Genomic DNA, 51,705 nt, shown 5'->3' on the forward strand with positions numbered 1-51,705 from the left:
CTTCACGTTTTAAATCAGCAACCACAACAGCAGGAATGTTATTTGAGATGGATGCAATAGCAGCTGCTTTTGTTGGAGGTGCTTCGCCCTCCGGTGGGATTGGAAAGGTTACCGGGTCTATTGTAGGTGCCTTTGTCATGATGTCCTTAACCAGCGGTATGAACCTGATGGGTATTGATATATCCTATCAGTATGTTGTCCGAGCACTGGTTTTAGTAGCAGCAGTAGTATTTGATGTAGCAACACGTAACAAAAAGAAGATATATTAAAGATTTGGTCCAGAGAAGGCTTATTGCGAAAAATTAATCTTCTCTCTCTATGCTTAAATACAGACCACATGGTATTTAGGTAACCATAGAAAATAATTCAAAAGAAAGATAAATTTAAAATACCATATTCTAAGTCTACAGTTATCTCAACCGCATCCCTTCTCCCCGTAGAAGTATTGGCATCTATCATGGTAAAATAACATTCAACCTCAGAATAATCTAATCAATCAGGATAGCAATATCACTTTCTTTATGCCCAAATAATAACAAATAGCTGGAGGATTGTTTGTAGGTCTAAAACTTGTTTAGTTTTTGGGAAAAGAATTCATATTTTATCTCCCATTTTAGGAATTAGAAACGATATTAGGGATAAAATCGATAAAGTAACCGGGAGATATTGTTAAACTACCTATAAAAAAAGAACGAAGAGAATTGTTTTTAGTGATATAATATAACTAAAAATAATTAAATATTTGGTTCAGTTAGTGAAATATTTTAGTTATTAGGAGGTCAAAAAATGACTAACGAGGATAAAGAATGTTGTCCTGAGTTTCATCCTGAAAAATGGGATAAAAAAACATTTAACTGGGAAGGCAAACATTTTATTAAAGAGACAATTCCTACCCTTTTTCATACTCCCTTTCCTCCCATGATTAGCCAAAAGATAACCAGGATGATGAATCTGGCCACAAGCGCCAACAAGATAGATGCAAAAATGGATGAAGTTCTAGTTTTGTTTCAAGATCCGAGTGCCTTTAAATCAAACATTTATATTTCTGTCACCGGAGATGTCTCGGGTGCAAATAATGTTAGCATTCCCGGAACTTTCATGGCCAAAGTATATGACGGACCGTATAATGCCATCCCCAAATTTGTAAAAGATATGAATATGTACTTGGAAAAAGAAGGAAAAAAGGCCCCAACCGATGATGAATACTATATCCATTATGCCTATTGTCCAAAATGTGAGAAAAAATATGGACATCAGTATATGATTCTTTTTGCCAGAATTTAGAAAGCTCTTATTAATGGTAAAAGCAAATCCTCTTAAATTAATAACTTTTTTTGAGGAAGAAACAGCTTCAGAAAGACAGCTGTGAAGAATAGGGAAATATTATCATTTTTCAGAATGCAAATACAGGCGATTTATAATAAAATCATATGAATATGACTGATAGAAATAAATCTTAACAAAATTTTTGGAGATCAGTCTTTATCCACAATTTTGCTGCACATGACAAAATCATTTCTTTGAGTAAGAGAGTAGGAGTATTTTTAAAAAGTTGAGTAAGAATCTATTTTGACGACGATAAGAAAAGGAGCTTATGAAGCATGAATATTAAGAGGGAAAAGTATTTCTATTTTTTAACAAGAATAATACTACTTGCTACTTTAATTTATTGTTCCTGTCCAATTTTTGCTTCAGAACCAGAAACTGCCGAAGAATGGTTTAACAAAGCTAAAAAGGATAATGACCAAAAATTAAAAATAGAATTTTATAGTAAGGCAATAGAGCTTGATTCTAAATATGTCGATGCTTATGTTAATCGTGCAATAGCCTATTATAATTTGGGTAAATATCGGCTAGCAATGGATGATTATACCAAGGCTATAGAATTAAAACCCAATGATCCCTCTATTTATAATAGACGTGGTTATTCTTATTACCTGCTGGGAGAGTACCGAAAATTACTGAGTGATTATACTAAAGCAATAAAATTAGATTCTGCTAGTTCTATATATTATGTGAATCGAGGAAATGCTTTTTATAGATTAGAAGAATACCTGAAAGCTATAATTGATTATAGCAGGGCAATAGAAAATGATCCCAAATACGCCTGGGCATATTATAATCGAGGAAATGCTTATCTGATGTTAGAGGAATTTGACAAGAAAGCTTTTGGTGAATCCTATCTGGCTGGCTTATTTGTGGAGCAAAAAAATAAAAATCAGGCTTTAACCTGTCTGGAGAAAATGAAAGAAACAGATCCCTCCTCTTTCTTAAACAATGCACTTAGAGATAAGATTGGATTATTAAAATAAGATTTCAAGAACAAATGTTCCGTATTGATTCAGAAATAACAATCATTTCTGTAATATGAGAATAGAGAATGACTGCTGTAGAGCGGGATATGACCGGAAAGCTATTAGCTCCAGGTGAAGTGGATTGAAAATTATTTTCAGAGGGTAAGAAAAATAGTTTGCCGATAGTATTCCAAGTTAAAAGATATTAGTCCGGAAAAATCCAACTAATTTTGCCGCTACTACTGACAAAGGCTAAGGCAAAGGCAAAGGCTAAGGTATAGTGTAGTAGATTAAATAAATTAAAGAACCAAACAGTTACATTATTTCGTCCAAGAGCAAAATAAAGGAAAGGTATAAGATATAAAAACTTTCCTATTAAAAGGTAATTTGTTATAATTCATGGTATAGTCTGCTGCCTATCTTTGTCATCAAAATACTTTTAGTGCCAGACTATCCTACTATTGATATCCTGGGAGACAATATACATCATGGTGTTCTTAAACTATGAACCAAATGTAAAGAATTAGAGCCAAGATGAGACTGATTCTAATAGATATTCCCAATTTTGAACCCGAAATAAATTTTCAGATAGAAAAAAAGATTTTAAATATATATCTTACTGATGCCCTCATCCTAAGATTCTGGCAAAATAATCCCTGTGCAGTGATTGGTAAATTCCAAAAAGAAGAATACGAGTTAAATCTTGATTATGTAACAAAAAATAAAATATCGCTCTTCAGGAGATTTACGGGAGGGGGAACAGTATACCATGACCGGGGAAATTTGAATATAACCTTATGTAAAAGCAAAGATAAGATTCTATTTTCTAAGTATTTTCTGGAGGAAACTGGCGGGATTACCAACGTTATTTTGGAAGGTCTTCTTTTTTTCCATAAGAGTATGGAAATAAAAGAAAGGAATTCCATCTTTTTAGATGGGAAAAAAGTTTTAGGCTCTGCAGTTGCTATTAAGAATAACAACTTTTTCTATCATGCCTCTCTTCTAGTGAATGCTGACCTGGGACAATTAAGAAAAGTAATAAAATGGGAAGAAAATTATCCTGAAAATATAAGAATTCCTATTAAGAGTAAAAGAAGTGAGGTGACCAATCTTTCCTGCGGCCTTCCTCTATCCATAGATGAGGTAAAGGAAAAAATATTGATTAATTTTCAACATTTACTTAAAATAGAAGATAAAGATGTAAAAAGATTTAACAATGTTGATTTACTTATAGAGATAAAATAGGCATTTCAAAAAACAAAAATACAAAATATCAAAGGTTTAAGAGATTTAGAAATGATCCATATATCTCCGGCAGAACTCAATAAGAGAAGAGAATTAAATGAGGTATATTTATCTTTAATAGATTCTTTTATAGATAAGTTTTTTTCTAAAATAAAAAAGAAAAATTTCTTAATCTCTTTTTTGGATGCTGATCAGGTGCTGCTAAAGGTAATCTGCCTGGGTAGAGAAAAGGGGATTTTTACTGAAGGATGTGTAGTAAAAGAAGAAGTATTTGGTAAGACTGCAGTAAGCTTTTCTCTGAAAAATAATCACGATATAGAATATATTGGACCAGATCATACCTTCCCGGAATTGAAAGATTGGGCTTGTGCTGCTTCCCCCATTCATACTGCTTCTGGAAATATTCGTGGTGTTATTGCTTTTTCCTCAAAGGTAGATGATTACCCAGATTATGCCCTGGGAATCGTATCTTCTCTTTCCCAGGCTATAGAAAAAGAAATAACCTGGATGGAAATATCAGAAAATTTAAAACTATCTAAGAAATACCTGGACATAATAAGCGAAGGAATGAAAGATGGTATTCTCTGCCTGGATAAAGAAGCAAAAATCTTGTATATGAATGATAAAGCAGGGGAAATTTTGCGTGTCAATCCCAGAAGATCACTGGGGGAATTTGTAGGAGATATTGTAGATTTTGACCCGGTTATTTTATCTGTCTATGACACCCATAAGGGATATACTGACCGCGAGTTTATTATAAATAGCCCTCTTATGGGGACGCTACATTTTGTAAAGAGTGCGGTAGTAGTAAGAGATGAAGAAGGGCAATTTGCAGGAGTGGTAGACTTCTTTAGAGAAATAACCAGGGTGAGGAAATTTGTGACTTCCTATATAGGAGCTCAAGCAAAGTTTAGTTTTGCCGATATCATAGGTAATAGTACTAAATTAAAAGAAGCTATCAGGATTGCCGAAATTGCTGCCAAATCTAATTCCAATGTCTTAATTTTAGGAGAAACTGGTACCGGAAAGGAAATGTTTGCTCAGGCAATACATTATGAGGGTTTGAGAAGAGCAGGACCATTTGTGGTAATAAACTGTGGAGCAATACCGCGAGAATTAGCAGAAAGTGAGTTTTTTGGTTATGAACCAGGAAGCTTTACCGGTGCTGATAAAAGGGGAAGACCTGGTAAGTTCGAATTAGCTAATGGGGGCACTATTTTCCTGGATGAAATTGGTGAACTCCCTTTAGACCTTCAGGTAAAATTATTAAGGGTTCTGCAAGAAAAAAGTGTTACCAGGATTAGCGGAGCCAGGCCTATCCCGGTAGATGTTCGAGTGATTGCTGCCTCGAATAAAGATTTATCACGAGAAGTGGATAATGGAAATTTCAGAGTAGATTTATTTCATAGACTAAATGTAATTCAAAACAATATTCCTGCCTTAAGGGAAAGAAATGAAGATATTCTTCTATTAACAAAATATTTTATAGAAAAATTCTCTCAAAAATTGCAAAAAAACATAATAAAGATTGATGATTCATTTTATAAGCCCCTGCTCAACTATAGTTTTCCGGGGAACGTTAGAGAACTGGAAAACATCATCGAAAGGGCATTAACTCTCAGTGACAGCAATGAATTAAATAGATTTCACCTACCAGAAGTTATATTAAAAAATGATTCCCTGTATAAATCTATAGACCAGTTTAAAAGAGATTCTTTAGTTAAGACCCTTCACAATACTAAGTGGAATATTTCCAGAACATCAAAAATTTTAGGAATATCCAGACCTACTATTTACCATCATATAAAAAAATGGAATATTAAGAGAGAATCTTAAAATCAATCCCTACTTTTTTACTAACTACTGGGATTGTAAAGATATTTTACATATTAAGTGTAAAAAAGCCGGGTACTTTTACACCTTTACCACATTTTTATCTTAAACTCCTTATAAAATAGTCTTTTTATAATTGATTAATTATGGCACAAAAATTGCTTATTTAAAATCTATCAAAGAATTAAATAATAAAATGCCAATAAAAAATCTGGAGGCTAATTTTTATGGAAAATTCCAATGATTTTTTATTAAATCTTTATACCACAATGGTACTAATTAGAAATTTTGAATTAATGGCGGAAAAATTATTCCTGGAAGGAGAACTCCCTGGATTTCTCCATCTTTATATTGGCGAAGAAGCCATTGCTACGGGAGTTATGGCAAATCTCCGAAAAGATGATTTTATTACCAGTACCCATCGTGGGCATGGACATATGATTGCTAAGGGAGCAGATATCAATAGGATGATGGCAGAACTCTACGGCAAAGAAACAGGCTATTGTAAAGGCAAAGGTGGTTCGATGCATATAGCAGACTTTTCTCTTGGTGTTTTGGGGGCAAATGGAGTAGTAGGGGGCGGACTTCCTATTGCTGTTGGCGCTGGATTAGGAATAAAGATGAAAAAAAGTAACCAAATAGTAGTAGCCTTCTTTGGCGATGGAGCATCTAATACCGGTGCTTTCCATGAAAGCTTGAATTTTGCCTCTATTTATAAACTGCCAGTAATTTTTGTCTTAGAAAACAATAAGTATGCTTCTACCGCCTCTACCCAAGCAACCACTGCCATAGAGAATATTTCTGACCGAGCAGTGGCATATGGAATACCAGGAATAACTATAGACGGGAATGATGTAATAGCTGTTTATGAAGCTACCCGGGAAATGGTGAAAAGAGCCAGAGATGGCGGTGGCCCATCTTTAATCGAAGCTAAAACCTATCGGATAAAAGGACATTTTGTGGGGGACCCCGAACTATATAGAAATAAAAAGGAAGTTGTGGAGTTCTGGTTGAATGAACCCATCAAAAAATTTGAGAAAAGATTAGAAAGAGAAAAAATACTGAACAGTACTGAAAAGAAAAACATATGGGAAAGTGCCCAGAAAAAAATTAAAGAGGCGGTTATATTTGCAAAAGAAAGCCCAATCCCTGATGGTAAAGATGCTTTAACCGATCTTTTTATCCATGATTCAGGATATGATTATTAAAAGGAGGTAAAGATGAGAGAAATAACCTTTGCAGAAGCTCTAGGAGAAGCTATCTTAGAAGAAATGGAAAAAGATCCTGCTATTTTTACTTATGGCGAAGATATAGCCAGACAAGGAGGTATATTTGGTGCTTATAAATCCCTGCTGGGAAAATTTCCAGACAGAATATTTGACACCCCCATTTCTGAAGAGGTTATTTATGGTTCCGCATTGGGTGCTGCTTTAGTAGGAATGAGACCGATTGTAGAATTTCATTTTGCTGATTTTCTATTTACTGGTATTCAATCTATAACTCTTCAAATTGAAAAGATTAGATATATGACCGGTGGTCAGGGAAAACTTCGTTTATTGTTGAGGGGTCCCGATGGTATCTCTAATTCTGCGGCAGCTCAGCATTCAGAATGCATAGAGACTATATTTATGCATGTTCCAGGAATTAAGGTAGTCATCCCTTCTACTCCTTATGATGTAAAAGGGCTTATAAAAAAAGCTTTACAGGAGGATGATCCGGTTATCTGTTTTGAACACAAAATGCTTTATAGAATGAGGGGACCTGTCCCCGAAGAAGATTATACTATTCCCCTTGGAATAGCAGAAGTTAAAAGAGAGGGAAATGATGTTACAGTGGTAACCATCTCTCGTATGGTACACGAATCTCTAAAAGCAGCAGAGGAGCTAAAAAAAGAGGGTATGAGTGCAGAAATAATAGATTTAAGAACCCTGGTTCCCTGGGATAGAAAGACAGTTATTGAATCTGTAAAAAAGACTAATCATCTCATCGTAGCTCATGAGACCTGGAAAAGAGCCGGATGGGGAGCAGAAATTACTAGTGTAGTACAAGAAGAGGCATTTGATTATTTAGATGCCCCCATTATACGGGTGGGAGCAAAAAATGTCCCTATGCCTTTTGCCGCAAATCTTCAGGATTTTGTTACACCTAATTATAAAGATGTAATAACAGCAGTAAAGCAGATTTTAAGGTAGGTAAGGCAAAATGTACGAAATTAAAATGCCTAAGTTTGGATTAACTATGGAATCCGGTTTTATCGAAAAATGGTTCAAAAAAGAGGGGGATATGGTTAAAGAAGGGGAGCCACTTCTTGAAGTTTCCTCTGAAAAGATAACCAATGAGGTTGCTTCCCCTGTTTCAGGTATTCTTCTAAAAATAATATTTCAGGAACAAGAAGAAATAAAAGTAGGTACTGTAATTGCCCTGATAGGTGAAGAAGGAGAAAAATTAAAAGAATACCAGGCAAAAGAAGAACCAAAAAAATCAGTTGTGGAATTGGAAAAAGAAGAAATTTCTTCTACTAAAATTGCCTCTCCGGATACAGATAGGGGAAGACGTAGAAAGGCTTCTCCTCTGGCTAGAAAAATAGCTCAGGAAAAGAATCTTGACCTTTCCAGGATTAAGGGTACAGGGCCAGATGGCAGAATAGAAAAATGTGATATACTTAATTTCCTTTCTTTTGCTTCCAAAGAGGAAGAACTTAACATAGAAAAACTTTCGGGTTTAAGAAGGACCATCATGGAAAGGTTGTCTAAATCTTTCCATGACGCCATTACTTTAACTAATGTCACAGAAATTGATTTTACTGAATTGAAAAAAATTAGCAAAGAACAGAAGGTAAGTGTAACTTCTGGTTTAATCTTTATCCTGGCTCGAGTATTAAAGGAATTAAATAAATTTAATGCTCATTTTAATACTGAAAAGAAAGAATATATATTGTTTAAGAATATTAATATAGGTATTGCTGTAGATACAGATAAGGGATTGATGGTACCGGTAATCAGGGAGGCAGATAAATTAAAATTAAAAACCATAAATGAGCAATTAAAAGAATTAGTAGACAAGTCCAGGAGTGGCGCTATTAGCGAAAGAGATATTAAGGATTCTACCTTCACAATTACTAATCTGGGGATGATGAGAACAGATTTTTTCACTCCCATTTTGAATCCTCCAGAGGTAGCTATTCTGGGTGTGGGTAGAATATTAAAAAAGCCCTGTATTATGGAGGATGATAAAATAGCTATCAGGGAAATGGCATATCTTTCCCTTTCTTACGATCATAGAGTGATTGATGGTGCAGATGCAGCACGTTTTTTAGATAAAATTGCACAATACATTGAAATACCTAATTTAGAATAAAAAGGAGGTGTTGAAGAAGAATAAAATCAATAATAATATAGGAAAAAGCATTTAATTATTTCGATTATTATTAAAGATGAGGAGGAAATTTGAAATGAAAAAATCAATAGTACTAAGTATACTTGTTCTGGTTATCATAATTGCTGGTATATCTATTTCTTGGGCTGCTGAATTCACACCTAAGAAAGAATATACTATGACTGTTAATGTAGGAAATACATACAGTTGGGGAATGGGTGCTCAGAGGTGGGCTGATTTGATGGCAGAAAAAACTAATGGGAAAATTGTTGTTAAACCTTATTGGAATAGCCAGCTGCTGGCTGGTAAACAGATGAATTGGCTCCAGGCAGTTGCTGAAGGAAGTATTGATTTCGCGGTTGAATCAACAATCAATTCTTCATCAGTAGTAAAATCACATAATCTATTTTCCCTTCCCTTTTTTATCAATACTTTAGAAAATCTGGACAGAATAGAGAATGGGAAAAGCGGTCAGATGATATTTGAGGAAATGGAAAAGATGCAGGTTATTGCCTTAGCCTGGGGAGAAAATGGATTCCGTCAGGTAACCAATAATGTAAGACCAATAAGTGCTCCGGCAGATTTGAAAGGTTTAAGGATTCGTGTTTGCCCGACAGCAATCTATGATGATATATTTAGAGCATTGGGTGCCGATCCCATTCATATGAATTGGGCTGACGCGGTAACTGGTTTCCAGCAGGGAGCAGTGGATGGACAGGAGAATCCCTATGGTGTATTATTACCGGTAAGAATCTGGGAATATCATAAGTATGTAACCAACTGGAATTATCTGGCTGATCCGTTAATATTTTGTGTTAATAAGAGAGTATGGGATTCTTTCCCGGATGTAATAAAATTAGCAGTAAAAGAAGCCGCTAGAGATGCTGCTGAATGGGAAAAGGCTTATGCCAGAAGAGGTTTTGATGGAGAAAGGTCCATTAACATACTGAAAGAAAAATTTGGAGAGGTACCGGAAATAGTTGATCAGGCTGTCTATATGGAGAGTCAGGGAGCAGAAGTAGTGAATCTAACACCTGAACAATTGAGTGATTTTATTGAGGCAACTAAAGATGTTACAGATAAATGGGTTGAAATAATTGGTAAAGATTTAGTGGAAGCAGCAAAATCAGACATGAATCAATAAGATTGCCTTGATTATATAATAATAAGGGGGATACCCACATCTATCCCCCTTATACTTTAAAATATTAAGGGGTTACACTATGAAAAAGAAGAAAATTGTGCCTGAGGAATTTATTTCGGCAATTTTATTGTTTATTATGGCTTCTATTGCCTTTGTTAATGTTTTAAGCCGGTGGTTTTTTCACCTCTCCTTTGCCTTTACTGAGGAAATTGCCATTCATTTTTTTGTCTGGATGACTACCCTGGGAATTGCAATTGCCTTTGAAAGAGGCGCCCATTTAGGTATGACTACCATCTATGAAAAACTACCTAAGGTTCCCAGAAAAATTGCCGCAGTTATTTCCGCCTTTATGGCTATCTTACTGTTTCTCATAGTAGATTACTATGCTTTAAGAGAAATTTATATGGATATAACCATTTTTCATATGGAAAGCGAAGCATTAAGAATACCCCAATGGATTTATACTATAGGAATACCTATATTTTCTTTATTTATTTTTAAAAATATTATCAAGGGAATATTCAAAGAATTTCAGCGAATAGAGGGGGAAATAAAATAATGGAAATAGCAATCCTCTTTGGAATTTTTTTCTTACTTTTATTAATTGGTGTTCCTATTGGCACCGCTATTGGTTTTGCCTCTGTCTTTGCTATCTGGCAATTTGATATTGGAGTAACGCTGATTTCACGGAATTATTCGGCTGGAATAGCAAAATTTCCTCTCATAGCGATACCTTTCTTTGTTCTGGCCGGTAGCTTGATGTCCAAGGCAAAATTGGCACAAAAAATTTCTGATCTGGCTACTATCATAGTGGGAAAAACTGCAGGAGGACTGGCTATAGCGGGTATTTTAACCTGTATGTTCTGGGGAGCAGTGTCAGGATCGGGACCCGCTACTACGGCAGCGGTTGGATTAACCATGATCCCAGCAATGATTAATCAAAATTACGATAAGAGTTTTTCTGGCGCCACCATTGCTGCTGCCAGTGGTCTGGCTATTGTCATCCCACCCAGTATTGCCTTTATTATTTATGGTAATGTGACAGATGTTTCAGTAGGTGCACTCTTTTTGGGGGGGATTATTCCGGGAATCTTTGTAGGTGTTTTTCTTATTATTGCCGCTTATTTTATCTCTCGAAAAAGAGGTTATCGAGGAATTTGTGAACGAGGCTCTACCAGAGAAATATGGCAAACCTTTAAAGAGACTATCTGGGCATTAATAGCTCCAGTGATTATACTTGGTGGAATTTATGCAGGCATTGCTACTCCTACTGAAGCAGCGGTATTTGCTGTTTTTTACAGTATTTTTGTAGGTGTCTTTATTTATCATACTCTAGATTTAAAAGGTTTATACCAGACCCTGGTTGATTCGGTGATAATGTCTTCTGTTGTTATGTTCGTAGTTGCTTTTGCCACTCAATTTTCTATTGCTTCTATGGTTTTAGGTGTTATTGACACTATTGCCGAAACAATTATCCAGGTTGCCAAAAGCCCCATAGTTGTCCTCCTATTGGCTAATGGTGCCATTCTTATTGCCGGAATGTTTTTGGATGCCATTTCCATTATTTATGTCTTTATGCCCATTTTTATGCCTATCTTGGTTCATTACCAGATTGATCCACTCTTTTTTGGAATTATCTTTGTTATTGCCCTAGCCATTGGGCAAATTACTCCACCAGTAGCAGTAAACCTTTATGTTGCCGCTAATTTAACAAAAAGCACTCTGGATGAGATAGCCAGAGAGATTTTACCTTATCTGTTAGCGGCTATTATAGCTTTAATTGTATTGACCTTTATACCGCAAATAAGTTTACTTATTCCAGTGGAATCGGGCTTATATATTCCTTAACTATATTACGGGGATGATTCCTTTAACAGCTATTTTTCAATAGAAGGCAATAGCAATAGAAGGGGTCAGGCTTCACAAGTTCACAACATAATGCTATACTGAGAAAAATTAAGACAGGTGAAGATCATGGCCAGAAAACCAAGGATTCATTATGATGGTGCACTTTATCATGTCCTTGTTCGGGGGAATAATCGTTCCCATATCTTTAGAAACAAGGAAGATAAGGAAAACTATAAAAAAATTGTCTTAAAATATAAAAAAAGATATCATTTCAAATTATATGCCTATTGCATCATGGATAATCATGCTCATTTGCTGATAAAGGTGACAGATATTCCCTTGTCAAAAATCATGCAAGGTATCCAACAGGTCTTTACCCAAAAATATAATAGAATAAATAACACTACCGGCCATGTATTTGAACAAAGATATAAAGCCTTCCTATGTGCTAAAGATATCTATTTACTGTCATTGATTCGTTATATCCACCAGAATCCAGTCCGTGCACATTTAGTTGATGCCCTCAATTACCAATGGAGTAGTCATCAGGAGTATCTTGGCAATCCCCAACTTGCAGATGTACATTTCCCCTTAAGTTTGTTCGACATCCACAGGGGAAAAGCCCTCAAAAGATATCTGGCTTTTATGGATGAGTTAGAGACAAAAGTAATTGAATCAATGAAGAAAGAAGAAGATGAAATAGAAGAACCAAAAAATACTAAAAAAAGCCCTAAAGTAGCAAGTGATACCCTAATTAAGATCATTACAGAAGTCACTAAAATAGAAATAGAGAAGATAAGAGGCAATGCAAAAAGCAAGACAAGATCAGATATTAGAAAGCTATATATTACTACGCTAAAAAAATATACAGATTTACCCAATAAGGAAATAGCCAGTTTACTTGGGATCGGAACTTCAGCGGTAAGCAATGTATTAGCCGGGAGATATCAAGAAAATGATTTTATCATAAATTCGAGTAGAGAAATTGAAAAACATGTGAACTTGTGAAGCCTGACCCCCTGTGTACCCTGCAATGGTCAATAAGTTTTAGTTGCGATGGATAGACCATCAAGTGTAAAATATTTATTGCTATAGCAGATTGTTCCCGAGAAAAAAAATATCAGTAAGATTAAAAATAAGAGCACCATTTGTATGTGCCAGGGTGAGGTACTGATATACAGAAACTGTCATCTGAGCAGGTAAATATGAAAAAGCTAATTCTATTAAACGGAACAATGGGGGCAGGAAAAACAACGATCAGTCAGGAACTTCTTCAATTGCTCCAGCCGGGTGTCTTTTTAGACGGAGACTGGTGTTGGAACATGAACCCGTTTATCGTCAATGAGGAAACCAGGCAGATTGTGCTGAAAAACATCTGCTTTATGCTCAACAGTTTCATCAATTGTTCAGAATATAAATACATCATATTCTGCTGGGTAATGCATCAGGAAGAGATTATCAGTGAAATTCTTAAACATCTGAATTTAGAAAACATCAAAACATACATTTTTACCTTAACACTGACAGAAGCAGCCTTGAGTAAAAGATTAATGAAGGATATTGCACGACATCAAAGGACGCTTGATGTCCTGGAAAGAAGCATCAAGAGAATTGGATTATATAAAAACATGGATACATCGAAAATCGATGTTAGCGATATTACCCCTTTTCAAGCAGCCAAGAAAATAGCAGAATTAGTTAGCAAATGAATTATTTAAAGAGGGAGCCTGCCAATGAATCTTAAACTGGGAATGATTAGTGATCTGCATGCCAGAAAAAATAAATGGTTTATGCAACGTAAGCTAATTCAACAAATAATGGAATTCTTTATCAGCAGGCAAGTGGATGCAGTGATAGATTTAGGTGACCGTATAGAGGGAACTTCATGTTTAGAAGACGAGGAATTAACAATGATTATTCGTCAAGAACTCGAACACTTTAATATGAAAGTTTTTTATCTTTACGGAAACCATGATCTTTTCTATGTCAACAAAAGCATGTTGAATAGTATTTTAAAAAAGAAGAATTCATATGAAATCGCTAAATTAAAGGATTTTCTTTTGCTGATTTTGGATTCTAATGATGGTCAATCGGCTTTTGTATCCAGAAGGCAAATTGACTGGATGTGCAAGGTATTGACTGAAAATAATTCTCCAGTTTTAATCTTTTCACATCACCCTATTTTTGCTATTGACATTTCCGAACACGCCTATTTTTCTCTTCATCCGAATGAGGCCATCGTAAATAATTTTCATGAAGTACAAAGCTGTATCTTAAGAAATCCTAAGGTTATAGGCGTATTTCAAGGGCATATTCATCAATTGCTGAAAAAATCTATTTCCGGCAAAATATTCGGTATAAATCCTCCGTTACATGATAGTCAAGATAAGAATTTTCCTGAGGGAGGCATAGCTATTACGGATATTACCTTTCCCGGTACCATTAAGGTTTCATATTTTCGAGTTACAACCAAAGGGAATGAGTATCTTTTTCCAGAAATGGAAGACCTGGAATTTCAATTGGAATGTAATTGATAATTATATTTACATGCTAATTATTTTTTTATGCTATAATTTTAATGAAATTAGATGTAATTAATCGTAAAGTCGCAATTGAAACATCTATTTTGCCAAAAAATATTTTAGCAACAGATGTCGCATATCAAGACCAATATCTTTTTTCTAAAAGGATGAATTCTGCTGATCCGGGGGATTCTTAATTTACTTGCCGAAAGGTTTTTTATAAAGCAATTTATTCCATATGAGAAAAGATATGAGAAAAGAGGGGAGTGGTAAGAGAAAAATATAATAAAAGGAATAGAAATTAAGAATTTATTAAAATGGATGGAGGTTATGATATGAAGAAATACTTTTTTGTTATTCTGTTAATAGGTATGTTTATTTGCCTGTTTAATATTTCGATCTATGCAGCTGACAAAGTATTAGTGTATGCTGCTCTGGATTCTCCGACACTGGAAGCTATTGCCAGTGAATTTAAAAATGAAACTGGTATTGATGTGGAATGGATCCTTGGTGGCGCTGGTGAAATGGCTGTCAGAGTCAGGGCTGAAAAGGATCGTCCTCAAGCGGATGTATTCATCGGGGGTTCAGTAGATGTCCATGGAGATTTAGCAAAAGATGGATTGTTGGCTAAGATTTCTCCTGAGAATGCTAAAGCTATACCATCTCAATTCATCGATCCTGAAGGCCAATATTTTGGCTGGTATCTGGGATTATTAGGATTGGTATTAAACACTGAAATGCTGGAACAAGAAATGCCGGGTACTTTGCCTCCCAAAACATGGGATGACCTACTGGCTCCTGAATGGAAAGGAAATGTCGTCTCTTCCAGTCCAGCCAGCAGCGGTGGTGCTTATATCTTTATTGCGAACATGATTTTCAGATTTACTGAGCTTGCACATTATTTTGGATTTGAAGGAGATGCGGCTATAGAAGCAGGTGAAAAAGCTGCCTGGAATTGGTTCCGCGAATTTGACCAGAATGTAGATCTATATATGGCCAAGGCAACTGAACCGATTACAGTTACATCACAGGGAGAATATGTTGTTGGCATGTCTTGGGCGCATGATATTCTGGTTTCAGTAGAACAGGGATTGCCGGTGGAATTAATTATACCCCCCTATACTGGATTTGAGATAGGCGGAGTGAGTGCCATCAAGGGTGGCCCAAATCCTGATTCAGCATTAAAATTTGTTAATTTTGTATTATCTGAAAAATCCCAGGAAATTAATGCGACAGTAGGTGCAAAAAGATATCCAACGAGACCAGGTGTTGTATCGCCACCCAATTCTCCTGATATCAGTGGAGTTGTTTTAACAAAGTATAATCGGGATTGGGCAATTGCAAACAGGGAACGTTTACTGGAATTATGGGAAGATCTTACGAATAAATAATTGAATAAACAAAAATAATTTGGCGGCATGAAGTGATGCCGCCAAATTATTTTGAAATTTCTTGGAAAAATGAAAATAAAAGAACAGTTAGCCAAAATAAATACGATTCATCTTATTATCCTATTGCTTGGTTTAATACTATTTGTATTCGTCGTTTGGCCGGTTTTCAAGGTTTTTGTTTATCCTACAATTGAGGATTATATTACTATCTTAAGTCGGGCCAGATCGATAAGGGCTATCAAGAATAGCCTTTTTATTGCAGTACTTTCCACGATTACTGCAACAGTGATTGGGTTTTTGTATGCCTATACCCTGGAGTATTCTGATATACCAGGGAAAAGAGTTTTTCGTTTTATTCCTATCCTGCCATTGTTATCACCGCCCTTTGTTGTTGCTTTGGCCTGGATTCTATTATTTGGAAGAAGAGGCTTGATTACCTATGAGTTATTTAATCTCACATGGAGCATATACGGGTGGCAGGGATTATGGTTAGTCCAGAGCATCTCATTTTTCCCATACTCTTACATGATCATCGATAGCGTTTTGAAGGAAATTGATCCTTCAATTGAATTTGCTGCCAAAAATGCTGGTGGTGATGGATATCATGTGTTTAAAACTATTACCTTTCCACTTGCCTTGCCGGGAGTATTAAATTCAGCAATCCTGGTAGGAATCTATGTTCTGGCAGATTTTGGTAATCCGATTGTGATAGCAGGTAACTGGCCGGTATTGCCAACTGAGATTTTTGGAAGAATAAGCGGTCATTATGATTTAGTAGGGGCAACAGGCCTATCTGCTGTTTTATTGATTCCCACATTCTTACTATTTATGATCAACCGTAAAATACTCAGCGGTAAATCCTTTGTAACAGTCACCGGGAAGGGCAGTGGGCTGGAAAAACCTTTGGTAGGAAGTAGTACCAAGTGGGTACTCTTTTCTTTAAGTTCCTTTATAGTGTTTATCATTATTCTGGTTTATGGGGTATTGCTGGTAGGATCTTTCACCAGAACATGGGGTATTGACTGGAGATTTTCCTTACAGCATTGGAACATATTGCTGGGTACAAAAATTAGTAGTCTGTACAATAGCATAAAGTATGCTCTTTTTGCGGGAGGAGGTGCTGCTATTTTTTCTTTATTTGCCAGTTATTTTATCTTTGGCAAGAATTTTTTTGGCAAGAAAGTATTGGATTTTATGGTCATCTTACCGGCATCAATACCCGGTATTTTCCTGGGAGTAGGATTTCTGTTAGCCTTTAATAGCCCACCTTTGCTTCTAACCGGTACATCACTTATTATTATTCTCGGATTAATGGTCTGGAATATCCCTTTGGGATATCAAGCCTGCACCGCAAGCTTAACCCAGGTTGGAGCCGAGATTGAAGAAGGAGCCATTAACTTAGGGGCTCATCCCTTACAAGTATTTAAGGATATTATATTTCCTTTGCTTAAAATTCCTTTTTTATCAGGATTTATCATGGGCTTTTTACGTTCCATTACCAATTTAAGTATTGTCATATTTTTAATTTCACCGGGAAATAATACTGCTACAGCAGAGATATTAAGTCTGATACAGTATGCCGAATTAGGACCAGCTATTGCATTATGTGTTGCCCTTTTTGGGATTGCATTGTTGGTTATTTTCTTCACACAGTTATTTTTGGGGAAAGGAATCAATCTATTTTCCCAAGGTCAAAGAGGAGCTTAAATGGAAAAAATACATATTAGAATTCAGGATTTAAACAAAAGATATGGAAATGTAGATGCTGTGAAAAATTTAAATTTGGATATAGAAAGAGGGAATTTTACTACTTTATTAGGACCTTCGGGATGTGGAAAAACAACTACCCTCAGAATTATTGCTGGTTTTGTTAAAGAAGATAGTGGCAAAATATTATTAAATAACAAGCTTATTAATGATATTCCTCCTCATAAAAGAAAAGTAGGTATGGTGTTTCAATCCTATGCTTTATTCCCTCATATGAATGTATTTAATAACCTAGCCTATGGTTTACATTTAAGAAAACTACCTAAAAGTGAAATTGAAGAAAGAGTAAAAAATATCTTAAGATTCATTGGCCTGGAAGGAAAAGAAAAACAGATGATTTTTCAATTAAGCGGGGGGCAGCAACAACGGGTGGCTCTTGGTCGAACGGTTATTTTAGAACCCGAAGTTTTATTAATGGATGAGCCTCTGTCTAATTTAGATGCCAAACTTAGAATCAGTGTCCGAAATGAAATTAAGCAGATTCAGAAAAAGCTGGATATTACTACTGTTTATGTTACACATGATCAGGAAGAAGCCCTTTCTATGTCAGATACCATAGTGGTTATGAATTCAGGAAAAATTCAGCAAATTGGAACCCCATGGGAAATTTATAATTATCCCCAAAATCAATTTGTAGCTGATTTTATTGGAATGAAGAATTTTTTAGAGGCAATGGTAAAAAAGATAGAACCAGTAAAGGTTATTCTGGATTGCCAGGGATTACAATTATCAATGAACAGGATAAAGGGCAGTGGCTTTTCAATTGATGAAAAAATGTTAATAAGTATCAGACCTGAAGATATTAAAATTTATAAAGAAAAACCTAATCACCCTATCATTAATTTATGGAAAGGAATTATTTCTGAGAGCAGTTATTTGGGCAAAATAATCCGTTATTGGATTCAGACTGAGAATGGTCATGCCCTGATTGTAGAGGACTATGCTCCCAAGGAATTTATTGAAGGTGATGTCTATCTGGATATTGATGAGGACAGTGTCCAATTTATTCAAAAAGAATAAATACAATTAAGGATTGAACCGATTCATCTCCTGTTGTCTTATCTAAAAATGTTCTGGTAAGTTGAGGCGTTCTCTAATATATAAATAAAATCTAACTACTTTAATTTTATTGCTTAAATTTGAGTTACATCCAGTGATAAGAAGGGGCATATCCTCTTTTATTTACTTTTTTCCTTCTAATACCCATCGTTGTATTTTAACTTTTATTATTATCTCCATCCAGCATCCTGTAATATTGGTAAAGTGTGGACATATCAGGAAACATCACCACTGAGATTACTCCTTCAAGCCTGACTTAATTCACTAATCCCTTGGTTATGGTTAATAGAAAAGAACCATGTTTTATCAATAGAGAAGAGATTACTCTATAATTAAATATAATTAAAAAGATTTAGAGTACTTTTTTATAGGAGGAATTGATACTTTTTGTTTCTGTTTTTTATATGGCAATTAACTATATTGACTCTGTCATAAATTTAATTAATTCAGGCGATACATAAGAAATGAAAATTGTTGACAATAAAAAATTTGCATGCTATAAATTATAGTTAATATTAATATAAGTATGGTTAATATAGTAAAAAATTAGCATAGAAAAGAAAACCATATTTATTTTTTTATAATTTTAAACCAAACTAATAAATAATAGTGGTACTCCAGACAAAGTATTAACCAAAGATTTCTCATAGTTAAGCAATATTAAACTTCAGAAGAAAACATAAATTATTTTACTAAATATAAAATATATAAATATATTTATAGACCAACATTATAGATTCCAAATAGAAGGAGGTAAATTATAGAAGCATAAAAATATATTAATATAATATTATTTATACTATTTTAATTTTTAAGGAGGTATTTATCTATATGAGAAGATTGAGTTTAAGAACATTTAAGGTAATTTTCATATTTATTTTCTTTTTAAGCACTTTTGTAGTAACATTTGCTCAAGAAAAAGAGCCATTATTAGTAGGTTCAATTTGGGATCAGGTTGGATTCGGAGGAACGATTGGGCAAATATGTTTAAAAGGATCTCAGTTAGCTGTTGATCTGGTAAATGAAGCAGGGGGAATCTATGGTCGTAAAGTTGAATACATCAATATTGATGGACAGAGTGAATTGGATGTAATAGCAGGTGCGGCAAAACGACTTGCAGAAGAAAGAAAAGTATTAGCTGCGATTGGTAGTGAAGATGACTCGTTAACCTCTGCTTCGGGACCGGTATTTCAAGCTAATGGCACAGTTTTTTTAACAGGTCCAGCTACAACTCCAACACAACCAGAAATAGGAGAATATATTTTTATGCCTGCTTATGGCGACCACTTCCAGGGAACAGCTGCGGCTAAATTCTGTGCTGAAGAATTGGGATGGAAAAAGATAGCAGTGCTTTATGATGCTGCCAGTGCTTATAGTGTCTATCTGTCTAAAGCTTTTCAGGAAGCTTTTAGATACTTTACTAATGATCCTACAGCCATAGTTCAGGTGGAATCCTATATGACTGGTGATATGACCTTCACTGCACAACTTACCAGAATTAGGGGTATTCAGGATAAAATAGATGCCTTTGTTACATTCCCTCCTGAACCACAGGATGCTCCTGTTTATTCAAAACAAGCAAGAAGTCTGGGAATTACAGTTCCACTTTTCTTCACCGATGGTGGTGATGATATGAGTGTAGTAGAAGTTGGAGGAGATGCTGTAGAAGGTGCATATATTTCCACTCAATTTGCTGGTGATGCTCCTACAACTGAAATAGGTAAACAATTCGTATTAGATTATAATAATAAGTTTGGTGAAGAACCAGGCTGTTTTGAATCAATTGGCTATGATTCTATGAGATTAGTTCTTGAGTCCATAGATGCGATTATTGGAATAGTTGGAGATGAAGTATGGGATTCCATGACATTAGTACAGAAGAGAACAGCTATTAGAAATACGCTACAGCTGTGGCCTGCTTTTCAAACCACCATTGTACCAATATCCTATCCAGATCCAGAAAAAGCAATATATCCAAGAGTACCCAACAGACCGGTCATATTCAAACAGATAAAAAACGAAGAGCTTCGCTATTATACTCATATGGAACCGGAAGAAATTGCAGACCATCTAACACCAGTTCTGGAAGCCATGGGTGCCATAAAAAAATGATTAAAGCATGAAGGGTAATTTCCAGTACTAGGAGAAAGAAGACGCGGGAAAGAAATATTAACGCTTTCCCGTGTCCTTATTTTTAGAGAACCAGGGGTATATAAAATGCCAGTAGATATGCAAATAAGAAAATTAACCAAACAATTTGGAGGATTAAAAGCTGTTTCTGAACTTGATTTTGAACTTAATCAGGGAGAACTGCTGGGGCTGATAGGTCCAAATGGTGCTGGCAAGACAACTGTCTTTAATATCATTACCGGTCTTTTAAGGCCAAATGCAGGGCAAATACTTTTTCATGGTCAAAACATAGCAGAATGGGCCCCACACCGAATATCTGCTTGCGGCATTGCTCGTACTTTCCAAAATATCAGGCTTATGCCAGGGATGACAGTACGAGAAAATATAAGACCAGCATTCCATCAAAAAATTAGTTACTCCCTATTAAGCTCAATTGCCAGGACTTCTGCTTTTATTAAAGCAGAAAACGAAATGAATCAGAAGATTGATGAAGTGCTCAATATACTACAGATATCTGAATATACTGATCATTATGTGGAAGATCTCCCTTATGGGATACAGAGGAGAATTGAGATTGCCAGGGCTTTATGCCTTGAGCCAGCAGTTTTGCTGCTTGATGAACCTACTGCAGGTTTGAATCAAAAAGAAGCAAAAGATATTGTTGAGGTTATTAAACATCTGTCTAATGAAAATAATATTTCTATTATTGTTATAGAACATAATATGAGAGTTATTATGAGTATATGTAGCCGTATTATAGTTATTAATCAGGGGCAACTAATTTCCTCTGGTACTCCGGAGGAGATACAGCAAGACAAAGAAGTGATAAGAGTTTATTTAGGAGAGAAAAGAATTGCAGGATAGGGGGTTTTTAAATGTTACTGTCAATAGAAAATGTTAGTACAGGTTATGGGAAAGCCCAGGTTCTTAAAAATGTTAGTATTAATCTTGAAAAGGGTGAGATAGTCGCTTTAATCGGGGCTAATGGCGCGGGGAAAACTACAACCTTAAGGTGCATAACCGGCGTAATCAAGCCCTGGGATGGTATTATTAAGTTTAACGATCAGAAAATTGACTCTCTCCAACCATTTGAGATTGTTTCGCTGGGAATTTCTTACTGTCCAGAAGGAAGAGATATATTTGGGAATCTTTCGGTGTTTGAGAATCTGAAAGTGGGAGGTTACCTGATTAAGGATCGAAATGAATTTAAGACATACCTTGATTGGATTTATGATCTTTTTCCTATTTTAAAGGATCGGTGCAATCAAATTGCCGGATCACTGAGTGGTGGGGAACAACAGATGCTAGCGATTGGCAGAGCACTTATGTCAAAACCTATTGTTCTTTGTCTTGATGAACCTTCTTTAGGTCTGGCTCCCATAGTAGTGGAAAATATATTTGATACCATTCAGCAGATAAATTCTAACGGGACTTCTATACTTCTGGTAGAACAAAATGTAAGTCTGGCGTTAGATATTGCCAAAAGGGCTTATGTCCTTGAAAAGGGAGAGGTCAGGCTTAGTGGAGAGTGTAAAGGTTTTAGCAATAGTGAATATGTTAAAAATTCGTATTTAGGAATTACATGATACATGATATATTCCAAAGATAAGGAGAATCAAAATGTTATTTTATTTGGTACAACAACTGATTAATGCCATTTCTTATGGCAGTATATTGGGCTTACTAGCAGTGGGCTATACAATGATCTATGGAATTCTGGGTTTAATTAATTTTGCTCATGGCGAAATCTTTATGATTGGAGCTTTTTCATGTTATCTTTTCGCTAAATTTCTTAATCTACCCTGGTTCACTGCTGCACTTTTAGCTATTGCCTCATCAGTTGTTTCAGGAATAGCTCTGGAAAGAATTGCCTACCGACCTTGCATTAAGAGAGGAGGTTCTGTTTTAACTATATTTATTATTTCATTTGCTGCTTCAATGTTTTTAAGATATTTATTTATGATGTTTTTTACAGATGAGCGAAGGGCATTTCCAATTCCTGCTTTTTTCGAAAAGATGTACTTTATAGGAGGCATAGTAATTGGACTGCGAGATATAATTATTTTTATAACTACTGTTATAATTATGCTGGTTATTAGTTACTTTATAAAGTATTCTAAACTTGGAATAGCCATGAGAGCAGTATCATACGATAAAAGAACTGCAAATTTTATGGGTATTAACAGCACTCTTATTATTAAAATTGCTTTTGTTATAGGATCTATACTTGCTGGTATTTCTGGTATTGAATATGGATTGAGTTTTGGAATTGTGAATCCGAGTATGGGTTTTAATCCAGGACTTACCGGTTTTATTGCTGCAGTGCTGGGAGGTATTGGTAATGTGCCCGGTGCCATGATTGCCGGTTTTATTGTAGGAATAGGCGAGATCCTCTTTGTGGCAATATTGCCCTCTATTTATTCACCTCTTCGCCCTTTGTTTGTGTGGATTTTATTGTTTTTCATACTTTTCTTAAAACCAACTGGCCTATTTCGGCCAAATGTTAAGTTTGATGGGGGATGGGAAGAATGAAGAAAAACAAAAGTACTGTTATAAAAAATCGATGGTATTATATAGTAGGTTTTATTGCAGCGATTGCCATTCTTGCTCTAATTGAGAAAAATATGAGAGGATTTTATCTTGGTATCTTTCTCTTATTTGGAATTAATGCCATTATTTGTTTGGGTGTTACCATTACAAATGGTTATGCTAATATTTTTTCTTTAGGATTTGGAGGGATCATGCTTTTTTCAGCATATGTTTCCAGCTTGTTTACCCTTCCTATTCAGTATAAAGCGTCTTTTTTAAAACTTCCAGAATGGTTAGAGGCAGCTCAGTTACCATTTCCTCTAGCTTTGTTTTTAGGTGCTATTGCTGCTGTATTGGCAAGTATTACCTTGGTTTTACCAGCTTTTCGCCTTAGAGGGCATTATTTTATTCTGGCTTCTATAGGCATTAATATAGTGATGGCTAATCTTGCTGTAAACTTACGTTCTTTTACTCATGGACCTTTGGGTATCAGAAATATGCCTTTTGCTACTAATGTCTGGTGGGTATATGGAATTTTGTTTTTAACAGTCATTTTTATGTGGAGATTTACTCACTCCAAATTTGGAAGAGCAGTAATTACCCTTGGCAAGGATCAAACCCTGGCTTCAACTATGGGCATTGACGTCGTTCGTTATAAAATTTTTGCTTTTATCACTGGCAGTTTTATTGTTGGATTAGCTGGTCCATTATGGGTTCATTATACAGGAGCAATGCACCCGGAAGTGTTTGGTCTGGTTTTTGTATTTCAAATAATAGCAATGCTGGTGATAGGAGGTATAGGTACTATTTCAGGCGCAATTCTTGGCGCTGGAATTATTACTATGTTTACACATCTTGCCCGACCCATACAGGAAGGTTTTAAAATATTTAGTTTACAGGTTCCCCCTTTAATTGGCTTGATTCAAGTTTTAATGGCCATTATGATATTTTTGGTTTTAATGTATAAACCGGAAGGATTACTTGGTAAAAATGAAATTACTGAACAGATCTTACCAAAGTTTTGGTTAAGATTAAAAGAAAAGGAGAATTAGATATGAAAAAGATTACCAGAGATCAGGTAATTTACGCTATGGGGAAATCAAACAAACCGATAATAGATGTTAATCCCGGAGAGATGCTTCAAATAGAGACTGAGGATTGCTTCAGTCATCAATTAGTCAAACCAACTGATACATTAGAGGAAAATGTTGATTTCTCAAGGGTAAATCCAGCAACAGGACCAATTTTTGTTAACGGTCTTAAAACTGGAGAAACTTTAAAGGTGTCCATTAAAAAGATTAAACCAGATAAACAGGGTGTTACTGTTGCTATGAAGGGATTGGGTGTATTAGGCGATAAGGTAGAGAATTCCCAAGTAGAGATAATCCCAATCGAAAATGATGTTATTGAGTTTGCCGGTCAAAAGTTGAACTGTCGACCCATGATCGGGGTTATAGGTGTAGCACCAGAGGATGATGAGGTACCGAATAATACACCTGGAGATCACGGTGGTAATATGGATACTTTAGATGTCTGTGCCGGTGCATCCATTTATTTACCTGTTTTTGTTGATGGTGCTTGCTTTGCTCTGGGAGATGTTCATGCTATTATGGGAAATGGAGAAGTTTGTGGGACCGGAGTTGAGTGCAGGAGTGTAGTAGAACTTAGTCTCAATATCTGTAAAAAGTACTGTTGGCGAATCCCGGTAATTGAAACTGAAGAGTATTTTTATTTTGTGGGAAGTGCCAGCACATTAGATGAGGCGGTTAAAAAAGCCACTGATGAAGCAGTTCTATTTATTGAACAGAGTAACCAGATTCCATGGAATACTGCTTATATGCTAGCAAGTCTTTCTACCCATGCAATAGTTAGCCAGGCTGTTAATCCATTAAAGACCGCTCGTATCCAGATTCCTAAAAGCCTGTTAAATATATAGCTAATGATAAAAACTTACCGGTGATTTTCCCCTGGGCAGGTTTGTAATAGAGTTTTTTATATATAGGAAAACCAGCCGGCAAAAATGCTGTCTTAGAATTAATCGGAACAAGAATATAGATTTAAAAGAAATAGAAATAATAAAATAATGAAGAATGAATCAACTATTTTAGCTGAAAGAAATAAGAAACCAGACAGAGATTATAATCTAATAAAAATTTTGGTTGTACTATTTCTACCATATCTGGCTTTAAGTTTAGCTCAAACCGGATTTCTGGGATTACTTCCCTTCGTTCGCGAAGAGTTTGCTCTCACTCGAGTCCAGGTTGGCTATTATTCCACTTTTTTCTTTTTCAGTGCAGCATCTCTTTCTATATTTACCGGTAGTATAGTAGATAAATTAGGACCAAAGAAGAGTATGCTTTTAGGTATTGGATGCTTAGGTTTCTTATTACTATTACATGGACTATCTCCTTCTTATAGCCTTCTTTTATTATTGTCCTTTTTAACCGGTCTAGGTTTTAGCATTATTACACCATCAGCAACTAAGGCAGTCATGATTGCTTCTCCACAAGAAAAGCGTGCTTTTTCAATGGGTATTACCCAGGCTGGATTTGGATTGGGAGGTATTCTGGGAGCAAGCTTCTTGCCTCTTCTTGGAGAAAGTATGGGCTGGCGAAGAGCCATTCAGATTGCCGCAGTTATTGTTCTGTTTACCGGGTTTTTTATATATAAACTATATCAGGAACAGAAGGATATCAACCATATAATTCATACACCTGAAGACAAAAGAGACAAACAGAAGTCCTTTTTCAAAAACCTCTCCTCAATTTTAATAGAAAAACCTTTGTTTAGTATTTGTATTCTGGGCATACTATTTGGTATTTCAGAGGGATCCTTACTGGGTCACTTTGTAGTATTCCTGACTGAAGATCTTAAGATAAGTAAGGTGACTGCTGGCTTGAACTTTGCTACTCTTCATATGGGTGGAATGCTCGGACTTTTAGGTTGGGGATCGTTATCAGACCGATTTTTTAGAATAGACCGACGATTTAGCCTTTTCTTGATTGGATTATCTACTGGAATTATGTATCTAATTTTTGGTCTTTTTTTATACCATCCTTTCCTGAATCAAATCATAGTTTTTGTTTTCTCTTTTCTTTTTGGTTTTGTAGCACTGGGCTGGAGTGGGGTATATCTAACAACAGTAGGAGAGGTTGCTGGTGATAGAAAAGCTGGAATTGCCACAGGATTAGCATTATTATTCATTAGAACTGGTATGATTGTAGCTCCACCAATTTTCGGATTGATAGCTGATATGAATGGATACTATAGAAATAGCTGGTTAATATTTAGTATTTTAATTCTGGTTATATCTTTTCTTTTTTTAAAAAAGAAATAATTGCCAGAAGAAGGTTCTTTTTTTGAAAATAACTCTTAATAGACTATTTCCTATTATTAAATCAGAAACTAGAAGAAGAATTTTTTATTGTTTTTAGGAAGGAGAGAAAGGATCAATGAGAAAATTATTCGATAAAACAAGCATTAATCAGATGGAACTAAAAAACAGATTTGTAAGGAGTGCCACCTGGGAAGGTTTAGCCAATCCGGATGGTTCATGCAGTGAGAAGGTCGCTGCTATGATGGAAGAGCTGGCATTAGGTCAGGTAGCATTAATAATAAGTAGCCATGCTTATATTAATCCCGAAGGGAAGGGTAATAATGGTCAATTGGGAATGCATGACGATAGTCTTATAGCCAGCTATCAAAAAATGGTCCAGGTAGTTCAGGAAAAAGGAAGTAAGATGATTTTACAGATTAGCCATGCTGGCGGAAGGGCAATAGGCCAAAATCCCTATGGGCCTTCACAGACTAACATCCCAGGCTATAAATGCAGGGAAATTACTTTAGCTGAGATTGCTAAGATTATTCATGATTTTAAGAAGGCAGCTTTAAGAGCAAGAAAAGCAGGTTTTGATGGTATTCAAATACATGCAGCACATGGATTTTTATTAAGCCAGTTTCTTTCTCCCTTTTTTAATAAAAGGAAGGATTATTATGGTGGAAGCATTGAAAACAGGGCTCGTATAATTTTAGAAATTGTTCAAATTATCAGGTCAGAATTGGGTAATAGATTTGTAATTATGATAAAAATCAATTCTGACGATTTTATAGATAGTGGTTTTCAACCAGAAGAAATGGTTCAAGTTTCAGAATTGCTGGAAAAAGCAGGCTTAGATGCTCTAGAAATGAGTGGAGGTACTTCAATAGGCAAGTATTCCTCTCACAGGGTAAAAAAAGATGTATTAAAGGGTAATGAGGTTTATTATCGTGATGCTGCTAAGTTATTTAAGAAAAAAATAAATATCCCCTTAATATTGGTGGGCGGAATTCGTTCTTATGAGGTAGCCAGAGAATTAATTGAAGATGATTTAGCGGATTATGTTTCTTTAAGCCGTCCCTTAATCAGGGAACCATATTTAATCAGACGCTGGCAATCAGGAGATACCAGAAGGGCTGCCTGTATTTCCTGTAATAAGTGTTTTACTCCTGCCCGAGAAGGCAAAGGTTTATATTATATGCTGGATAAGTAAATGAATTTAATCCAATTTAGATAACAATCTCTAATTATACTAATTATACTTATTTTTGGGCAATAATAAAAACTCTTTCCTCTTCCTCAGGATTTTTAATCTTAATATTTAGATTATTAATACCGGCAAAATAGATATTTCTCCAGCCGGTTGATTTTAATAATTTTCTTATTTCCGACATATCATAAGCATAGTTATACACAACCTCTTCAAAAGGGCTATACAGATTGCTATCTTCCTCTTTTATAAAGCCAGAAGCCCTGGTAATTGCCCTGTTATTTTCTCTGTCAAAAACTCCTTTTATTATTAACAAGAATTTTTTTGATTCATTGATATTGATACTATTCCATCTCTCCAGACCTAGCCTGGTATTCAAATCAAAAACAAAATAACCTTTTCTCACCACACTATTATATACACATTGAAAACAATTTTTTATCAAGGGCGTTCCTTCCAGGTGGTTTATGGCGTCATAACTGGATATTGCCAGACCGAATTTGGTTTCCAGAGAAAAATCGGAGGCATTTGCTGCTCTAAATTCAGCTAAACCTTTCTTGATAAATTCTTTGTTATTCTTAAGGGCATAGAAGAGCATATAAGGTGAGAGATCAACTCCCAGGACATAATAATTTTCCTTTAAAAATTCTAGAGCCAATTGACCGGTACCACAACATATATCTAGAACATTTTTATTTGTTTTTGAAATCTCCTGTTGTTGGTAAAATTTCATTATTGGTTTTGCTACTTTTTGGGCAAATGTCCCCCACAATTGATTGTATACTTTAGCGAAAGGCTTTCCATATACCTGAGCCATTATCTCACCTCCCTATATTGCTGAGTTATCAATAGTCGGATGGCAAGCAAAAACATCTTAAAACCTAGTATACCACACCAAAAGTATTTGCAAATATATCGTATGATACTTTATATTATAAACCTTACCGGAATATTTTTAATAGGGTAAAACTTGCACTGCTTGTTGTTTAATAAATTTAAATAAATCTAACTAAGATTCTGTGGAATTATGTCTTGTAAATAAAGAAAAGCTATGTTAAATTTATTCTAGCAATGAAAAACAAATAAGAATAATAAAAGGAAATAAACCTGAATTTGATATCATTGTAAGTATTGAGCATCTAAGGCAGAGTATAAAATCACTCAATTTTAATGTAGAATAAGGACCCTGCCTTTCTATTTTATCTTGATGAGACAGGTATATAATAAATGTGGGAATTTCTTGTTGTTATCGTTTCTTTTTTAAGTATTCCTTTATTGAATAAAAAGAAGATACAGATTGGTATAGCTATTTGTATTTGTGCAGTTCTTATGGCTTTCCTAGGGGGATTGGGATTGTTAGATATTAAAGAAGTGATTTTTTCTACATTTTTTGATATGACTAAAGTGGAAAGATATATAGTGGTTCTAGAAATAGGTATTCTGGGTGTTCTGCTCAAGGAATATAAGATTATAGATGAAGTTATTAGGTATATCGTTGAAGTAATTAAGAATAAAAAAATAGTGCTCATGTCTATTCCTGCCCTGGTAGGCTTGCTTTCCGTACCAGGAGGGGCTATTATTTCTGTTCCTTTTGTTGATAAGCTGGGAGATGAATCGAATTTATCAAGCAATCAGAAGGCTATTGTTAATTTGATTTATCGACATATCGCAATGCACATTTTACCTTATACTATCGGTTTTTTGGTTGTGACCTCTCTCGTACCACAGATTTCGATTTATAAGTTCATAGGTTTTAATTTTATCTTTGTTATATTATATGTTACCATAGGTTATTTCTTGTATTTAAGAAAAGTAGAAAACAATAATATTCTATCAGCAAATCCTGTCTTGCCAAATCTATTAAAATTACTTATTTATACTGCACCGGTCTATTTAGCGGTACTTTTAAATATGTTTTTCCATATCCCATTTTACATTGGAATAATAGCTAATTTGTTAGTCATATATTTTCTTCGACCGAGGAAGACTTTTTTCCGGGATATTGCCCGAGCGTTTAATATAAGAATATTATTAGCATTGATCGGTGTTTATTTAATTCAAGGTGTTATCGGGAAAATAGAATCCATCTCTTCCTTACTTTCCTTAATTTTTAATAATCCCCGGACTATTATGCTGGGTATTATTTTTACTTCCTTCTTCTTTGGACTAACCACTGGTTTTCAACCAACAGCACTGGGAGTGGTACTGCCAATTTTAATAACACTGCCTATTTCAGAAAGTCAACTATTACTCTATTGTCATTTCACTTTCATGTGGTCTTTTCTTGGCTATTTTTTCTCACCGTTACACTTATGTCAGCTATTTACATGTGAGTACCTGAAGATTTCTACCATAGATCTTTACAAAGATTATTGGAAATTTTTTCTCTACCTGGTTGCTCTTCTGATAATAGATTATTTTATCCTGGGTTTATTGCTAAAATAATTGAATGAAAGAATTTTTATTAGGTGTAGACAGAAAGCGATTATTAACTGTGATACCTTCAAAATTTAATCTGCCCTCCTAGAAAAAATAAACCAAATATAAATGTATTCCTTACTGGTGGTCAATGCGCTTCCTATCAATGTAATAAATAAATCTTTGATATCTGTTTTATCACTTGATGGACTGTTTCCCTAAGGCAAAAAATTAATGCTCTATGGTTTGAGTTAGGAGCAATGCTCCGAGAATTTGTTTATACCAAAGAATGTAGCAGTGTTCTTTCTCCAGAAGAGAAACAATGATTCTATACAACTCTTTTCCTTAATAACTATGTCAGGTAGTAATAGATTTTTTTGTAGTGAAGTGCAAAATGATATATAGTAGAAAACTAATAAAAAAGGGGATAGAAGCCAGACGATAGGCATAGACCAGACCAAGTTTATCAGCAAGCCAGCCATAGAGGAAAGGTGCGATAGTAGAAGATAATCCTTCTATAAAAAAAACAAAACCAAAGAGTTTCCCCCGGGTTTGATTAGAGCTAACCTTGGTTAGCCAGGTATGTTGTGAAGGGTAGATACATCCCTGCAGTAACCCAATTGTTACCAATATTATAACCATATTAGACGGAAGAGTAGAAGAAGTAAGGGCCAGGATTAATAAGGATGAAAAAATTGTGGCAACGATAATTAGCTTAAGAGAATTAATCCGGTCGAGTATTTTACTGATACCTAAGCTTCCGAAAAGTTCACCAGCAAAATAAATACTGGCAAACAAGGCAGACATGCCAGGTGTTAAACCAATAAAATCTGTTGCATAGACTGGCAGGAAAGAGAGTATTGCCCATATTCCCAATCCACGAAAAGCATAACTTATAAAATAGATAAGAAAGCAGATTCTTTGAGTTAATCGCTCTTCTTTGATATCAACATTTGATTTGTCATTTTTTAGTTTTGAGTATCCCCAGGATAGAATAAATCCCGGGAGAGATATAGCCAGACATGCTATCCTCCAGCCCCAGAGCTGAACAAGCCAGCTAAACATTAGACTTATTATGGATATGCCAAGAGTGCCAGCTACATTAAACAAACTGAGATATTGACCTTTTTTTCCAGGAGCAGCATTTTCACCTATCATGACTGTTGCCAGAGGGTGAAAAGTAGAAACACTAATAGCCATAAGTAAGAGTATGGTAATCACGAAAGGAAGGTGGCTGATCCAGACGATGCTGCCTAAAAAAATAGATGACAGGGTAAAACCAAAGGAAATAAAAAGGTGTCTATGATTGAATCGTTCTCCCAATAAGCCAAATACCAGTGAAAAAATAGAGCGTAAAGCTACATGAATTGCCAGGATAAGTCCTGATTGAAAATAGGTGAAGAAAAATTCCTGACGTAAAAATGGTAATAATAAGGGAATAATAAAGAGATAAGAATCATTATAAGCATGACCCCATAAATTTATTTTTAGTTGCATATTTTTCTTATCTTTAATCACGATATTTTCTTCATGTTATTAATAATACACTTAATATAGCATACTACTAAACAAAATAATTTCAAGTTATAAATGTATAATGAATCCCACTTTTGTTAATAGAAATAGGTGTATTTTTCTGTTAAAATGAAAAGATGAAAAAGAAATTACCACTGGGGAAACTGGATTTTTCATTACTGGAAAGATTGCTGGGAAAATATCAGAGTAAAACCGATTCGAGGGTAATAATTGGTCCAAAATTAGGAGAAGATGCAGCCGTTATTGACTTTCCTGATAGGTATCTGGTGGCTAAAACAGATCCCATTACTTTTGCTACAGAGGAGATTGGCTGGTATGCTGTTCAGGTGAATGCTAATGATATTGCCACCAGAGGAGCAGTGCCCAAGTGGTTTCAAGCCACCATACTTCTGCCAGAAAACAAGACCACCGAAGAACTTGTTGCAAATATTTTTTCCCAAATACAAAATGCATGTGAGGAACTAAATATAACAATAATTGGGGGGCATACTGAGGTCAGTTACAATTTAGACCGACCTATTATTGTAGGCTGTATGCTGGGAGAAGTAGAAAAGCACAAGCTTGTTTCCACTTCGGGAGCGAAACCAGGTGATGCCATTATTTTGACCAAGGGTATTGTCATTGAAGGGACCGTAATTATTGCCAGAGAGAAAAAGGAAGAATTAGAAGCAAGGGGATATCAGAAGAACTTTATTCAAAGGTGTCAGAACTATCTATATAATCCTGGCCTTTCTGTAATAAAAGAAGCATTACTGGCCAATAATATGGAAGTTCACGCTATGCATGATCCCACTGAAGGAGGTTTGGCTGCCGGTCTTTATGAGATTGTTCAGGCTTCCGGGGTTGGTCTATTGGTGGAGAGAGAAAAGATACCGATTTTAGAAGAAGCAAAGATACTATGTAAAGAATATAGTCTGGATCCCTTAAGAACAATTACCTCCGGAACCCTGCTTATCGTCACATCTCTAAAAAGTTCCCAGAAAATCATTACTCTATTAGAAGAAAATAAAATTAAGGCTTCTTTAATAGGTGAAATAAAAGAACAAAGATTTGGTTTGAAGATAGCGACTGGTGGTATCTGGCAAGACTTAAAAATTTCTGCTAAAGATGAAATTACCAAAATTTTTGCCTGAGCAATGATTTATCTATAAAGTTAAAAAATTGATTATTTAGTTTTGACTATCTTGTCAGATTTCTTTGGATCCCTATTTTTAATTGATGGTTATATTAAAAAGAATTATTGACTTTTTTACTGTATAGTATCATAATATATATGAAAAATAATTTATAATGGTGAAATAATGAAGAACAATACCCAGCGTAAAATTGAAGGTAAAGAGAGATTATCTACCCTAGAAAGGGCGATTAAGGTATTAGAATATCTGGAGACTTCTCAAGACAAAAGTAGATTATCAGATATTGCCGATACTCTCGGTATTCCTTTCGGTACCACTTTTAATATCTTAAGAACCTTAGAACGATATAACCTGATTGATCGTAACAGTTCTACCAAACAGTATAGACTTGGTTTTAAACTATTTCAGCTGGGCAATCATGTAGATTATATCAGGGAATTACGAGAAGTGTCTTTGCCCTTTATGCGAGAGCTTACCAGAGAAAGTGGTGAGACCTCCCATCTTGGTATCTTATTTGAAGAATCTTTATACTTTCTAGAGATAATCGAAAGCCCTTTTACCAAAAAGACAAGAGCCATAGTTGGTACCAGCTTACCTTTGCATGCTCCCGCAGTAGGTAAGGTATTACTATCATTTCAGCCAGAAGAAGAGAGAAAGAAATTGTTAGATAGTATTGATTTACCCAAATTTACTACCCATACCATTATAGAGAGGGGAAAACTGAAGGAAGAGGTGGAGTTGGTAGTTAATCAGGGTTATGCAGTAGATAATGAAGAAGTTTTTTTAGGAACTACCTGTATCGCTGCTCCAATTTTTAATTCTTCAAAAAAAATATGTGCTGCCTTGGGTATAACAGGGGATTCCAGCCGTATCAATAAAAACAAATCTGCTTTGGTTAATATTATTCAGCATGAGGCATTGAATATATCTTTTAAATTAGGATACCAGCTAACTTAGACGCACTTTATTGCGAAAGATAATAAATGATAAGGTAAAAATAATATTAAGTAAAATGAAATTAATTTCATATATATGAATAATAGAGCATCGGTAGTTTTTAAGTAAATTTTAGATAGGGGGTGATTAAAAACAAATCTTTAAAGTAATAAGAATATGGAATATATTATTTAAATTAGGAGGAAAAAATGTTTAAAAAAATATTTACCATTTTATTTATTCTGATTGTTTTAATACTTGGTGGTGTTGTTTTATCTGCTTCGGCTCAGGAATATACCTGGTCTTTAGCCTCTGTATTACCGGAAACTCATCCTGTACATGGCGCTCTGGTTTACTTTGCGGATCAGGTAGCTGAAGAAACCAATAATCGGGTCAAGATTAATGTATATGGTGGGGGACAGTTAGGGCAGGAGAAGGATTATATTGAAGGGATTCAGCTTGGCACTATTGATATTACCAAAGTTTCATCAGCTCCACTGGGTCAGTTTTCTACATCACTACAGGTTGTTAGCTTACCCTTTATCTGGAGGAACTTAGAACATCAACATACTGTTCTTAGGGGACCGGTGGGAGAAAAATTAATGGCCGATTTAGAGGAAAATAATTTTAAAGGACTCGCTTTTTACGATGCAGGCTTCCGGAATGTTACCACTAAAACAAAACCCATCAAAGTACCAGCTGATCTTAAAGGATTAAAAATTCGCGTTATGGAGAGCGCTCCCTTAATTGATACCATTAATGCCTTCGGTGCTACAGCCGTACCAATGGGTCAATCCGAGGTATATGTTGCTTTGCAACAGAATGTAATCGATGGCTGGGAAAATAATGAACCGACGGTCATATCATTTAATATGCAGGAAGTTTGCCCCTATTATTCTTACACCAGGCATACTTCCATTCCCGATATTTTAATTATGAGAAAAGACCTTTTTGACTCCGTACCAGCTGATATACAAGAAGGTATAATGATAGCAGTGGAAAAGTCCATTCCCTATCAAAATCAAAAATGGGCTGATTTTGTAGGTGAAGCCATAAAGCAATTAGAAGAGAAGGGCATGATGTTCAATGAGGTTGATGACATTACCGAATTTCAAGAAATTGTTCAGCCTATTTATGAGAAATATGGCCAAACTATAGGTATGGATTTGATTGACTCTATTGCGAGCTATTAACCCATAACTTGATAAATAAATATAAGATATAGGAAAGCAAAACTTATATTTATGGATTTCAGGGAGTTTAGCTATTAATTAAAGATGGCTAAACTCCCCCATAATCTAAAAAATTAATGGCATGTGTGAGATAAATGTTAGAGAAGATTATAAATTTATTTAACAAGCTTGAATGTGTTATCACCAGAATAACAGCTATTATGATTATCTTGTTGTCTATTTTAGTAAGCTGGCAGGTTTTCGCTCGGTATGTATTAAATACTGGGCAATTCTGGGCTGAAGAAGTATCCATAACTACCATGATGTGGATTGCCTTTCTGGGAGCATCTGGTGGGATCTGGACTAATTCACATATTGGTTTAAGATTTTTTATAGGGCTATTGCCAGATAAAGTAAAAAAAATAATTAATATTATAAATTTTTTAATTATTAGTATTTTTTCACTGTTATTATTTAATTATGGAATTATTTTAGTTCAAAAAACAATGAGCGGCAGATTATCAGCTACAAATATTCCTATCGGCTATGCCTATGTAATTATTCCCATATCAACTGCTTTCATGGTGATTTTTTCTTTGTGTAAAAGTTTTCATGCACTATTGACATTTTTACAAGAATATAAAGTAAAATAGGAAAGGTTAGCAATGTCTCCGATATTAGTTTTAGCGTTATCTTTTGTTATTTTATTGCTGATAGGAGTGCCCATCTCTTTTTGCCTGGCAGTTTCGGCAATGTTAACTACCTGGAGTATGGAATTACCCCCGGTTATGGTTGCTCAAAGGATAGCAGCTGGTGTACAGTCTTTTCCCTTGATTGCTATACCACTTTTTGTTTTAGCTGGCTCTATTATGGCCAAAGGTGGAGTTGCTAAAAGAATTGTCGATTTTGCCTATATTATTGTAGGACCTTTTCGTGGTGGACTGGCTATGGTTAACTGTGTAGAATCCATGTTTTTTGGCGGAGTTTCCGGATCTGCAATTGCGGATATTTCTTCCACTGGTCCGATTATGATACCTATGATGGAGAAGAAAGGCTATGACCGGAATTTTGCAACCGCTTTAACTGTTACCTCAGCAGTGCAGGGGATAATTATACCTCCCAGTCACAATATGGTCATTTTTGCCATGTCGGCTGGTGGTGTTTCAGTAGCTCGACTCTTTCTAGCAGGATACTTTCCTGGTATAATGATAGGTATTGGGCTTATGATAACCAGTTACATTATTGCCTTAAAGAGAAATTACCCGAGCGAAAAGAGGCCTCCCTTAAAAGAATCACTTAAAATAACTTTTGAGGGATTGCTAAGCATTATGGCTGCTTTTATTATTGTGGGAGGTATTGCTTTTGGCATATTTACTGCCACTGAAGCTTCTGCCATAGCAGTACTATATGCAGCTTTCCTTGGTATTTTTATCTACAAGGAGATAAAACTTAAAGATTTATGGCCTTTGGCAATCGAAAGTGTAAAAACAATTGCCTGTGTACTTTTTCTAATAGGATCTGCTTCCGCCTTTGGGTGGGTGATTACTTATTTAAAAATTCCAACCATAGTGACTAACTTCTTTTTGGGGCTAACAAGTAGTCCTTTTATAATTCTATTATTAATAAACCTATTATTGCTTATACTTGGTATGATTATGGATGTTGCTCCCTTAATCGTTATTGTTACGCCAGTGATATTGCCAGTTGTACAGACGCTTGGTATGAGTGCGGAAACATTTGGCATAGTACTATTAATCAATCTGGGAATAGGCTTAACAACGCCACCTGTTGGTGCTGGTCTTTTTGCTGGCTGTGCCATAGGAAAAATTACCATGGAAGAGGCAACAAAAGCAATACTCGTTTTCTGGCCATCAATGCTAATTGCTCTTTTATTGGTTACGTTTATTCCCTGGCTTACAATGTTTTTACCAAATCTGATAAGATAAAGAATGTTCTTTTAAAGAAAGTATTAATTTAAGTAAACACTTACTAAATTATAATGGAGGTACAAAGGAAATGGAGATAAGATATGCAGTTCATCCAGATGATTTTATCTATTATGACACAGAACTTATTCGAGAGGAATTTTTAATTCAAAATTTATTTACTCCCGGCCAGATTAACATGGTTTATAGTCATAATGACCGGATTATTATTGGTGGGCTTACCACCATTGATACTCTTTCATTAGAGGCGGGAAAAGATATCAAGGCTGATTATTTCTTGGAACGCCGGGAGATGGGAATTATCAATATTGGGGGAAAAGGAGCAGTTACCGTAGATGGGGAAAAATATACTCTTGAAAATCAGGATGGTCTTTATATTGGCATGGGCTCCAAAGAGATATTATTTTCTGGGCTGGATCCCCAAAATCCTTCTAAATTCTATTTCAACAGTGCCACTGCTCATTATTCCTATCCAACTCAGAAGATAGCTATTAACTCTGTGGAGGCGGTTCATCTTGGTTCTATTGCTGAATCTAATGAGAGAACCATTTATAAATATATTCACCCTGAAGGTGTAAAAAGTTGTCAATTGGTCATGGGAATGACCATTTTGGAACCTGGTAATGTCTGGAATACTATGTCCTGCCACACTCATGAAAGAAGAATGGAGGTCTATCTTTACTTTAATATGCCAGAAAGCAGAGTAGTTTTTCATCTCATGGGTCGCCCCAGTGAGACCAGGCACATCACTGTGCGTAATGAAGAGGCAGTTATTTCACCCAGCTGGTCAATACATTCAGGTGTTGGCACAGGAAATTATACCTTTATCTGGGGAATGGTGGGCGAAAACCAGGCTTTTGGTGATATGGATGATGTGGAGATGGATAATTTACAATAGAAATATTATTAGACCTGAACCTTATCCTATCTTTAGAAAAAAATTGATTAATGAATAGGTAATAATAGTGCTTTAATATCTCTGTTGAATTTTATAAGCCGTGAACTACTACTAAAAGCTTATTTGTTTTTTCTATTTACAAGAATGCTAACAAATATTTTCCCAAACTTGTAAATTTTTATAGTATAATTTTAAGAGAGTTTTCTAACGTGAATAGGTATCAGCAAAAGGTTATTTTTAATTTTCAGACCAGATGCTTTTTGATTATAATATTTTAGAATATATAAAAATTAGAAGAGGTTAGCTAAAATGGAAAAAACAGGATATATCATTTTAATCATAGTTGCTATAGCCTGGATAGTTGCCTGGATTATTGGGATGTTTCAGAATATATGGATAGGAGTTATCGGTCTGGTAATGTTAATTGGTTTAGGATTGCTTTTTCTAAAAGCATTACGTGATAGAATGAAAAGTTATCAGGATGATCGCTATTTCAAGGATGTTGAAAAATAAGAGGGGTAAAGGTATAAGATGTTATTAACAACTCAGGATCAATTTTCCGAATATGAAATTATTCAAACCCTAGGACTGGTTAAGGGCAATACAGTACGTGCCCGTCACGCTGGCAAAGATATACTTGCTACCTTCCGTAATGTGGTAGGAGGAGAAATTGAGGAATATACCAAATTACTTGCTGAATCCCGGGAACAGGCAATTGATCGCATGACGATGATGGCTAAAATGATGGGAGCAGATGGTATAGTGGGTATTCGCTTTACCACCTCTTCTATTATGCAAGCAGCATCAGAGATGTTTGTCTATGGCACTGCCGTTAAGCTAAAGAAAAAATAGACAGATCTACCTATTGCCAGGAATATTATCAGGAAGAATCAAATTATAGGGATGTCATAGCAAAAAATATCTTTTAGCTACATATATAATATTTAGGTTAGTTTTTCTAAAAATAAAATGGTAGTTTGGATTAGACAAATAAAATTTTTAAAATATCTCATCAAATAATTTCCCCTTAATATGAGAGGATATGACAGATAAAAGTATTGGCATCTTATTTTTAAGTATGATTTTAGAGTCTCTTCCCCTGAAGAATATGGAGAAATTTTATAAGCCTTTTTCACCCTGCATTACCCCCAATATTAATAAAAATTTAAATAGTATAGTAAAAAACTAATTCTATGTAAGAATAAAACGAGAATAAAAAATAAATTTTTTATATAATTAAAGTTATTAATTTTCTTCTATAATATGATTTTACTGATAGGAGTAGGAGTGCCTTGCGTTGATTAAATTGTTAAAAAATTTGAGACCATACTGGTTATCAATAGCCGGGATAATACTTTTTGTCTTTTTACAGGCCATTTCAGAATTGTTTTTGCCCACCCTTATGTCGGATATTGTGGATGTAGGGGTAGTTAATGGGGATATAAATTTCATTTTAAAAATCGGAGGGAGGATGCTCTTGATTGCCTTTATAGCAATGATGGCCTCTATTTATGGAAGTTACCTGGCATCAAGGGTATCCATAGGATTTACCAGAGACCTTAGAACTAAGGTTTTTACTAAGGTAGAAAGTTTTTCTTTGGAGGAATTTAACAAGATAGGGACAGCTTCTCTCATAGTAAGAACTACCAATGACATAACTCAGATGCAGCAGCTAACTGTTACTTTATTTAGAATGTTTCTCAGGGCTCCTTTACTTTTTGTGGGCGGTATCATTATGGCCATCTCTAAAAACACTGAATTAGCGCTACTTTTAGTTGTTATTTTACCTATCCTGGCGGTCATTATTTTTTTTGTTGCTAAAAAAAGTATGAATCTTTTCAAGTCAATGCAAATGAAGATTGATAAACTTAACTTAGTTCTCCGGGAATATCTAACTGGTATAAGGGTTATAAGAGCCTTTAATAGAGAAGAATATGAAAAGAAAAGGTTTAATAACAGTAATTTTGAATTAACAGACACAGCAAGAAAAGTCAATACACTCATGGTTTTATTAATGCCTTTAATGACTTTGATTCTTAATTTGACCATTGTAGCTATCATCTGGTTAGGAAGTGTAAGAATTGAATATGGCAGCATGCAAGTGGGAGATTTGATGGCCTTTGTACAATATGCCTCACAAATAATGTTTTCCTTAATTATGTTTTCCATGATGTTTGTCATGATTCCTAGGGCTTCTATTTCAGCTGTTAGGATTAATGAAGTTCTAGATGTGGAACCAAAAATTAAGGATCCAGTAGTATTAGAGCAAAATATATTGGTGACTCATAATGCTGGTAGTTTACAGAATGTAATTCCAGCTAAGAATAGAAAAGGATATTTAAAATTTGATAAGGTCTGTTTTTGTTATCAGGATGCTAAAGAATATGCTATTAAAGATATATCTTTTCAAGCCAATCCAGGCGAGGTTACTGCTATTATTGGGAGTACAGGATCAGGAAAGTCAACCTTAATTAATCTTATACCAAGATTTTATGATGTATCAAAAGGGAGCATTTCTATTGACGATACAGATATTAGAGATATTACTCAAGAAAGGTTGCATGAGATGATTGGGTTGGTTCCTCAGAAAGTTATTCTTTTTACCGGAACTATTGCTGAAAATATAAATTTTGGAAACAATAATATACCTCATGAGGAAATAAAGAGGGTAACAGAGATTGCCCAAGCTGCCGAGTTTATTAACAGGATGCCAGAAGGTTATAATTCTTTAATTGCCCAGGGTGGCACCAATTTATCAGGAGGAGAAAAACAACGTTTATCCATTGCCAGAGCTTTAGCCAAGCATCCGGATATCTTTATTTTTGATGACAGTTTTTCGGCTATTGATTTTAAGACAGAGGCAAGGTTAAGGGAAGAATTAAAAGATGAGCTTAAAGATAAAACTGTATTAATAATTGCGCAAAGGGTAACTACAGTAATGAGTGCAGAACAGATTGTTGTTCTCGATAAAGGTGAGATTGTTGGTATAGGCAAACATCATGATTTGATAAAGAGTTGTTCAGTATATAAAGAAATTGTAGCTTCACAGCTCTCAACAGAGGAAATATATGAGTGAAAAACAGACAAAACCAACTATTGTAATGAAAGGATTTGGACGTGGTCCTGGAAGCCATCGGGGCTTAACTTCACCGGTAGAAAAACCCAGGGACTTCAGGGGAACATTAAGGCGATTAATTAGTTATTTAAAACCACATTGGTCTAAGATTGTGTTAGCTTTTGTGGCATCTATAGCCAGTTCGATGTTTGTTATAATAAGTCCTAAAATTATGGGTAGAGCTACCACTAAATTATTTGAAGGATATGTTCTAAAAATAAAACAGATTCCAGGAGCAACCATTGATTTTGATTATATTTTGAATGTTATTGTTATTTTAATAGGACTTTACATTCTCAATGCCCTTTTTACCTATCTACAGCATTATATAATGGTTGGAGTTACCCAGCAAATTGTTTATGAGATGAGGAAAGGAATCAGCTTTAAGCTGTCACGGCTGCCTTTAAGTTATTTTGATAGTAGAACACACGGGGAGATTCTCAGCCGGGTAACTAATGATATCGATACAGTAAGCAGTACGCTACAACAGAGTATTACTCAATTTATCACTGCCCTAGTATCTTTGATAGGCATTGTCATTATGATGCTGACTATTAGTTCGTTTTTATCTTTAGTTATCTTTTTTACCCTGCCGTTGAGTATAGTAGTTACTAGAATCATTGCCGGGCAATCACAAAAATATTTTAAAAGACAGCAGAACCTCCTGGGTCAACTAAATGGTCATGTAGAAGAAATGTATACTGGTCATGAGATAGTAAAAGTCTTTAATTATGAAAAAAAATCTATTAATCAATTTAATCAACTCAATGAGCAACTTTTTGATACTGGCTGGAAAGCCCAATTTATTTCTGGAATTATTATGCCTCTCATGATTGCCATCAGTAACCTCAGCTATGTCTTTGTGGTTATTATGGGAGGAATTGCCATAGCCCGGGGAACAATTACTATTGGTAATGTTCAGGCTTTTATTCAGTATTCCAGGCAATTTACTCACCCTATTGTTCAAACAGCCAATATAGCTAATATTATTCAATCTACTATTGCTGCTGCTGAACGTGTTTTTGAGGTATTAGATGAACCTGAACAGATACCCGATAAGGATACTGTAGTTCTTTTCTCTAAACCAGATGGTAATATTAAATTTGAGCAGATTAATTTTGGCTACACTCCTGAAAAAATAATTATTAAGGATGTAAATGTGGAAGTGAAAAAAGGTCAAACCGTTGCTATCGTAGGCCCTACTGGAGCGGGAAAGACCACATTGGTAAATTTACTTATGCGTTTTTATGAAATTAATAGCGGGAAAATTACTCTGGACGGTATTAATATCGGTAATTTGAAGCGTACTGAACTAAGGAGTCTTTTTGGTATGGTTCTTCAAGATACCTGGTTGTTCAAAGGTACTATTAAAGAGAATATTGCCTATGGTAAAGAAAATGCTACTGAAGAAGAAATTATAAGAGCAGCAAAAATGGCTTATGCAGACCATTTTATCAGCACACTTCCAGCAGGTTATGATACCATTATTGATGAGGAGGCAGGCAATCTTTCCCAGGGACAAAAGCAATTATTAACTATTGCCAGGGCTATCCTGGCTAATCCAACCATATTAATTCTCGATGAAGCTACCAGTAGTGTTGATACCAGAACAGAAATACTTATTCAAAAGGCCATGCTTAGCCTGATGCAAGGGAAAACCAGTTTTGTAATTGCACATCGTTTATCCACTATCAGGGAAGCGGATATGATTCTAGTAATGAATAACGGCAAAATCATAGAAAATGGCACACATGAAGAATTGCTAAAGCAGAAGGGATTTTATGCCGATTTATACAATAGCCAATTTGTGGGCTTGAAGCTTAATCAATAATACCCAAAGAGAGAAAATTATTGAAGATGGGTAATTATATTTCACGAGAACATTAAGATGCACAATTATATAGAGCTTGGATTTGGGAATGAATAATGAAAAAAATAATATTATTTAAACTGCTGTTTATATTAGTGACCTTAACTACGAGTCTGGAATCATTTTCTACTGCTGTACCGGTAAGGGAATATATTGAAGGTAAATTTCCGGCAATCTTTACCATATATCTATCCTCTTTGCAAGACTTAGACGAATATGAAAAAGAATTTATTGATCTTCTTGAAAAATTGCCTGCTACCGAACAGAGGATTTTTGCTAGAGAAGTTTATAAAGATGGCTTTTCCATAGAACTACTAGAAAAACTGAGAGGCTGGCAGAAAAAAGTGGAGAAACTATTCTTAAAAGTAGCCTATCCTGTGCAGAGCGGACAGAGGATAAGAGGAAATCCTATTTTTGTTTTTGGTTGTACGACTCCTTCTCGGAAAGTTACAGTATCTGTTAATGGAGCAGGGGTGGAGAAATTTGATTATCGAAGTGGAAATTTCCTTACCTTAGTAGAAATGCCAGAAGGAGTAGAGTTTCCCATAAAGGTTACTGCTACTCTCAATGGAGAAGAAACCTCACTAGAAAGAACCGTAATATATCAACCGTCCTGGCAGGAAATGCCTGTAGAACCACTGGCCATTCACCCTCTTAATGTACAGCCCAGGCAGAATCAGATACTGGAAGAAGGTAGTCAATTAAGGGTGATTATTCAGGGAAGTCCCCGAGCTGAGGCGGTATTTCGAATTGGAAATAATTTAAAAGAAATACCAATGGAGGAGATAAAGATTTTATCCTCTACTTTAGGAATAAAAGGTATTTACCAGGGGAGTTATATAGTGAAAAAAGAAGACATTTCCTCTATCGGGAAGACAGATGCTCAAGTAATAACTGTTACTTTGCGGAGAGGTAAAGAGATAAGTCGGGAGCTACCAGGTAAGGTAATTTTTTCTTCTAGCATCCCATCTCGTAAGGTGGAGGTTACTGGCAACAGGACAAGATTATATCGCATTAGAGAAGACTCATTTGGTTATCCTGCTTCAACTCTCGGTGGAGACGGTTGGCTTACTCAAGTTATGAGTTTTGATTTGTTAGCTGGAACTCGCTTTAAAATTTCCGGTAGTGCAGGAGATTATTACCGGGTAAAATTGGGAGCAGAAAACTTTTTAATCCATCAGAATGACATTCAAGAAATGGAAGATAAAGAAAGAGAACGCCAGCCCCTTCTTTCTAAAATTAGCTTAAAAGAGACTGAAACAGAAGCAGAAGTTCGTTTTAATACTCTACAACATATTCCATTTTTAATAGAAGATGAACCACGGCAATTGAGACTTATGCTATATGGTATGCAACAAAGTGAGAATATCGCTATAGAAGGACAAGCCCCCTCTATTAAGGCTATAGAGCTTACCCCTTTGTTTTCAGAACAGCCGATTGATGCTGTGGTTATAGATATTACATCATATCATTTATTGGCAGGATTTAATTATTACTGGGATGATTCAGAATTGGTGATAAGTTTAAGAAGACTACCAGATATTGTTAAAGATAATCCGCTTAAAGATAGAATAATAGTGCTGGATCCGGGACATGGCGGAGAAGCCCTAGGGGCTATTGGTCCAGGTGATATTCATGAAAAAGATGTAGTATTAGAAATCAGTAAATACCTTCAAAAATTATTAGAAGAGAGAGGAGCCAGGGTAATAATGACTCGTTCTCAAGATATAAATGTTAATATACAGCAACGCATAGATATGGCTGTTGCCCAGCAAGCTGATCTTTTTGTCAGTATTCATGCCAATGCTCATGCCGAAGGGGCAGATGCCATCAATTATCATGGACACATGACCCTTTATAATTATAATTACAATCAGAAATTGGCTGAAATTATTCTGGATAATTTAGTAAAAAGGACCGGACTACCCGGAGCGAGAGTATGGCAAAGACCTGATCTTACTGTTTTAAGGCGACCTCAGGTGCCGAGTGTTCTGGTGGAAACCGCTTTCCTGATGCATCCTGATGATAACTGGTACCTTCTTCAATCAGAATATCAAAAGGAGTTAGCTCTGGGCATAATGAATGGAATTACTAATTATTTTCTTAACTTAATATCATCTCACTAAAAGGAAACTTTTTTATTTAACGTTTTGATACTTATTTTAACCATCAGCAACAAACTTCTTGAGGTCACCTGCTATGTGAATATATTTTTACTAGTGATTACTATAGTTATAAGAAAATATGTTATTAGAATTATTTTATCTAAGCAATATCGCTAATAGTAGGAAAAGTAGGAAAGTAAAATAGAATTTATGAGAAAAAAGTTTTATAATAAAAAAGAAAACTATAATAATTATTGTCCTTTTTGAATTTAAGACTGAGTTAGAAAAAATCAGAAAAAATGGAGAAAAGGAGGTGGTTTATTTTAGGTATCCTTCTGGTCAGGAAGGAAATTTTAAACAATTTTAAAGTCAACTTTATTGACTGAATTAAAATTTAGGAGGTATTTCAATAAAATGTTTATTAAAAGTAAAATATCCAGAAGGTTGATAATATTGGTTTTGGCATCCTTAATTATTCTGAGTGCAACATTCTTTATCTATGCAGCAGAAAAAGAAATTGTGGTACTGTCGTTTAATGATTTTCATGGTAGTCTTACTCCTTCCGGAAAAAATGTGGGAGCTGCAAAGCTTGCCGATGTTTTAAAAACCGAGAAAGCCAAGAATCCTGAAGGAACAATTATTGTCTCAGCCGGTGACAGTTATCAGGGAAGCGCCATGTCCAATTTATTGTATGGTGAACCGGTTTCTGCTGTTCTCAAAGAGATTGGGGTTGAGTTATCTGCAGTGGGAAACCACGAATTTGATTGGGGAATTGAAAGGATTACCAAATGGGCAGAAGATGGTAATCTCACCTTTGTTTGTGCCAATATTTATGATAAAAGAACAGGTGAACCGGTAGAATGGGCAGAACCTTATGTAATTTTAGAAAAAGCAGGAGTTCAGGTAGGATTTATAGGATTAGCTACACCGGAAACCGCCTACAAGACCCTTAAGGAAAATGTTGAAAATTATGAGTTCAAAAATCCGTTGGATAGTTTAGCTCAGTGGGTTCCAACAGTGAAATCAGAAGGAGCAGATTTAGTCATTGCCTTAACCCATTTAGGGTCCTATCAGGATAAGGAGGGGAGCATTACCGGCGAAGCAGCAGATTTGTGTCAGGTAGATGGAATTGATGCAGTTATCTCAGCTCATACCCATGCCACTGTTAGCGGATTGGTTGATGGTATACCAGTAGTTCAAGCTTATTATAATGGACGCACTATCGCTAAGATTGTCTTTACTCTGGATGAAAATAATCAATTGGTAAAGGCAGAACCATCACTTGATCATCTCTATGAAAGAGCCGATACCCTTAAGGATGATCCTGCTACACTAGCAATTTATCAAAAGTATGAGACAGAATTAGAACCAGTTCTGGGTAGAGTACTGGGTGAAACTACCGTTGAATTAGATCATGACCGTTATGCCGGTCCTTCTCTGTTAGGTGAGTGGGCATGTAAAGTTATGCAAGAGAAGGTAGGTGCCAAAATTGCCATGACTAATGGCGGAGGTTTAAGAACTGCCATTCCCTCAGGTAAGATTACTGCAGGTAAATTGTATGAAGTGATGCCTTTTGATAATACGCTTTATGTTTTGAAATTATCCGGAGCTGATGTAAAAGCCAATATTGAGCATGGGATTATGAATGAAAACGTAGGATGGATTCAGATATCTGGAGTAAAAGTCACTTATGATAAGAAGGCAGAAGCAGGAAACCGAATTATCAGTATGGTTTTGGCAGATGGTACTCCAGTGGAAATGGATAAATACTATACGGTGGTAACTAATGATTTTATGGCTACCGGTGGAGATAATTATGACTTTTCCAATGCTATTGAAACAAACGATACTTTCCTGCCGATTAGAGATGCCTTGATGGAAGCAGTAGAAAAAGCAGGAGTTATTTCACCAGTAAAGGAAAATTGGTTAGCTGAGTTAGGAGCACCTAAAACTTATGTTGTTGTTGCTGGTGATTCTGTCTGGAAGATTGCTCAAAAATTTGGCACTACTATGGAGAAAATTATCAAACTTAATGAATTGGCTAATCCGAGACTCATCTTGCCTGGACAGGAACTACTCATCCCAGCAGAATAACTTTGCAATACAAAAAGCGGGTGGTCATTGATAAAAAGCTTGGCCGCCCACTTTTTGTATTATATTATAAAATCTTAAGTATTATTTTACTATATTTAAAATCAAGTATTAGCAAATATTAGCAAACAAGTTAACCGTTTAAGATACTATGAGGAATAATCAGTAAGAGGATTCTAAAGAATGCTATATAGGATTAAACTCTATGAAAGCAATGCTGTTAAAGAAAATTGCGCCGATAAATAAAAGCTCACTCATTTTAGAAGATGTACCAATTCCTTCACCAGGGAAAAGAGAAATTTTAATTAAGGTTAAGGCTTGTGGGATTTGCCATACTGAACTGGATGAAATTGAAGGTCGACTTACTCCTCCCCATCTACCTATTATTTTAGGACATGAGATTGTAGGACAGGTAAAAAAAGCAGGTCCAGCCGCTGGTCGTTATCAGATAGGAGATAGAGTGGGCATAGCCTGGATAAACTGGGCTTGTGGTAAATGCTTTTATTGTAAAAGAGGTTATGAAAATTTATGTGACCAGGCTCAATGGACCGGATACAGTGCCAATGGTGGGTATGCTCAATATACAGTAGTGGCAGAAGACTTTGCATATAGGATACCTTCTTTTTTTTCAGATGTTCAGGCTGCACCTTTGCTTTGTGCTGGTGTAATTGGATATCGTGCTTTACGCTTAACCGGCATGAAAGATGAGCAAGTCCTGGGATTATTTGGTTTTGGAGCCTCTGCCCATTTGGTAATTCAGATGGCTCGTTATAAATTCCCTGAGAGCAAAATATTTGTATTTACCCGTCCCGGTCAAATTAAGCATCGAGAACTGGCAAAAAAATTAGGAGCATCGTGGATTGGAGTTACTGGAGAGGCACCTCCTGAGCCATTAAACTGTGCCATTGACTTTACCCCTGCTGGAAGACCTATTGGTGAAGCCTTAAAGGTTCTGGCTAAAGGTGGGCGATTGGTGATAAATGCTATTCGAAAGGAAGAGCCGGTACCGCCACTTGATTATACTACCCAATTGTGGCAGGAAAAGGAGATTAAGAGCGTGGCAAATGTTACCAGGCAAGATGCAGAAGAATTTTTACCCTTGGCTGCTAAAATTCCAATAATTTCTGAGGTAACTGAATTTAGGTTAGAAGAGATAAATGAGGCTCTCTTGATTCTAAAAGAGGGGAGAATGCAGGGAGCCGGTGTATTGAACATGGAAGCGGGAAGATAAATTATTTTTTTCAAGAATTTAACCCAGAGATGCAGAGGGAGGAGGTGATAGTGAAAAGTTTTAATAGAAATATTGGCGAATAATTATAGTCGCTTGCGAGGGAATATTTTTTGAAAAATAATAGAAATGAGGAGATGAATTTAAGAATGAAAAGAATAAAATTAACTATAAGTATAATTTTTTTAATATCACTTATCTGTGTAATGACAGCAGGTGCATCGAAAGTATCCTTTTATGCTAATATAACGGCAATTGAACCAATTATGGAGGCTTTTGAAGTAAAAACTGGTATAAAAGGGGAGTATACCCGAATTTCTACTGATAAATTTTTAGCTACAGTGCTGACAGAGTTTGAAGTAGGAAAACTGCTGGCAGATGTAATACAGGCACCGATACCTGTTTTAGAAATATTGAAGGAAAGAGGTGTTATTTCATCCTATACTTCACCGATTGCTGCAGTCTATCCGGAATGGACACGTAAAGATGGGATTCAGCTGTTTGGTATAGAGTATGTGGCACTTATTTATAATAAAGAATTGGTTAAACTGGAAGATGTGCCAAAACGTTATGAGGATCTCGCTGACCCAAAATGGAAAGATAAAATAGTTATGGCCAATCCCGCCATACACCCTACAACCATTTCCTGGCTTATCGGTCTTAAAGAGAATGTTTTTAGCTCAGAGGAGGAATGGATGAACTTTCTAAAAGGATTAGCTGCTAACAAACCAATGTTTGTGGCTTCTTTTGGACCAACACCGGCACCGGTGGAAAGTGGAGAAAAATTAATAGCAATTTCTATGCCCAAATACATTATTACCAAAGCACCTGCACCTTTGGATTGGGCACAAGTAGAGCAACCTCTTATGGGTACTCCCAGAGCTATTGCTGTGACCTCCTCTGCTCCAAATCCTGAGGGAGCAAAGGCTTTTATGGATTACTGGCTTTCTGACGAAGCTATGTCCATGTTGGCTGAAGAAGTGGGTGAGTATGTTCTGGCTCCGGGCATCTTTCCTCCGATTGAGGGAATGGATAAGGCAGAAATTCTAGCCATTAGAGAACTTTCTGATGAAGAAATTCAACAATGGGGGAATGAGTTTAAACAGATTTTTACTGTTGAATAACTCTAAAAGGTGGTATGTATAAAGGAGGATGACCGTGGAAATCCGGATCAAAGGATTAAGTAAATATTACTATTCTGATGGGAAGACTATTAAAGCACTCGATAATATTAGCATTACTATTCCCGGTAATCGGATATTTACTCTTCTGGGTCCCAGTGGTTGCGGCAAGACTACTCTACTGCGATGTATCGTAGGATTGGAAACGCCGGATTCTGGAGAGATTAAAATAGGTGATGAAATAGTCTGGTGCAGCAAAAAAGGAATAAATATGCCTACTGAAAAAAGGGGATTAGCTATGGTTTTTCAGACTTATGCAATCTGGCCTCATATGAATGTGTATAATAATGTTGCTTATCCGCTCCAGATTAAGAATTTCCCCAAAGAGGAGATACGCAAAAGAGTGGAGAAAACTCTTCGCTTTGTTAAGCTGGAAGGTTTTGAAAAAAGACCGGCTACGAATATTTCTGGAGGCCAGCAGCAGAGAGTTGCTTTAGCAAGGGCTTTAATAGCGGAACCCAAGGTTATTCTCTTTGACGAACCTTTAAGCAATCTGGATGCTAAACTGAGAGAAGAGACAAGGAAAGAGTTAAGGAACTTCCTGAGCGAGCTTAAAATTACTGCTGTATATGTTACGCATGATCAGATTGAAGCATTAGCTCTTTCTGATGTTATTGCGGTAATGAATTCGGGATATATTGTTGAGATTGGCTCTCCCAAGCAGATCTATTTTAATGCCACTCACCAGTTTGTTGCTGATTTTATTGGTAGAGCCAATCTTGTTAAAGCGACAGTTAAATTTCAACAGGAAGACCAGACCATTGTTGATTCAGAACTTGGTACCTTTATCTGTCAGAAAAGAGATTTTCCAGTGGGAAGCAAGGTAATTCTTTGCATTAGACCAGAATTCATCTATCTAAAAGAAGATAAGGTTTCTGAAGAACAAAACATAATCACTGGACAGATAGAGAATTTGATCTTTATTGGAGAAGCTTATGAAGGAGAGATTAGAGTTGGTAAGGAACGCTTAATGATAAGAATAGACTCGGAAAGTTCCTTGCAAAAAGGTGATACTGTAGATTTCGTTGTAAGTGCTGAACATTGCCTGCTAGTTTTGGATTAAATAATGGAGTAAAATAATGGATAAAAGTACCAGGTTAACACTCATTTTGATTATTATAGTTGGTTTTCTAACCGTGTGTCCGGTAATAATGCTTATTTTAGGCAGTTTTTCCAGAGGACTGAGCGCTTTTGGCGCTTTTACTCTGGAGAAATATATTGCAGCTTATACTGATTCAGATTTTGCCAAAATTATAAATAATACGGTAATCTTTGTTCTTGGTTCTTCTTTAGTGGCAACTCTCCTTTCCCTGTTTTTAGCCTATTTAAATAACAGAACCGATATACCGTGTAAATTCTTATTCAGAGTAATTTCAATAACTCCCATGATGATTCCCCATATACTTTTTTCAGTCAGCTGGGTATTATTACTTAATCCATCTAACGGGATTTTCAATTTAATGCTTAAACAGGTCTTTGGTTTAGAGAATTCACCTTTTAATATTTATTCCCTTTGGGGCATGATTCTGGTAGAAGGATTATTAGATATGCCCATTGCTTATCTCATCATTGCCCCAGCAATGGCTTCCTTTGATGTAAATCTGGAGGAGTCTTCCAGGGTATTCGGAGCAAATACATGGCTGACTTTAGTCAGAATCACCTTGCCTGTGCTGAGACCTGCTATCTTAGCTGCTTTCATACTATGTATTGTCCGCTGTATGGCTTCTTTTGCGGTACCCTCGGTTATAGGTATGCCTGGAAGAATATATGTTCTGGCTACTCATATTTATCAGACTATTTCAGTTGGCTTTGCTATAGATTACGGTAAGGCAGCAGCAATTGGTATGAGTGTTCTGGTAACTTCTCTTGTCCTTATCCTGCTATATCGATATTTAACTGCTGCCAGCGAAAAATATGTTACTATTTCCAGTCGTGGTTATCGCCCTACAGTCATTGAACTGAAAAGAGCAAAAATTCCTTTGTTCTTTGTTTTAGGTTTAATATTATTCGTTCTGATAATACTGCCTGTTTTGGTATTGATTTATACCTCTCTAATACCTTATACCATGGTTCCCAGTGCCAGAGCTTTTTCCATGATGAGTCTACGCCATTGGTATGCAGTGATTAAAGATCCTATTTCTATTTTGTCTTTGAAAAATAGCTTATTTCTAGGTATCTTTGGTGCCACGCTGGGAGTAATATTATCTATATTTGTAGCCTATACTATTGTTAGAATTAGAACAAAAATGTCAGGTATTTTAGAATCTTTAAGTTTTTTATCTTTTTCCTTTCCAGGTATTGTTATTGGTGTTGGATTTATGTGGTTTTTTGTCCGTACCCCTATTTATGCTACTATCTGGGCTTTGTTAATTGGATACATTGCTACCTATTTACCTTATGGAATTCGTCC

44 protein-coding genes and 1 pseudogene are annotated in these 51,705 nt (G+C 35.6%); 43 read left to right on the top strand and 2 right to left on the bottom strand.

Annotated features, from left to right (window positions below):
- From PHD84_03805 to PHD84_03930, 26 genes and pseudogenes are all read left to right on the top strand, one after another.
- Positions 1 to 269: sugar ABC transporter permease (locus tag PHD84_03805; GenBank protein ID MDD5636931.1), on the top strand; the 269-nt coding region annotated here is incomplete at its 5' end.
- Positions 270 to 786: 517 nt separating this feature from the next.
- On the top strand, positions 787 to 1,284 hold the full coding sequence (locus PHD84_03810; GenBank protein ID MDD5636932.1) for a hypothetical protein: 498 nt from the start codon (positions 787 to 789) through the stop codon (positions 1,282 to 1,284).
- Between the two features lie 317 nt (positions 1,285 to 1,601).
- The gene (locus PHD84_03815; GenBank protein ID MDD5636933.1) at positions 1,602 to 2,312 is read left to right on the top strand and encodes a tetratricopeptide repeat protein; all 711 of its coding nucleotides are present in this window, start codon (positions 1,602 to 1,604) and stop codon (positions 2,310 to 2,312) included.
- A gap of 516 nt (positions 2,313 to 2,828) precedes the next feature.
- Complete coding sequence (locus tag PHD84_03820) at positions 2,829 to 3,539, top strand: lipoate--protein ligase family protein (protein MDD5636934.1); 711 nt, start codon at positions 2,829 to 2,831, stop codon at positions 3,537 to 3,539.
- A gap of 51 nt (positions 3,540 to 3,590) precedes the next feature.
- The gene (locus tag PHD84_03825) at positions 3,591 to 5,375 is read left to right on the top strand and encodes a sigma 54-interacting transcriptional regulator (GenBank protein MDD5636935.1); all 1,785 of its coding nucleotides are present in this window, start codon (positions 3,591 to 3,593) and stop codon (positions 5,373 to 5,375) included.
- 224 nt (positions 5,376 to 5,599) lie between these two features.
- The gene (locus PHD84_03830) at positions 5,600 to 6,580 is read left to right on the top strand and encodes a thiamine pyrophosphate-dependent dehydrogenase E1 component subunit alpha (protein MDD5636936.1); all 981 of its coding nucleotides are present in this window, start codon (positions 5,600 to 5,602) and stop codon (positions 6,578 to 6,580) included.
- A 12-nt stretch (positions 6,581 to 6,592) separates the two neighbouring features.
- Complete coding sequence (locus PHD84_03835; GenBank protein ID MDD5636937.1) at positions 6,593 to 7,564, top strand: alpha-ketoacid dehydrogenase subunit beta; 972 nt, start codon at positions 6,593 to 6,595, stop codon at positions 7,562 to 7,564.
- A 10-nt stretch (positions 7,565 to 7,574) separates the two neighbouring features.
- Positions 7,575 to 8,729, top strand: coding sequence for a dihydrolipoamide acetyltransferase family protein (locus PHD84_03840; protein MDD5636938.1), 1,155 nt, complete (start codon positions 7,575 to 7,577; stop codon positions 8,727 to 8,729).
- A 94-nt stretch (positions 8,730 to 8,823) separates the two neighbouring features.
- Complete coding sequence (locus PHD84_03845) at positions 8,824 to 9,891, top strand: DctP family TRAP transporter solute-binding subunit (protein ID MDD5636939.1); 1,068 nt, start codon at positions 8,824 to 8,826, stop codon at positions 9,889 to 9,891.
- Between the two features lie 79 nt (positions 9,892 to 9,970).
- Entirely contained in the window at positions 9,971 to 10,450 is a 480-nt protein-coding gene (locus PHD84_03850) for a TRAP transporter small permease (protein ID MDD5636940.1), read from the top strand.
- A complete protein-coding gene (locus tag PHD84_03855) occupies positions 10,450 to 11,739 on the top strand; it encodes a TRAP transporter large permease subunit (GenBank protein ID MDD5636941.1) in 1,290 nt (429 codons plus the stop codon). Before PHD84_03850 ends, PHD84_03855 begins: the two co-directional genes overlap by 1 nt.
- 126 nt (positions 11,740 to 11,865) lie before the next feature.
- Positions 11,866 to 12,747, top strand: a complete 882-nt coding sequence (locus tag PHD84_03860) for a transposase (protein ID MDD5636942.1) — start codon at positions 11,866 to 11,868, stop codon at positions 12,745 to 12,747.
- Positions 12,748 to 12,944: 197 nt separating this feature from the next.
- The gene (locus tag PHD84_03865; protein MDD5636943.1) at positions 12,945 to 13,448 is read left to right on the top strand and encodes an AAA family ATPase; all 504 of its coding nucleotides are present in this window, start codon (positions 12,945 to 12,947) and stop codon (positions 13,446 to 13,448) included.
- 24 nt (positions 13,449 to 13,472) lie between these two features.
- Positions 13,473 to 14,273: a metallophosphoesterase gene (locus PHD84_03870; protein ID MDD5636944.1), complete on the top strand. Its 801-nt coding sequence runs from the start codon at positions 13,473 to 13,475 to the stop codon at positions 14,271 to 14,273.
- Between the two features lie 323 nt (positions 14,274 to 14,596).
- On the top strand, positions 14,597 to 15,652 hold the full coding sequence (locus PHD84_03875) for an extracellular solute-binding protein (protein ID MDD5636945.1): 1,056 nt from the start codon (positions 14,597 to 14,599) through the stop codon (positions 15,650 to 15,652).
- Positions 15,653 to 15,721: 69 nt separating this feature from the next.
- Positions 15,722 to 16,468: pseudogene (locus PHD84_03880) on the top strand (ABC transporter permease subunit).
- 138 nt (positions 16,469 to 16,606) lie between these two features.
- The gene (locus tag PHD84_03885; protein ID MDD5636946.1) at positions 16,607 to 17,359 is read left to right on the top strand and encodes an ABC transporter permease subunit; all 753 of its coding nucleotides are present in this window, start codon (positions 16,607 to 16,609) and stop codon (positions 17,357 to 17,359) included.
- Positions 17,360 to 18,439, top strand: coding sequence for an ABC transporter ATP-binding protein (locus PHD84_03890; protein ID MDD5636947.1), 1,080 nt, complete (start codon positions 17,360 to 17,362; stop codon positions 18,437 to 18,439). It begins immediately after the preceding gene.
- 870 nt (positions 18,440 to 19,309) lie between these two features.
- Complete coding sequence (locus tag PHD84_03895) at positions 19,310 to 20,590, top strand: ABC transporter substrate-binding protein (protein MDD5636948.1); 1,281 nt, start codon at positions 19,310 to 19,312, stop codon at positions 20,588 to 20,590.
- Positions 20,591 to 20,695: 105 nt separating this feature from the next.
- Positions 20,696 to 21,472 carry an ABC transporter ATP-binding protein gene (locus PHD84_03900; protein ID MDD5636949.1) on the top strand — a complete coding sequence of 259 codons (777 nt, stop codon included), beginning with the start codon at positions 20,696 to 20,698 and terminating at the stop codon, positions 21,470 to 21,472.
- Between the two features lie 11 nt (positions 21,473 to 21,483).
- Complete coding sequence (locus PHD84_03905) at positions 21,484 to 22,194, top strand: ABC transporter ATP-binding protein (protein ID MDD5636950.1); 711 nt, start codon at positions 21,484 to 21,486, stop codon at positions 22,192 to 22,194.
- 34 nt (positions 22,195 to 22,228) lie between these two features.
- On the top strand, positions 22,229 to 23,140 hold the full coding sequence (locus PHD84_03910) for a branched-chain amino acid ABC transporter permease (GenBank protein ID MDD5636951.1): 912 nt from the start codon (positions 22,229 to 22,231) through the stop codon (positions 23,138 to 23,140).
- Positions 23,137 to 24,189, top strand: coding sequence for a branched-chain amino acid ABC transporter permease (locus tag PHD84_03915; protein ID MDD5636952.1), 1,053 nt, complete (start codon positions 23,137 to 23,139; stop codon positions 24,187 to 24,189). Before PHD84_03910 ends, PHD84_03915 begins: the two co-directional genes overlap by 4 nt.
- 2 nt (positions 24,190 to 24,191) lie before the next feature.
- A complete protein-coding gene (locus PHD84_03920; GenBank protein MDD5636953.1) occupies positions 24,192 to 25,073 on the top strand; it encodes an acetamidase/formamidase family protein in 882 nt (293 codons plus the stop codon).
- A 147-nt stretch (positions 25,074 to 25,220) separates the two neighbouring features.
- The gene (locus PHD84_03925) at positions 25,221 to 26,474 is read left to right on the top strand and encodes an MFS transporter (protein ID MDD5636954.1); all 1,254 of its coding nucleotides are present in this window, start codon (positions 25,221 to 25,223) and stop codon (positions 26,472 to 26,474) included.
- Between the two features lie 115 nt (positions 26,475 to 26,589).
- The gene (locus PHD84_03930) at positions 26,590 to 27,666 is read left to right on the top strand and encodes an NADH:flavin oxidoreductase (GenBank protein MDD5636955.1); all 1,077 of its coding nucleotides are present in this window, start codon (positions 26,590 to 26,592) and stop codon (positions 27,664 to 27,666) included.
- Positions 27,667 to 27,715: 49 nt separating this feature from the next.
- Here the strand turns inward: PHD84_03930 and PHD84_03935 are convergent, their stop codons facing one another.
- A complete protein-coding gene (locus PHD84_03935) occupies positions 27,716 to 28,480 on the bottom strand; it encodes a methyltransferase domain-containing protein (GenBank protein MDD5636956.1) in 765 nt (254 codons plus the stop codon).
- A gap of 410 nt (positions 28,481 to 28,890) precedes the next feature.
- Here PHD84_03935 and PHD84_03940 point away from each other — a divergent pair, with 410 nt between their 5' ends.
- A complete protein-coding gene (locus PHD84_03940) occupies positions 28,891 to 30,108 on the top strand; it encodes a DUF401 family protein (GenBank protein MDD5636957.1) in 1,218 nt (405 codons plus the stop codon).
- Positions 30,109 to 30,438: 330 nt separating this feature from the next.
- On the opposite strand, the gene PHD84_03945 is transcribed toward PHD84_03940, so the two are convergent.
- Entirely contained in the window at positions 30,439 to 31,599 is a 1,161-nt protein-coding gene (locus tag PHD84_03945) for an MFS transporter (protein MDD5636958.1), read from the bottom strand.
- A 134-nt stretch (positions 31,600 to 31,733) separates the two neighbouring features.
- Here PHD84_03945 and PHD84_03950 point away from each other — a divergent pair, with 134 nt between their 5' ends.
- From PHD84_03950 to PHD84_04025, 16 genes are all read left to right on the top strand, one after another.
- Positions 31,734 to 32,750: an AIR synthase family protein gene (locus tag PHD84_03950; GenBank protein MDD5636959.1), complete on the top strand. Its 1,017-nt coding sequence runs from the start codon at positions 31,734 to 31,736 to the stop codon at positions 32,748 to 32,750.
- Between the two features lie 168 nt (positions 32,751 to 32,918).
- On the top strand, positions 32,919 to 33,710 hold the full coding sequence (locus PHD84_03955) for an IclR family transcriptional regulator (protein ID MDD5636960.1): 792 nt from the start codon (positions 32,919 to 32,921) through the stop codon (positions 33,708 to 33,710).
- A gap of 188 nt (positions 33,711 to 33,898) precedes the next feature.
- The gene (locus PHD84_03960) at positions 33,899 to 34,882 is read left to right on the top strand and encodes a TRAP transporter substrate-binding protein (GenBank protein ID MDD5636961.1); all 984 of its coding nucleotides are present in this window, start codon (positions 33,899 to 33,901) and stop codon (positions 34,880 to 34,882) included.
- 134 nt (positions 34,883 to 35,016) lie between these two features.
- Positions 35,017 to 35,514, top strand: a complete 498-nt coding sequence (locus PHD84_03965; protein MDD5636962.1) for a TRAP transporter small permease — start codon at positions 35,017 to 35,019, stop codon at positions 35,512 to 35,514.
- Positions 35,515 to 35,526: 12 nt separating this feature from the next.
- Complete coding sequence (locus PHD84_03970; protein ID MDD5636963.1) at positions 35,527 to 36,807, top strand: TRAP transporter large permease; 1,281 nt, start codon at positions 35,527 to 35,529, stop codon at positions 36,805 to 36,807.
- A gap of 70 nt (positions 36,808 to 36,877) precedes the next feature.
- Complete coding sequence (kduI, locus tag PHD84_03975; GenBank protein MDD5636964.1) at positions 36,878 to 37,705, top strand: 5-dehydro-4-deoxy-D-glucuronate isomerase; 828 nt, start codon at positions 36,878 to 36,880, stop codon at positions 37,703 to 37,705.
- A 309-nt stretch (positions 37,706 to 38,014) separates the two neighbouring features.
- On the top strand, positions 38,015 to 38,218 hold the full coding sequence (locus PHD84_03980) for a hypothetical protein (protein MDD5636965.1): 204 nt from the start codon (positions 38,015 to 38,017) through the stop codon (positions 38,216 to 38,218).
- 18 nt (positions 38,219 to 38,236) lie between these two features.
- Complete coding sequence (locus PHD84_03985; protein MDD5636966.1) at positions 38,237 to 38,557, top strand: YbjQ family protein; 321 nt, start codon at positions 38,237 to 38,239, stop codon at positions 38,555 to 38,557.
- A gap of 445 nt (positions 38,558 to 39,002) precedes the next feature.
- On the top strand, positions 39,003 to 40,781 hold the full coding sequence (locus tag PHD84_03990) for an ABC transporter ATP-binding protein (protein MDD5636967.1): 1,779 nt from the start codon (positions 39,003 to 39,005) through the stop codon (positions 40,779 to 40,781).
- Positions 40,782 to 40,806: 25 nt separating this feature from the next.
- Positions 40,807 to 42,651, top strand: a complete 1,845-nt coding sequence (locus tag PHD84_03995; protein MDD5636968.1) for an ABC transporter ATP-binding protein — start codon at positions 40,807 to 40,809, stop codon at positions 42,649 to 42,651.
- Between the two features lie 95 nt (positions 42,652 to 42,746).
- A complete protein-coding gene (locus PHD84_04000) occupies positions 42,747 to 44,816 on the top strand; it encodes an N-acetylmuramoyl-L-alanine amidase (GenBank protein ID MDD5636969.1) in 2,070 nt (689 codons plus the stop codon).
- A 393-nt stretch (positions 44,817 to 45,209) separates the two neighbouring features.
- Positions 45,210 to 46,889, top strand: a complete 1,680-nt coding sequence (locus PHD84_04005; GenBank protein MDD5636970.1) for a 5'-nucleotidase C-terminal domain-containing protein — start codon at positions 45,210 to 45,212, stop codon at positions 46,887 to 46,889.
- A gap of 202 nt (positions 46,890 to 47,091) precedes the next feature.
- The gene (locus tag PHD84_04010) at positions 47,092 to 48,117 is read left to right on the top strand and encodes a zinc-dependent alcohol dehydrogenase family protein (GenBank protein ID MDD5636971.1); all 1,026 of its coding nucleotides are present in this window, start codon (positions 47,092 to 47,094) and stop codon (positions 48,115 to 48,117) included.
- 146 nt (positions 48,118 to 48,263) lie between these two features.
- Positions 48,264 to 49,238 carry an extracellular solute-binding protein gene (locus tag PHD84_04015; protein MDD5636972.1) on the top strand — a complete coding sequence of 325 codons (975 nt, stop codon included), beginning with the start codon at positions 48,264 to 48,266 and terminating at the stop codon, positions 49,236 to 49,238.
- Between the two features lie 28 nt (positions 49,239 to 49,266).
- Positions 49,267 to 50,358 carry an ABC transporter ATP-binding protein gene (locus tag PHD84_04020; GenBank protein MDD5636973.1) on the top strand — a complete coding sequence of 364 codons (1,092 nt, stop codon included), beginning with the start codon at positions 49,267 to 49,269 and terminating at the stop codon, positions 50,356 to 50,358.
- Between the two features lie 16 nt (positions 50,359 to 50,374).
- Positions 50,375 to 51,705 (top strand): iron ABC transporter permease (locus PHD84_04025; GenBank protein MDD5636974.1); only part of this gene is annotated, 1,331 nt, incomplete at its 3' end.

The sequence above is a fragment of the Atribacterota bacterium genome, from assembly GCA_028717805.1.
In the GTDB taxonomy this organism is placed as follows: Bacteria; Atribacterota; Phoenicimicrobiia; order Phoenicimicrobiales; family Stramentimicrobiaceae; genus Stramentimicrobium.

Bases quoted from the DNA above. Each gene is read 5' to 3' on its own strand.
- PHD84_03810 (MDD5636932.1), top strand. From the start codon at position 787: ATGACTAACGAGGATAAAGAATGTTGTCCTGAGTTTCATCCTGAAAAA.
- PHD84_03815 (MDD5636933.1), top strand. From the start codon at position 1,602: ATGAATATTAAGAGGGAAAAGTATTTCTATTTTTTAACAAGAATAATA.
- PHD84_03820 (MDD5636934.1), top strand. From the start codon at position 2,829: ATGAGACTGATTCTAATAGATATTCCCAATTTTGAACCCGAAATAAAT.
- PHD84_03825 (MDD5636935.1), top strand. From the start codon at position 3,591: ATGATCCATATATCTCCGGCAGAACTCAATAAGAGAAGAGAATTAAAT.
- PHD84_03830 (MDD5636936.1), top strand. From the start codon at position 5,600: ATGGAAAATTCCAATGATTTTTTATTAAATCTTTATACCACAATGGTA.
- PHD84_03835 (MDD5636937.1), top strand. From the start codon at position 6,593: ATGAGAGAAATAACCTTTGCAGAAGCTCTAGGAGAAGCTATCTTAGAA.
- PHD84_03840 (MDD5636938.1), top strand. From the start codon at position 7,575: ATGTACGAAATTAAAATGCCTAAGTTTGGATTAACTATGGAATCCGGT.
- PHD84_03845 (MDD5636939.1), top strand. From the start codon at position 8,824: ATGAAAAAATCAATAGTACTAAGTATACTTGTTCTGGTTATCATAATT.
- PHD84_03850 (MDD5636940.1), top strand. From the start codon at position 9,971: ATGAAAAAGAAGAAAATTGTGCCTGAGGAATTTATTTCGGCAATTTTA.
- PHD84_03855 (MDD5636941.1), top strand. From the start codon at position 10,450: ATGGAAATAGCAATCCTCTTTGGAATTTTTTTCTTACTTTTATTAATT.
- PHD84_03860 (MDD5636942.1), top strand. From the start codon at position 11,866: ATGGCCAGAAAACCAAGGATTCATTATGATGGTGCACTTTATCATGTC.
- PHD84_03865 (MDD5636943.1), top strand. From the start codon at position 12,945: ATGAAAAAGCTAATTCTATTAAACGGAACAATGGGGGCAGGAAAAACA.
- PHD84_03870 (MDD5636944.1), top strand. From the start codon at position 13,473: ATGAATCTTAAACTGGGAATGATTAGTGATCTGCATGCCAGAAAAAAT.
- PHD84_03875 (MDD5636945.1), top strand. From the start codon at position 14,597: ATGAAGAAATACTTTTTTGTTATTCTGTTAATAGGTATGTTTATTTGC.
- PHD84_03890 (MDD5636947.1), top strand. From the start codon at position 17,360: ATGGAAAAAATACATATTAGAATTCAGGATTTAAACAAAAGATATGGA.
- PHD84_03895 (MDD5636948.1), top strand. From the start codon at position 19,310: ATGAGAAGATTGAGTTTAAGAACATTTAAGGTAATTTTCATATTTATT.
- PHD84_03900 (MDD5636949.1), top strand. From the start codon at position 20,696: ATGCCAGTAGATATGCAAATAAGAAAATTAACCAAACAATTTGGAGGA.
- PHD84_03905 (MDD5636950.1), top strand. From the start codon at position 21,484: ATGTTACTGTCAATAGAAAATGTTAGTACAGGTTATGGGAAAGCCCAG.
- PHD84_03910 (MDD5636951.1), top strand. From the start codon at position 22,229: ATGTTATTTTATTTGGTACAACAACTGATTAATGCCATTTCTTATGGC.
- PHD84_03915 (MDD5636952.1), top strand. From the start codon at position 23,137: ATGAAGAAAAACAAAAGTACTGTTATAAAAAATCGATGGTATTATATA.
- PHD84_03920 (MDD5636953.1), top strand. From the start codon at position 24,192: ATGAAAAAGATTACCAGAGATCAGGTAATTTACGCTATGGGGAAATCA.
- PHD84_03925 (MDD5636954.1), top strand. From the start codon at position 25,221: ATGAAGAATGAATCAACTATTTTAGCTGAAAGAAATAAGAAACCAGAC.
- PHD84_03930 (MDD5636955.1), top strand. From the start codon at position 26,590: ATGAGAAAATTATTCGATAAAACAAGCATTAATCAGATGGAACTAAAA.
- PHD84_03935 (MDD5636956.1), bottom strand. From the start codon at position 28,480: ATGGCTCAGGTATATGGAAAGCCTTTCGCTAAAGTATACAATCAATTG.
- PHD84_03940 (MDD5636957.1), top strand. From the start codon at position 28,891: ATGTGGGAATTTCTTGTTGTTATCGTTTCTTTTTTAAGTATTCCTTTA.
- PHD84_03950 (MDD5636959.1), top strand. From the start codon at position 31,734: ATGAAAAAGAAATTACCACTGGGGAAACTGGATTTTTCATTACTGGAA.
- PHD84_03955 (MDD5636960.1), top strand. From the start codon at position 32,919: ATGAAGAACAATACCCAGCGTAAAATTGAAGGTAAAGAGAGATTATCT.
- PHD84_03960 (MDD5636961.1), top strand. From the start codon at position 33,899: ATGTTTAAAAAAATATTTACCATTTTATTTATTCTGATTGTTTTAATA.
- PHD84_03965 (MDD5636962.1), top strand. From the start codon at position 35,017: ATGTTAGAGAAGATTATAAATTTATTTAACAAGCTTGAATGTGTTATC.
- PHD84_03970 (MDD5636963.1), top strand. From the start codon at position 35,527: ATGTCTCCGATATTAGTTTTAGCGTTATCTTTTGTTATTTTATTGCTG.
- kduI (MDD5636964.1), top strand. From the start codon at position 36,878: ATGGAGATAAGATATGCAGTTCATCCAGATGATTTTATCTATTATGAC.
- PHD84_03980 (MDD5636965.1), top strand. From the start codon at position 38,015: ATGGAAAAAACAGGATATATCATTTTAATCATAGTTGCTATAGCCTGG.
- PHD84_03985 (MDD5636966.1), top strand. From the start codon at position 38,237: ATGTTATTAACAACTCAGGATCAATTTTCCGAATATGAAATTATTCAA.
- PHD84_03995 (MDD5636968.1), top strand. From the start codon at position 40,807: ATGAAAGGATTTGGACGTGGTCCTGGAAGCCATCGGGGCTTAACTTCA.
- PHD84_04000 (MDD5636969.1), top strand. From the start codon at position 42,747: ATGAAAAAAATAATATTATTTAAACTGCTGTTTATATTAGTGACCTTA.
- PHD84_04005 (MDD5636970.1), top strand. From the start codon at position 45,210: ATGTTTATTAAAAGTAAAATATCCAGAAGGTTGATAATATTGGTTTTG.
- PHD84_04010 (MDD5636971.1), top strand. From the start codon at position 47,092: ATGAAAGCAATGCTGTTAAAGAAAATTGCGCCGATAAATAAAAGCTCA.
- PHD84_04015 (MDD5636972.1), top strand. From the start codon at position 48,264: ATGAAAAGAATAAAATTAACTATAAGTATAATTTTTTTAATATCACTT.
- PHD84_04020 (MDD5636973.1), top strand. From the start codon at position 49,267: ATGACCGTGGAAATCCGGATCAAAGGATTAAGTAAATATTACTATTCT.